The following is a 55901-nucleotide window of genomic DNA, read 5'->3' as shown; positions in this document are numbered from 1 at the left end:
TATGCGCGGCGCATCCTCGACCTGGTGCAGGAAGCCCGCGCGACAGTCGCGGGGGAGGAGCCCCAGGGTGCGTTTGCCCTGGGATCGCTGGAGAGCACGGCGGCGGTGCGTATCCCGGCGTTGCTGGCGGCGTACAACCAGAAACACACCAAGGTCGAGTTGGACCTGAGTACCGGGCCTTCAGGCACCATGATCGAAGGCGTGTTGTCGGGGCGGCTGACGGCAGCGTTTGTCGACGGCCCGCTATTGCACGCGACCCTGGAAGGTGTGGCGGTGTTTGAGGAAGAGATGGTGGTGATTGCGCCGCTGCATCACGCGCCGATCACCCGTGGGCAGGACGTGAACGGGGAGAGCATCTACACCTTTCGCTCCAACTGCTCGTACCGGCATCACCTGGAGCGCTGGTTTTCACAGGACGGCGCGGTGCCGGGCAAGATCTTCGAGATCGAGTCCTACCACGGCATGCTCGCTTGCGTCAGCGCCGGCGCGGGCCTCGCGCTGATGCCGCGCAGCATGCTCGACAGCATGCCGGGGTCGGCGGCGGTGAGTGTTTGGCCGCTGACGGACAACTTCCGGATCCTGCACACCTGGCTGATCTGGCGGCGGGGGACGGTGTCGCAGAGTTTGAACAGTTTCGTGAAGTTATTGGAGGAGCAGGGCGCCATCCGTGCGGCTTAGCCACCGAATTGCAGGGTGCCCATCGCCAGCTTTGCCATCAGTGCGGTCGCACCCAATTGCACCAGCCACAGCGCCAGACCGCCCAGAAAGACGCCCAGCGCCACTTGCAGCACCAGGCTCTTTTGAGGCTTGGGTTGCGGTGCGCGTGGGGCGTAGTCATCCAGTTCGTCACGGTCGGCACGCAGGTCCAGGTCATCGTTTCTCATAGCATTCTCACAGCGAAGGGGCGGTCAAGGTTCAGTCTAGGGGCTGGATACGAAAAAGGGGAAGCCATAGGCTTCCCCTTCTGGTGCAACCGCTGCAGGTTTACAGCACCTGAACGATCGCCTTTGTGACTGCATCGATGTTCGACTGGTTCAACGCCGCCACACAGATACGGCCGGTGTCGAGGGCATAGATACCAAACTCGCTGCGCAAGCGGGTGACTTGCTCAACGGTCAGGCCAGAGTAGGAGAACATCCCACGCTGGCGACCGACGAAGCTGAAGTCGTGGCCCGGAGCTGCCTTGGCCAGTTCGGCCACCATCTGCTCGCGCATGCCACGGATGCGCAGGCGCATTTCGGCCAGTTCGGCTTCCCACTGGGCACGCAGCTCAGGGTTGTTCAGCACCGCTGCAACGATCGCCGCGCCGTGGGTTGGCGGGTTGGAGTAGTTGGTACGGATCACGCGTTTGACCTGGGACAGGATGCGCGCGCTTTCTTCCTTGGAGTCGCCGACGATGGACAGTGCGCCCACACGTTCGCCGTAAAGCGAGAACGACTTGGAGAACGAGCTGGACACAAAGAAGGTCAGGCCCGATTCAGCGAACAGGCGCACGGCGGCAGCGTCTTCGTGGATGCCGTCGCCAAAGCCCTGGTAGGCCATGTCGAGGAATGGCACCAGGTTCTTGGCCTTGATCACGTCCAGCACGTTCTGCCAGTCGGCCGGGCTCAGGTCGACGCCGGTCGGGTTGTGGCAGCAGGCGTGCAGCACCACGATGGACTGGGACGGCAGGGCGTTGAGGTCTTCGAGCAGGCCGGCACGGTTCACGTCGTGAGTGGCGGCGTCGTAGTAGCGGTAGTTCTGCACCGGGAAACCAGCGGTTTCGAACAGCGCGCGGTGGTTTTCCCAGCTCGGGTCGCTGATGGCGACGACGGCGTCTGGCAGCAACTGCTTGAGGAAGTCTGCACCCAGCTTCAGGGCGCCAGTGCCGCCTACCGCTTGCACGGTGGTGACGCGGTCAGCGTTCAGCAGTGGCGATTCAGCGCCGAACAGCAGGGTTTGCACGGCCTTGTCGTAGGCCGCGATGCCGTCGATCGGCAAGTAACCACGGGCGGCGTGTTGCGCCACGCGAATGGCTTCCGCTTCGGCAACGGCACGCAAGAGTGGAATCTTCCCCTCCTCGTTGCAGTAAACGCCCACGCCAAGGTTGACCTTGGTGGTTCGTGTATCGGCGTTGAATGCTTCGTTGAGGCCCAGGATAGGATCGCGTGGTGCCATTTCGACAGCGGAGAACAGGCTCATTTTTGCGGCAGCTCTATGGGGGATAGGAGGGACGTGTCGCGCTCCAGCCGAATGCACTAGAGCGGTGCACAAACGGGGAGCTAGTATAGAGGCCATCACCGCCAAGGGCGACAGCCGAAATGGCTTTTCGGCCAAGTTTTTCGGTTTATTTGCCGACCGTTAGTCTTATTGCAACATTGACTGGTGAGGGCGTGTATGACGATTGCCTTGAAACCCATGACATTCGCCACCACTTCTATGTCTATCATGGTTTTTTCCTACTATCCGCTCTGAGTCTTCGCGGGTGGCGGTCTATTTCGTCCTCGACGGGTTTACAGTCTGGGGGTGACCACACGAGGTACGTTATGTCGGATTTCCAACTCGTCACCCGCTTTGAACCCGCTGGCGATCAGCCGGAAGCCATTCGCCAGATGGTCGAGGGCATTGAAGCCGGCCTGGCCCACCAGACGCTGCTCGGGGTGACCGGGTCGGGCAAGACCTTCAGCATTGCCAACGTGATTGCGCAGATCAATCGGCCCACCCTGGTGCTGGCGCCGAACAAGACCCTGGCCGCGCAGCTCTATGGCGAGTTCAAGGCGTTCTTCCCGAACAATGCGGTGGAGTATTTCGTTTCCTACTACGACTACTACCAGCCCGAAGCCTATGTGCCGTCCTCCGATACCTTCATCGAGAAGGATGCGTCGATCAACGATCACATTGAACAGATGCGGCTGTCGGCGACCAAGGCCTTGCTGGAGCGCAAGGACGCGATCATCGTCACCACAGTGTCGTGCATTTACGGCCTGGGCAGCCCGGAAACCTATTTGAAGATGGTCCTGCACGTCGATCGCGGCGACAAGCTCGACCAGCGCGAGCTGCTGCGCCGACTGACCAGCCTGCAGTACACGCGCAATGACATGGACTTCGCCCGTGCCACCTTCCGCGTGCGCGGCGATGTCATCGACATCTACCCGGCGGAATCCGACCTGGAAGCGATCCGCATCGAGCTGTTCGACGATGAAGTCGAGAGTCTGTCGGCCTTCGACCCGCTGACAGGCGAGGTGATCCGCAAGTTGCCGCGCTTCACCTTCTACCCGAAAAGCCACTACGTGACCCCGCGTGAAACCCTGATGGGCGCCATTGAAGGCATCAAGGTCGAGTTGGCCGAGCGCCTGGAGTACCTGCGTTCCAACAACAAGCTGGTGGAAGCCCAGCGCTTGGAGCAGCGCACCCGCTTCGATCTGGAGATGATCCTGGAACTGGGCTACTGCAACGGCATCGAAAACTACTCGCGCTACCTGTCGGGCCGCGAATCCGGTGCGCCGCCGCCGACGCTATATGATTACCTGCCGCCTGACGCGCTGCTGGTAATCGACGAGTCCCACGTCAGCGTGCCGCAAGTGGGCGCGATGTATAAGGGCGACCGTTCCCGCAAAGAAACGCTGGTGGAGTACGGTTTCCGCCTGCCGTCGGCACTGGATAACCGGCCGATGCGTTTTGACGAGTGGGAAGCCATCAGCCCGCAGACCATCTTTGTGTCCGCCACGCCGGGTAACTATGAGGCCGAGCACGCCGGCCGCGTGATCGAGCAGTTGGTACGGCCGACAGGCCTGGTCGACCCGGAAATCGAAATCCGCCCTGCACTGACTCAGGTCGACGATTTACTCTCGGAAATCACCAAGCGCGTGGCCCTGGAAGAGCGGGTGTTGGTTACCACGCTGACCAAGCGCATGTCCGAAGACTTGACCGACTACCTGGCCGACCACGGCGTGCGCGTGCGTTACCTGCACTCGGACATCGACACCGTGGAGCGTGTAGAGATCATTCGCGACTTGCGCCTGGGCACGTTTGATGTGCTGGTAGGCATCAACCTGCTGCGCGAAGGCCTGGACATGCCGGAAGTGTCGTTGGTGGCGATCCTCGATGCGGACAAGGAGGGCTTCCTGCGCTCTGAACGCTCGCTGATCCAGACCATCGGCCGAGCGGCGCGTAACCTCAACGGTCGGGCGATTCTCTACGCGGACCGCATCACCGGTTCCATGGAGCGGGCGATTGGCGAGACCCAGCGGCGTCGCGACAAGCAGATCGCCTTCAACCTGGAAAATGGCATCACCCCGAAAGGCGTGTTCAAGGACGTTGCCGACATCATGGAAGGCGCCACTGTGCCGGGCTCGCGCAGCAAGAAGCGCAAAGGCATGGCCAAGGCTGCCGAGGAAAGCGCCAAGTACGAGAACGAATTGCGCTCGCCGAGTGAGATCACCAAGCGGATCCGTCAGTTGGAAGAGAAGATGTACCAGTTGGCGCGTGATCTGGAGTTTGAGGCGGCGGCGCAGACGCGCGATGAGATCGGCAAGTTGCGCGAGCGTCTTTTGGCTGTTTGATCTGCGCTGACAGGACTGGCCTCATCGCAGGCAAGCCAGCTCCCACATTTGACTGTATTCACAAGTCAAAATGTGGGAGCTGGCTTGCCTGCGATGGCCGCGCCTCGGTCTCCCGGATTCACCCAGGCTGGAGCCCAACCGCCCCAGGCTGTTACCATTCCCCCCTTGTTTCAATTTTCAGTTTTATCGCCCATTCGAGACCTGCCATGACCACCGTCCGCACGCGCATCGCGCCATCGCCTACTGGGGATCCCCACGTTGGCACTGCTTACATCGCCTTGTTCAACTACTGCTTTGCCAAGCAGCACGGCGGTGAATTCATCCTGCGGATCGAAGACACCGATCAACTGCGTTCCACCCGCGAGTCGGAACAGCAGATTTTCGATGCCCTGCGCTGGTTGGGCATTACCTGGGCCGAAGGCCCGGACGTCGGCGGCCCGCACGGCCCGTATCGCCAGAGCGAGCGCAGCGACATCTACAAGCAGTACACCCAGCAATTGGTCGACATGGGCCATGCCTTCCCGTGTTTCTGCACCGCCGAAGAACTCGACCAGATGCGCGCCGAGCAACAGGCCCGTGGCGAAACCCCGCGCTACGATGGCCGCGCGTTGCTGCTGTCGAAGGAAGAAGTGGCCCGTCGCCTGGCCGCTGGCGAGCCCCATGTGATCCGCATGAAAGTGCCAAGCGAAGGCGTGTGCGTGGTGCCGGACATGCTGCGCGGTGACGTCGAGATCCCGTGGGACCGCATGGATATGCAGGTGCTGATGAAGACCGACGGCCTGCCGACGTACTTTTTGGCCAACGTGGTCGACGACCATCTGATGGGCATCACCCACGTGCTGCGCGGTGAAGAGTGGCTGCCGTCGGCGCCGAAACTGATCCTGCTCTACGAGTACTTCGGCTGGGAACAACCGCAGCTGTGCTACATGCCGCTGCTGCGTAACCCGGACAAGAGCAAGCTGTCCAAGCGCAAGAACCCGACCTCGGTGACTTTCTACGAGCGCATGGGCTTCATGCCGGAAGCGATGCTCAACTACCTGGGCCGCATGGGCTGGTCGATGCCGGACGAGCGCGAGAAGTTCTCGCTGCAGGAAATGGTCGACAACTTCGACCTGTCCCGAGTGTCCTTGGGTGGGCCGATCTTCGACATCGAGAAGTTGTCGTGGCTCAACGGCCAATGGCTGCGTGACCTGCCGGTGGATGAATTCGCCAGCCGCGTGCAGCAGTGGGCGCTGAACCCTGAGTACATGATGAAGATTGCGCCACTGGTGCAGGGCAGGGTGGAGACGTTCAGCCAGGTCGCACCGTTGGCCAGCTTCTTCTTTGCCGGGGGCGTTAGTCCGGATCCCAAGCTGTTCGAGTCCAAGAAACTCTCGGGCGATCAGGTTCGTCAGTTGATGCAATTGATCCTGTGGAAGCTGGAAAGCCTGCGCCAGTGGGAGAAGGATGCGATCACCGCGACGATCCAGGCGGTGGTGGAGTCTCTGGAATTGAAGCTGCGCGATGCCATGCCGCTGATGTTTGCCGCGATCACCGGCCAGGCCAGTTCGGTGTCGGTGCTCGATGCGATGGAAATCCTCGGCCCGGACCTGACCCGTTTCCGTCTGCGCCAAGCCCTTGATTTGCTTGGTGGTGTGTCGAAGAAAGAAAACAAAGAGTGGGAAAAGCTGCTGGGCGCTATCGGCTGAGTATGCGGTTGAAACGGCGAAACCCCGGTTTTCCGGGGTTTCACCGGTAAGTGATTGTTATCCCGGCAAAAAATTTTGGAAATTGTTGAAAATAAATTTGACACACTTCCAAAGCGCCATTAAGATTCGCCCCGTCCTCACCGATGAGGGGCTATAGCTCAGCTGGGAGAGCGCTTGCATGGCATGCAAGAGGTCAACGGTTCGATCCCGTTTAGCTCCACCAATTTACAGGTTCAAGGTCTGGCCACACCGTCCTTGAATCGATCAGGTCTCAGCCCTGATCAGATGTACAGAAGGTTTTGTCCCCTTCGTCTAGTGGCCTAGGACACCGCCCTTTCACGGCGGTAACAGGGGTTCGAGTCCCCTAGGGGACGCCAGTTTCAACAAGCAGCTCGAAAGGTCTGCTGCGTCGCGAGACGAAAAATCCGGGGCTATAGCTCAGCTGGGAGAGCGCTTGCATGGCATGCAAGAGGTCAACGGTTCGATCCCGTTTAGCTCCACCAATTTACAGGTTCAAGGTCTGGCCACACCGTCCTTGAATCGATCAGTTCTCAGCGCTGATCAGTGTACAGAAGGTTTGTGTCCCCTTCGTCTAGTGGCCTAGGACACCGCCCTTTCACGGCGGTAACAGGGGTTCGAGTCCCCTAGGGGACGCCACGATTACCCGCTCTGCGGGATTTTTAAGGGTCATTCAATTATTGAATGGCCCTTTTGTTTGTCTGGCGTTTGGCCAATTCTCTCCTCTTTCCCATTCTTCTCCTCTGACCAACGGTCGCGCGGGTGGCTTGCGGAATATTATTATGGTAATAATATTCAACCCATGAGCATCGGAGGCAATGATGAGCGATAAAAAAGCGCAAACCCGCGAACGCATTTTGCAGGCCGCCAGCGCCGCGTTGATCCAGCGCGGCCCGGCTGAGCCGAGTGTGGGTGAAGTCATGGGCGCGGCGGGGCTGACCGTCGGTGGTTTCTACGCGCACTTCGAAAGCAAGGACGCACTGATGCTGGAGGCCTTCACCCAGTTGCTGGCCAAGCGTCGTGCGTCGATTGATGACATGGACGCCCAGTTGACCGGAGAGGAGCGCAGAAGCCTTGTGGCGGCGTTTTATCTGTCACGCAAACACCGTGACTCAACTGCCCAGGCCTGTCCGATCCCGGCAACTGTCGGCGAGATGAGCCGCCTGCCAGATGAATTCCGCCAAGCGCTGAACGAGCATTGCGAGCTGATGGCCGCGCAACTCGCCGCCAGCCCTGAAGACACCGACAAAGCCCTGGCTGACATGGCGCTGATGATCGGTGGCCTGGCCTTGGCCCGCGCCTTGGGGCCCGGTGAGTTGTCTGACCGTGTGCTGCGCGCCGCCAAGTCGGCCGTGCGCTAGAAGAGGGTTGTCATGATGGGCACATTAACCTGGATTCGTCGCTTCAACGGCACCCTGGGGCATTTGGCGCCGCAAACGGTGGCCGGCAAGATGCGCCGCGCCTTCATGACACCCCGCGACCTGCCGCCGCGTGACTGGGAGCTGCCGCTGCTGGCGCAATCGGAGCGCATCACCTTGCGTTTCGGTTTGTCCGCCTTGCGTTGGGGCCAGGGGCCCGCAGTATTGTTGATGCACGGTTGGGAAGGGCGGCCCACTCAATTCGCCAGCCTGATCACGGCGTTGGTCGATAACGGTTATTCAGTGATTGCGCTCGACGGCCCTGCCCATGGTCGTTCGCCAGGGCGTGAAGCCCATGTGCTGCTGTTCGCCCGTGCCATGCTCGAAGCCGCTGCCGAGTTGCCGCCGCTGCACGCGGTGATCGGCCATTCCATGGGCGGCGCCAGTGCGATGTTGGCGGTGCAGTTGGGCTTGCGTACCGAGGCGCTGGTCAGCATCGCTGCACCGTCACGCTTTCTGGATGTGCTGCGTGGCTTCACCAAGATGGTAGGTTTGCCGGCGCGGGCACGCTCGGCCTTCATCCATGAGGTCGAAATGACCTTCGGCATGCCGCTCAAGCATTTGGATGTGGCCCACTACCAGATGAACATTCCTGGCCTGATCGTACACGCCGAAGACGATACCTTCGTCCCGGTCAAAGCCTCCCAAGCCATTCACGAAGCCTGGTTTGACAGCCGTCTGCTGCGCCTGGAACAGGGCGGTCACCAGAAAGTACTGGCCGATCCGCGCGTGATCGACGGTGTGCTGGCGCTGCTGGCCGGCCGTCGTTTACAGGAGCGGCAAACTGCCTGATACACTGCCCCGGTTAAGTTAATCGACCGGGAGCAAGGCATGGGCTGGGATTTGGCAACGCCGTTTATCATCGATCTGCAGGTCGCCCCTGAAGACATCGACGGACTGGGGCACGCCAATAACGCGGTGTACGTGTCCTGGCTGGAGCGCTGCGCCTGGCGCCATTCCCAGCGGCTGGGCCTGGACCTGACCGAATATCGCCGCCTGGACCGTGCCATGGCGGTGGTGCGTCATGAGATCGACTACCTCGCCGCAGGCTACGAAGGCGATGAGTTGCAACTGGCCACCTGGATCGTCGACTGGGACCAGCGCCTGAAGATGACCCGGCGCTTTCAACTGGTACGCCCGCGTGACGGCGCGACCCTGCTACGCGCGCACACCACCTTTGTCTGCATCGAGCTGTCCACCGGCAAACCCAAGCGCATGCCCGCGGAATTTCTCGACGGTTATGGCCCCGCCCTGACAGGGGGTTAACGGTTGCTGTGGGAAACCCAGTAAACTGCGCCACGATTTTTGTTGAGTGTTTTCCATGCAAATTGCTTTGGCGCCCATGGAGGGGTTGGTCGACAACATCCTGCGGGACGTTCTCACCCGTGTCGGCGGTATTGACTGGTGCGTGACCGAGTTCATCCGCATCAACGACCGCCTGCTCACCCCTGCGTATTTCCACAAACTCGCCCCGGAACTGCTCCACGGTGCCCACACCGCTGCGGGTGTGCCGTTGCGTGTGCAATTGCTCGGCTCCGACCCGGTGTGCCTGGCGGAAAACGCCGCGCTGGCGTGTGAGCTGGGTTCGCAGGTCATCGACCTGAACTTCGGCTGCCCGGCCAAGACCGTCAACAAGTCCCGAGGCGGTGCGGTGCTGCTCAAGGAGCCGGAGCTGCTCAACCAGATCGTCGAACACGTCCGACGCGCAGTGCCGGCCCACATTCCCGTCACCGCGAAAATGCGCCTGGGTTTCGACAGCCCGGATGGCGCTCTGGTCTGCGCCACGGCCCTGGCCGAAGGCGGCGCGGCGCATATCGTGGTGCATGCGCGTACCAAGACCGACGGCTACAAGCCGCCTGCCCATTGGGAATGGATCCCGCGCGTACAGGAGGTGGTCAAGGTCCCGGTGTTCGCCAATGGCGATATCTGGAGTGTTGAAGACTGGAAGCGCTGTCGCGAAGTCAGTGGCGCCGAAGACATCATGCTGGGCCGTGGCCTGGTAGCGCGTCCGGACCTGGCGCGGCAGATCGCTGCGGCGCGGGCAGGGGAGGAGGTGGTCGAGATGACGTGGGCAGAGATGCAGCCGATGCTCCAGGAGTTTTGGACCCAGTCGGTGGCACAACTGACCGAGCGTCAGGCGCCGGGGCGTTTGAAGCAATGGCTGGCGATGCTCACCCGCAATTACCCTGAGGCGGTGGATTTGTTTACGCTGATGCGCAGGGAAACCGACCTGGAGCAGGTCGGGCGTTTGTTGGGTATGCCCAGTCGGCGCGAACAGTCTGTGGCGCTGCAAGATTAGGTTTACATATATAAGTGTTTCATCTGTTGCTGTAAGGGGCGCCGAAAGGTGCCTTTTTTTTGTCTGAAAAATATGTTTGGCATCGCCCTGTGCTGCCTGGGCCTGGCTTGGGTTTTTATTTGTTTTGGGTGGTTGTTGTGGTGTTGCGAGATATATGCAAAGGCGTATGAATGTTTGGCTCAACTGCTACTGAAGTTTAATTTTTTAATGTTCTCGGGTGGTAGGACAGGTACTTGCGCGTGCGCCAATTAACATAGCTTTTGTTTTTTAAATAGCGTTGTTGTTTTCATTAAGTTGCTTTGTTCATGGGGTGTTTCCTGAAGTTTCCACTCTTGGGTGGATGTGAGGCGCGTGCAGTCTGGGTTTTTCTGCGAATGTCCATAGGCAAACGTCTCGGGTGCCCAATTGGTTTCCTTATATAAGCCACGATTATTCGGAACTCATCTCCGTTGCGCCCCACGAATCTTGCGAGTTTGTCGAACTCACCGTTGTTTCACACTTAATGTCAATCGTGGTCTCTCTCCTGCCGGTGCGGGGGTGGGCACAGATTCAGGAATAAAAATATGTCTAATGTCTCGGCCAAGCAGTTCATGCCAACGAACACACATTATCCACAGCTTAACCAGACTTCCGTGCACGCTGATAAATCGCTCGAATTGTCGCCGTCTATGGACAGTATGAATAAGTTTCTAAAGGACAGTAGTCCGACACCAAAAGAAAACAATGTGCCGATGAATAAGGAGTCCCTGGAAAAGTTATTTGCCATGTTTGAGTTCGCGGTCAAAGCGATGCGTAGCATGCTCGCGGGCATGGGGGTGTTGCCCCGCCTGCCTAGTGACCTTGATGCCCAGCCCTCGGTGAAGCCTGGTACCGATGGCAAGAACGTTCCGGATATGAAGGCCGAACACAAGGTCGCACCGGGGGTGGATACCAAGAAGACCGTGCTACCTGGCACCGATACCAAGAACGTGCCGGATGTGAAGGTCGAGCACAAGGTCGCACCGGGGGTGGATACCAAGAAGACCGTGCTACCTGGCACCGATACCAAGAACGTGCCGGATGTGAAGGTCGAGCACAAGGTCGCACCGGGGGTGGATACCAAGAAGACCGTGCTACCTGGCACCGATGCCAAGAACGTTGTGGATGCGAAGGCGCAGGACAAGGTCGCACCGGGGGTGGATACCAAGAAGACCGTGCTGCCTGGCACCGATGCCAAGACCGTTGTGGATGCGAAGGCGCAGGACAAGGTTGCACCCGAAGCGGATACCAAGGCACGGGTGAAGCCGGACCCGGAGGTTAAAGTCATGCCGGATGGTCGTACCCAGGTGAGCATTAGGCCTGACGGCAAACTCGATACTCAGCAGGCAAAGCCTCCTCTCACCCCTGTGGATTATAAAAATAAGCTGTCGTCTGATATCAACGTGACGGTGCAGGTCCAAAACTGTCATTGCCCGCATACAGATGAAAAAGTAGCGCCACAACCCCCGGTGACGCCGAGGCTTGATCAGCAGCCGTCTCCACAACCCCCGGTAATGCCGAAGCCCGACGGACAGCCGTCGCCACAGCCTCCGGTCATTCCGACCCATGTGAATCCCAAGCCTGTTACCCCGACCAACGTGAATCCAAAGCCTGATACCCCGGCCCCTGTGAATCCAAAGCCTAATACCCCACACAATACTGACCTTACATCCCCCGCACCGGATGACTTGGTTGATGATTGCAGCAGCCAATCCCAAAAGCGTTTCGACAACCACCGAGTTAACAAGCCTGGCCTCCGTCCACGTTTTTGAGCCCGTTATCTTGACGCGTTGAACATAAATGCTGGTCCCCTGGTCGTTACGGCCAGGGGGCACTCAATGAGACTTAAAACATGTTATCGATAAGCCATAACCGTGTTGTATCGCCAACTATTGAGCCTTGCCGGACACCAGACCATTCAGTTCGTGCATCGCTCCACTCTGTACCCAGAGAAAACGTTCGTACTGCAACACCTGTTCCTCGCTCAGAGGTAAAGTCCGATAGTTTCAGTAATAACGCGGACACTTCGGCCTTGCTCAGCATGTTGGGAGAAGTGTTCAAGCAGTTTTTCACTCAATTGCAAAGCCTCTTGCGTGGAGACGTGCATCCGGTTGAACCGAAAAACAACGATGTACCTGCACCGTCGCCACGCGTACAACCCACTCCCGATACGAGGCTCACCGATAAACAAAACGAACCTATCCCCGAGCTTTCCACTCAGCGTCGAGGTGCAAAGCCCAAAGATATCTTCAGTGGTTTTCGTCAGGGCAGAAATGGTAACTGTGTGACAATCTCCGCTATCAAGGCAGCGATGGCAAAGTTTGGCCAAAGCCCTAAGGATATTTACAAGTCTGTCGAGAAAGGCGTGGATGGATTTAAAGTTGTCATGCGTGACGGCATGACGGTAGAACTCAGCAAGGCGGAGTTGGACAGTGCCATCCGCGGCTCCAACTTTGTTGGAATAAATGATCCTGGCATGCTCAAGGATGCACATTTCCTGTTTGCAGTTTCTGCCAAGCGGGCGCAAATGGAGAACAACGACGGACGGGCAGGCAAAAGTTATGAAGCCGCCATAAGAAGCCTCAACGATGGTGAAGATGAATGGGGCCCTGGGGAGGGGTTCAAACGTCTGGGGCTAAAAGACCATATGAAGCGTGTATCGGTGCGTGAATTCGCTGACAAGTCATTGATTGGCATGGTCAACCGGCGCGGGCACTCAGTGGCTATCGTGGACGGAATTGAAGAGAACTATGGGCGCAAAGGCGGCCGGCCCACAGGCGGCCAAGCCATCGCGTTGATGTGACAACAACGTTTGATCTGATTTTCTTGTCACGAACTCGTCCAACTAATTAATAAAAGAGTTAACGATATGAGTACGTTTGCAATTGGATCTTTCGTGCGTTCTAACCCCATGGCTGCGCAGTTGTCGAGTGCTTTAGGAATATCTCGCACTCCCCCTGTTGATGTGCCGGAGCGTGGCTTCGGTGAGCATTTCAATGCCAGTTCGCACAGCGCCGTCATTAATCTGATGATGCTCACGTTTGGCCCGCGTCCTGCGGATTTTTTCAACGAAGTAAAGGGCAGTAACGATGGGTATGACGTGACCATGAAAGATGGTTACACGCTGCATGTTTCCAAACAGGAGTTGCAGCAGGCGGCGTCCGCGTCGCGTTTTACCGGCCATCACAACGATGCACTGAGCAGTGCCCATTTTGCGTTGGCTGTGTTTATCAAGCGCAAACAATCAGCCAGCGGTAATGCGGATGATCGGCCTGGTTTTGAGTCGGTCTTGACCCAGTCGTTGCAGGGTGAAACGGCGTTCAACATGCTCAAAGGCATGGGGTTGTCCGGCCATCTCCAATACCGCCCCACTGCAACGGCTATCTCGGAGGGGCTGGCGGGGGTTGCAGACAGCTATGACTCTGGCTCGTCGTTAATTTACGCTGACAAGGCGCATCAGTTTGGCCGGCAACGTTCTCCCGATCGAAGCTATATGTATACGTTGGTGAGCGACAGTGCGCCAACGCGCCGCGTTGCCCCTGCCCCCGAACCGCCGACGGTCGTCCCCGAGGTTGAACGCCGCAATAAAAGTGCCCCTCCCGACGTTGCAGAGGTGTTGCAGGGATTCGCGCCGGTTTCGCGTAATTTCGGCGAAGTGTTTGACCTGAGCAGCCATGCTGCTGTCATCAAGATGATGATGCTGCGGTTTGGCCGCTCGCCCTCCGACATGTTTGAAACGGTCGAGGCCACGAAAACGGGTTACCGCATCACCATGAAAGATGGGTTTGAAGTGACGCTGTCAGCGCAGGAGTTGCAACGCACCTGTGGAGCCTCACGATTGACCGGCCCTGACGCGCCAATGGGCGCCGATGCCAATTTCATGCTGGCCGCCTTTGCCAAGCGCAAGCAGGTCGAGGGCAATGTTGAGTTTGATGCAGCGCTATCGAGCACCTTGCGTGGGGAGCACACCTATCGCGTGTTGAAAGGCATGGGCCTGACCGGCTTCATACGCGTTGTGCCCCCCGATAAATTGCGTGAGCCAGGCAGCGTCGGCGTTATCAGCACCTTTAACTATTCGGGTGCATTGGTCGCGGATGGCATCAAGCATGATAACGGTGGGCAAGCGGCTGTCAGCAAGGATTATGGCTACCAGCTTGCCGCAGACGTACCGGTCGAACCCAACGGTAAGCCTGCGCAGTTCTCGGCGGTGCCCGTCGGCACAAAGCCTGTCGATATCTGGAACGGTTTCTATCAAGGCGTCGAGGGTAACTGTGTCACGGTGTCGGCAATCAAGGCTGCGATGATGAAGTATGGGCAGAACCCTATGGGGATCTTCAAGCATGTCACCGAAACGCCCGAAGGTTTCACCACCATCATGCGTGATGGTTGCACGGTGCGCTTCACTCACGTCGAGTTGCAAAGGGCGCGAGCGGCTGCCAACTTCCATGGCGAGGACAAGGGCCTGGTTGACGATGCGGTATTCCTCTACGCGGCGAGCGCCAAGCGTGCCCAGCTGGAAAATCATGAGTTCCGCGCCAGTGCAAGTTTTGACGCCGCCCTGAAAACGCTGAACGACGGTGAGATTCCGGGCGATGCGTTGCGTCGCCTCGGCTTATACGCCTTTACCCGCTCCAGTAGCGTGCAGGAGCTGGCATCAGGCGTGCCAGGCACCTTGGCGAACTTCGGGCATTCGGTGGTCGTTGTGGAGGGGGCCATTGATGAATATGGCATCAAGCGCGAGTTGCAAGGTTCGGACTGGATGCAAAAGGAAGGTCACGCCTTGAAACTGGTTTAACCCCGGCCTTCTCCCGCGAGTAAACGCTCGCGGAATCCGATCATGGGCAGCGGTCGGCTATGCAAATACCCTTGGTACAAATGGCAGCCCAGGCCCTGCAGGAAGGCCAGTTGGTCCTGGGTTTCCACCCCTTCGGCAATCACCTCCAGGTTCAGGCTGCGGGCCATGGCGACAATGGCGCGGATGATCTCGGCATCGTTGGGGTCATGGGTAGCGTCACGCACAAACGACTGGTCAATCTTCAGGGCATCCACCGGCAGGCGTTTGAGGTAAGTGAGCGATGAATAGCCGGTGCCGAAGTCATCCATCGCAAAGCTCACGCCGAGTTTTTTCAAGCGACGCATTTTGCTGATGGTGTCGTCCAGGTTCTGGATCACGATGCCTTCGGTAATTTCCAGTTTCAACAGGCTGAACGGCAATTTGTGCTGCTTGAGACTGCGCTCCACCCGCTCCACGAAGTCGTTCTGGCGGAACTGCCGAGGGCTGATGTTCACGCACAGACTGAAATTCAGCGGGTCGACCAGGCCTTCCGCAATCAGTTGTTGGAAGGCCGCACAGGCTTCATCCAGGATCCAGGTGCCGACTTCAAGAATGAGGCCGCTGTCCTCCAGCACCTTGATGAATTCGGAGGGTGACTGCGCGCCCAATTGCGGATGCTGCCAACGCACCAGGGCCTCGGCGCCGACGATGCGGTTGCCCCGCGCATCCACTTGCGGTTGGTAATGCACGCTGAATTCACCGCGCGACAGGGCCAGGCGCAGGTCAGTCTCCATGCGCAGGCGTTCGCTGGCGGTTTTTTGCATGCTGTTGTGGAACATCTGGGTGGTATTGCGTCCTGAATCCTTGGCGCGGTACAGGGCGATATCGGCACGCTTGAGCAGGTCCGCCGGCGTGGAGCCGTGATCGGGAATCAATGCCACGCCAATGCTCGGTGTGACCTGTAAACGATGGCCGTCCAGAAACATCGGCTCGGAAAGCAGCTCACGCAACGTGTCGGCCAGCTCCTGTACCTGGTTGCTGACCTCCGTGCGCGTGCCATCCAGGCCGCTGAGCAACACCACGAACTCATCGCCACCCAGGCGCGCCACGGTGTCTTCCATGCGCACGCTGGCTTCCAGGCGGGCCGTGACGATCTTCAGCACGGTATCGCCCACCGGATGGCCCAGGGAATCGTTGATGTGCTTGAAGTGGTCGAGGTCGAGGAACAACAGTGCGCCGCGCAGGTTATGCCGCTTGAGCAGGGCGATCTGCTGGCTCAGGCGGTCCATCAGCAGGGCGCGGTTGGGCAGGTTGGTCAGTGGGTCGTGGTAGGCGAGGTGGCGGATCTGTGCCTGGGCGTTTTTCAGCAGACTCACGTCTCGTGCGGTCAGCAGCAGGCACGGGGTTTCGTTCAAGGTGATGGGCTCTACCGAGACTTCCACTGCCAGTAACTCACCGCGCTTGTTGTGCCAGAGCATTTCCAAGTAATTGATACGGCCCTTGATCTGCAATTCGGCCAGTAGCGCGGCGCGTTGGTTCTCGTCGGCCCAGATGCCGATCTGGTAAAGGGTCAGGCCGATGGCCTCCTCGGCGCGATAGCCGGTCAGGCGGCAGAAGCCGTCGTTGACCTCCACATAACGGCCGGTGTCGCGCTCGGTGATGGAGATGGCATCGGGGCTGGAATGGAAGGCTTTGGCGAACTTCTCTTCGCTAGCCTTGAGCGCCGCTTCCGAGCGTTGCTGCTGAGTGATGTCGCGCAAGGTGGTGACGATACACGGCTGGTCACCCACTTTGATCAGTCGGCTGGAAATCACGCAGGTCAGCGCCTGACCGTTCTTGTGATGCGCCACGATCGCCACATTGCTCAACGCCTGCTCGCGGATCACCCGCTCGATCCGTTGCAGACGCTTGCTGGATTCGTCCCACAGGCCGATCTGTTCGGCGCTCTTGTCGATGACTTCGGCGGCCGTCCAGCCAAACGTCTGGGTAAACGCGGGGTTGATCTCGATAAACGTGCCGCCGTCCAGACAGGTGACGCAGATCGGGTCGGGGCTGACCTGGAACAGGCTGGCGAATTTTTCCTCGGAGGCGGTCAGGCGCTGTTCGCGTTCCACCTGGTCAGTGATATCCAGCAAGGTGCCGGCCATGCGCAGCGGTGCGCCCTGTTCGTCACGGTACAGGCGCGCGCGGCTTTCGAGGTAGCGCGAACTGCCGTCTTCCATCGGCACGCGGTAAGTCAGTTGATAGTTGCCGGCTGGGCCTTCGCGCAGGGTCCGATAGGCGTTGCGCATGCTTTCGCGCTCGTCATCGGGCATGCCTTCGAAGAAGGCGTCGAACGACTCATGGAAGGGTTCCGGCGGCAGCCCGTGCAATTGGGCGGCGCGGGCCGAGCCATAGAGCATGCCGGTGGGGATGTGCCAGTCCCAGGTACCCAGTTGCGCCGAATCCAGGGCCAGGTCGAGGCGCTCCTGGCTGTCCTTGAGGGCCTGCTCGGCGTTTTTGCGCTCGGTGGTGTCGAGAAAGGTGCTGATCAGGTAGGCCTCGCCCTCCAGCTCGACCTTCTGTGCACTGAGGGTACCATCGTGGATTTGGCCATTACTGGCGCAAAACTGCACCTCCATGGTGATCGGCTCGCCCTTGCGCTGGGTGGCTTTTACCAGCTGCGCGCGTTGCTCCGGGTGGCGCCACAGGCCGAGGTCCAGGGTGGTGCGGCCGATGGCGTCGGCGAGCGGCCAGCCGAACAGCATTTCAAAATACTGGTTGGCTTCGCTGATCAGGCCGTCGGCCTGGCGGGTCAGCAGGACCATGTTCGGGCACAGGTGGAACAGCGTGGCGAAGCGTTTCTCGGAGTGGCTGAGGGCGTTTTCGCGGTCGCGCTGGTGGGTGATTTCGCGGATCACCCCGATCATGCGGCGCCGTCCGGCCTTGTCCGGCGCCAGGCTGCCGTTGATTTCCAGCCAGTGCAGGCTGCCATCTGGCCATTGGATATGGTGATGCATGGCCTGTTCGAACGGCTCGCCCGCCAGCACCGCATGGAATGCTCGCACTACGCGGGCGCTGTCTTCGGGGGCCAGCAGGTCCAGGTAGTCCAGGTCGTTGGGCAGCGGCTGGCGTGGGTCAAAGCCAAACAGTGCCTGGGTGCCCCGTGACCAGCTGATACGTCCGCTGTCGATTTCCCAACACCAAGCCCCTAGCCGGGCAGCATTGAGCGCTGCCAGCAATTGCGGGGCGCTGTCCCAGCTTTGTTCCGCCGCTTGGGGATCCAGGGCGTAGATGCGGGGCAGGGGTGGCACGGAATCGACGGGGTTGCGCATTATCAAAGGGCCTTGGCTCAATGGGCGTTCAGCGCGGTTCTGTTCAGACCTTGAGGCCGCACGGCTTCATGCCGGTATCCCTGGCAGATCGACCTGTGCATCCAATAGGCTCATGAAAGCCCGCGCAGCGTTCGACAGCGTCCTTTCGGTGTGCACGATATAGCCTAGCTGGCGACTGAGCTGTATGCCCGGTAAAGCGATACTTGCCACCTGATCATCGAGCATGGTGCGTGGCAGCACGCTCCAGGCCAGGCCGATGGACACCATCATCTTGATAGTTTCCAGATAGTTAGTGCTCATCGCGATGTTCGGGGTGAGGCCCTGGGCCTCGAACAGGCGGCTGACGATATGGTGGGTAAAGGTATTACCTCCAGGGAAAACCGCCGGGTGGCCGGCAATATCGGCCAGGCTGACGCTGCCGTTGCTGATCAGGCTGTGTTCCGGCGCCACCACGAAATCCAGCGGGTCATCCCAGACCGGGGTGGCGCGTACCAGGTTGTGAGGATCGGGCGCCAGGGTAATCACCGCCACTTCGGCGCGGCCATGGAGGATTTCTTCGTAGGCCACTTCCGAATCGAGGAACTGAATATCCAGCGCCACATTCGGGTATTCCCGGGTAAAGGTACGTAGCACCGGCGGCAAGCGATGCAGGCCGATGTGGTGACTGGTGGCCAGGGTCAGCCGGCCGCTGACTTCGCCGGTGAGGTTGGTGAGCGCGCGGCGGGTGTCGTCCAGCACGTTGAGGATCTGATAGGCGCGCGGCAGCAAGGCCCGTCCGGCTTCGGTCAAGCCGACTTCACGGCCCAGGCGATCGAACAGGCGCACCTTTAATTGTTGCTCCAGACCGGCGATGCGTTTGCTGATGGCCGGTTGGGTCAGGTGCAGGCGCTCGCCGGCGCCGGAGAAGCTGCCAGTCTCGGCGATGGCAATGAAGGCATTGAGGTTGGCCAGATCCATGGATGTATTCCAGTTGGTAATCCAAAGCATAAAAAATATGAATTTGAGTTATTTAATGTAGCGCCATACCATCAGCCTCACAAGCCAAAGGGTTATTGAAAAGCCCGGCATAAAGAAATACCGCTGATGAGGACCGACTGATGGCCGGCAAAACGCTTTACGACAAGCTTTGGGATTCCCATGAAGTGAAACGGCGCGACGATGGTTCGTCGCTGATCTATATCGACCGTCACATCATCCATGAAGTGACCTCGCCCCAAGCGTTCGAAGGCCTGCGTCTGGCCGGGCGCAAGCCTTGGCGCGTCGACTCCATCATCGCCACCCCCGACCACAACGTGCCGACCACTCCCGAGCGCAAAGGCGGCATCGACGCCATTGCCGACCAGGTTTCGCGTTTGCAGGTTCAGACCCTCGATGATTACTGCGACGAATATGGCATTACCGAATTCAAGATGAATGACGTGCGTCAAGGCATCGTGCACGTGATCGGCCCGGAGCAGGGCGCCACCTTGCCGGGCATGACCGTGGTGTGCGGTGATTCCCACACCTCCACCCACGGTGCATTCGGCGCCTTGGCCCACGGCATCGGCACCTCCGAGGTGGAACATGTGTTCGCCACCCAGTGCCTGGTCGCCAAGAAAATGAAGAACATGCTGGTCAAGGTCGAAGGCACATTGCCATTTGGCGTGACTGCCAAGGACATCGTCCTTGCGGTGATCGGCAAGATCGGCACCGCTGGCGGTAACGGCCATGCCATCGAGTTCGCCGGCAGTGCGATTCGCGACCTGTCTATCGAAGGCCGCATGACCATCTGCAACATGTCCATCGAAGCCGGTGCCCGCGTCGGCATGGTCGCGGCCGACGAAAAAACCGTCGAATACGTCAAGGGTCGCCCATTTGCTCCGCAAGGTGCGGACTGGGACGCCGCTGTTGAAGCCTGGAAGGACCTGGTCTCCGACGCCGACGCGGTGTTCGACACCGTGGTCGAGCTCGACGCTGCCCAGATCAAGCCACAAGTCAGCTGGGGCACTTCGCCGGAAATGGTCCTGGCCGTCGACCAGAACGTGCCGGACCCGGCTAAAGAAACCGACCTGGTCAAGCGCGGCTCCATCGAGCGCGCCTTGAAGTACATGGGCTTGCAGGCCAACCAAGCGATCACCGACATCCAGTTGGACCGCGTGTTCATCGGGTCCTGCACCAACTCGCGGATCGAAGACCTGCGCGCTGCGGCGGTGATCGCCAAGGGCCGCAAAGTGGCGTCGACCATCAAACAAGCCATCGTGGTGCCGGGTTCGGGCCTGGTCAAAGCGCAAGCCGAAGCCGAAGGCCTGGACAAGATCTTTCTTGAAGCCGGTTTTGAATGGCGTGAGCCAGGCTGCTCGATGTGCCTGGCGATGAACCCGGACCGTTTGGAATCGGGCGAGCATTGCGCCTCCACCTCCAACCGTAACTTCGAAGGGCGTCAGGGCGCCGGTGGGCGTACCCACTTGGTCAGCCCGGCCATGGCTGCTGCGGCTGCCGTCAACGGTCGTTTCATCGACGTTCGCGAATTGATCTGAGGAATACCCGATGCGTGCTTTTACCCAACACACCGGCCTTGTCGCCCCATTGGACCGTGCCAACGTCGACACCGACCAGATCATCCCCAAGCAGTTCTTGAAGTCGATCAAGCGCACCGGTTTTGGCCCGAACCTGTTCGACGAGTGGCGTTACCTGGACGTGGGCTACGCCTACCAGGACAACTCCAAGCGCCCGCTGAACAAGGACTTCGTGCTCAACGCCGAGCGTTACCAAGGCGCCAGCGTACTGCTGGCACGGGAAAACTTCGGTTGCGGCTCCAGCCGTGAACACGCGCCGTGGGCCCTGGAAGAATATGGCTTTCGCAGCATCATCGCGCCGAGCTATGCCGACATCTTCTTCAACAACAGCTTCAAGAACGGCCTGTTGCCGATCATCCTGACCGACGAAGAAGTCGACGAGCTGTTCAAGCAGGTGGAGGCCGAAGAGGGCTACCAACTGACCGTCGACCTGGCTGCGCAAACCGTGACCCGTCCGGATGGCAAGGTGTATCACTTTGAAGTCGATGCGTTCCGTAAGCACTGCCTGATCAACGGCTTGGACGACATCGGCCTGACCTTGCAGGACGGCGATGCGATTGCAGCGTTTGAAGCCAAGCACCGGGCGAGCCAGCCTTGGTTGTTTCGCGATGCTTGATTTTATGTAAGCCGGACAGGCCCCTTCGCGAGCAAGTCGAATCGTCGCACCGCCGCTCCCACTTTTGATTGCATTTCAACTGAAGAAACTCGGTCAAATGTGGGAGCGGGCTTGCTCGCGAAGGCGGCAGCAAAAACAACACACGTCCCAAGGAAAGCCACCATGACCACCACCGCCCACACCCACGTTGTGCAAAAACAATTCGGCGAACAGGCGTCTGCCTACCTGAGCAGTGCCGTGCACGCCCAAGGCACCGAATTCGCGCTGCTCCAGGCCGAACTGGCCGGGCAGGGCGCTGCACGGCTGCTGGATCTGGGCTGCGGTGCCGGTCATGTGAGTTTCCATGTGGCGCCGCTGGTCAAGGACGTGGTGGCGTATGACCTGTCCCAGCAGATGCTCGACGTGGTTGCAGCCGCTGCCAGGGATCGTGGCCTGGGCAACATCACCACCGTGCACGGCGCTGCCGAACGTCTGCCGTTCGCCGATGGCGAGTTCGATTTCGTGTTCAGCCGTTATTCGGCTCACCACTGGAGCGACCTCGGCCTGGCGCTGCGCGAAGTGCGCCGCGTACTCAAGCCGGGCGGCGTGGCGGCGTTCGTCGACGTCTTGTCACCGGGCAGCCCGCTGTTGGACACTTACCTGCAAACCGTCGAAGTGCTGCGCGACACCAGCCACGTGCGCGATTATTCCGCCGCGGAGTGGATGCAACAGCTCAGCGAGGCCGGTCTGCACGTGCGCACTAGCAGCCGCCAACGCTTGCGCCTGGAATACACCTCCTGGGTCGAGCGCATGCGCACGCCAGAGGTATTGCGCGCTGCAATCCTTGAGCTGCAGAAGGCCATGGGCCAGGAAGTGCGCGATTATTACGAAATTCAGGCCGACGGCACCTTCAGCACCGACGTACTAGTGGTCTTCGCCGAACGCTGATCGATTTTTCCCGACCTGCCCACGGGCGGGTCGCTTGATGAAATGAGGAACGCATGAGCAAGCAGATTCTGATTCTCCCTGGCGACGGTATTGGTCCGGAAATCATGGCCGAAGCGGTCAAGGTGCTGGAACTGGCCAACTCCAAGTACAGCCTGGGCTTCGAGCTGAGCCACGACGTGATCGGCGGCGCGGCCATCGACAAGCACGGCGTGCCCCTGGCCGATGAAACCCTGGACCGCGCCCGTGCGGCCGATGCCGTGCTGCTCGGCGCCGTGGGTGGCCCGAAATGGGACAAGATCGAACGTGACATCCGTCCTGAGCGCGGCCTGCTGAAAATTCGCGCCCAACTGGGCCTGTTCGGCAACCTGCGTCCGGCGATCCTCTACCCGCAACTGGCTGACGCGTCGAGCCTCAAGCCGGAAGTGGTCGCGGGCCTGGATATCCTCATCGTGCGTGAGCTGACCGGCGGCATCTACTTCGGCTCGCCACGCGGTGTGCGCGAGTTGGAAAATGGCGAGCGCCAGGCCTACGACACCCTGCCGTACAGCGAGAGCGAAATCCGCCGTATCGCCCGTGTCGGTTTTGACATGGCCCGCGTGCGCGGCAAGAAAGTCTGCTCGGTGGACAAGGCTAACGTCCTGGCCTCCAGCCAACTGTGGCGCGAAATCGTCGAGGAAGTGGCCAAGGACTATCCGGATGTCGAGCTCAGCCACATGTACGTCGACAACGCTGCGATGCAACTGGTGCGCGCACCCAAGCAGTTCGACGTGATCGTCACCGACAACCTGTTCGGCGACATCCTGTCCGACCAGGCATCGATGCTCACCGGTTCCATCGGCATGCTGCCGTCGGCGTCCCTGGACACCAATAACAAGGGCATGTACGAGCCTTGCCACGGTTCGGCGCCGGACATCGCGGGCCAGGGCATTGCCAACCCGCTGGCGACGATTTTGTCGGTCTCGATGATGCTGCGTTACAGCTTCAACCTGAGCGACGCAGCCGACGCGATCGAGAAAGCTGTGAGCCTGGTGCTGGATCAGGGTTTGCGCACCGGCGACATCTGGTCGCAGGGTTGCACCAAGGTCGGTACGCAAGAAATGGGCAACGCAGTAGTCGCCGCGCTGCGGAATCTGTAATCTCTCGGGCCCGCTTGCAGTTCTTGCTGCAAGGCGGCCCACTTTTTAACAAGGTGTAGTTGCGATGAAACGTGTAGGTCTGATCGGTTGGCGCGGTATGGTCGGTTCCGTGCTCATGCAGCGGATGCTGGAAGAGCAGGATTTCGATCTTATTGAGCCGGTGTTTTTCACCACTTCGAACGTGGGTGGCCAAGGGCCGTCCGTGGGCAAGGACATTGCCCCGCTCAAGGACGCCTACAACATTGAAGAGCTGAAAACCCTCGACGTGATTCTGACCTGTCAGGGTGGCGACTACACCAGCGAAGTCTTCCCCAAGCTGCGTGAAGCCGGTTGGCAGGGTTACTGGATCGACGCCGCGTCGAGCCTGCGCATGCAGGACGATGCCGTCATCATCCTCGACCCGGTGAACCGCAAGGTCATCGACCAGCAGCTGGACGCGGGCACCAAGAACTATGTCGGCGGCAACTGCACCGTCAGCCTGATGCTGATGGGCCTGGGTGGCCTTTTCGAAGCGGGCCTGGTCGAGTGGATGAGCGCCATGACCTATCAGGCGGCCTCCGGTGCCGGCGCGCAGAACATGCGTGAACTGATCAAGCAGATGGGCGCGACCCACGCGGCTGTGGCCGATCAACTGGCTGACCCGGCCAGCGCGATCCTCGACATCGACCGCCGTGTGGCCGAGGCCATGCGCAGCGAGGCCTACCCGACCGAGAACTTCGGCGTGCCTTTGGCCGGCAGCCTGATCCCCTGGATTGACAAGGAACTGCCGAACGGCCAGAGCCGTGAAGAATGGAAGGCCCAGGCCGAGACCAACAAGATCCTCGGTCGCTTCAAGAGCCCGATCCCGGTGGACGGCATCTGCGTGCGTATCGGCGCGATGCGCTGCCACAGCCAGGCGCTGACCATCAAACTGAACAAAGACGTGCCGATCGCCGATATCGAAGCGTTGATCAGCCAGCACAACCCTTGGGTCAAGCTGGTGCCGAACAACCGCGACATCAGCATGCAGGAGCTGAGCCCGACCAAGGTCACCGGCACCCTGAATGTACCGGTGGGCCGCTTGCGCAAGCTGAACATGGGCACCCAGTACCTGGGCGCGTTCACCGTGGGCGACCAACTGCTGTGGGGCGCGGCCGAACCACTGCGTCGCATGCTGCGGATTCTGCTGGAGCGTTGATCGCGTAAAGCAAGATGAGAAACCCGCGTTCTGGTGACAGGCGCGGGTTTTTTTATTGTTCTTTCGGGCGCTATCGCAGGCAAGCCAGTTCCCACATTTGATTGCATTCCAACTGACGAAACTCGGTCGAATGTGGGAGCGGGCTTGCTCGCGAAGAGGCCATCAGCCACACCACAAAAGCTGGGTTAATTGCCTCACCCCCCACCACCCGGTAAAGTGCCGCTCCCCCCGCAATGCCCGAGGCAGCCCCCATGACCCAGACCTTTGATATCGCCGTGATTGGCGCCACCGGCACCGTTGGCGAAACCCTGGTGCAGATCCTAGAAGAACTGGGCTTCCCGGTGGGCACCCTGCACCTGCTGGCGGGCAGTAACTCTGCCGGTGCATCGGTGCCGTTTCGCGGCAAGAACGTGCGGGTGAGGGAGGTCGATGAGTTCGACTTCAGCAAAGTCCAGCTGGCATTCTTTGCGGCGGGGCCGGCGGTGACCTTGAGTTTTGCGCCGCGTGCCACGGCGGTGGGCTGCTCGGTGATCGACTTGTCGGGCGCGCTGTCGGTCGAACAGGCACCGCAGGTGGTGCCGGAAGCCAATGCCCATGTGCTCGACGGCCTGGAAAGACCCTTCCAGCTCGGCAGCCCAAGTCCATCGGCGACCCACCTGGCAGTCGTCCTGGCGCCATTGCGGGGCCTGTTGGATATCCAGCGCGTGAGCGTCACCGCCAACCTGGCAATGTCGTCCCAGGGGCGTGAAGCCGTCAGCGAATTGGCCCGGCAAACCGCCGAGTTGCTGAATATGCGCCCACTGGAACCGAAGGTGTTTGATCGGCAGGTCGCCTTCAACCTGCTGGCTCAGGTCGGTACGCCGGACGCCCAAGGTCATACAGCTCTGGAGAAGCGCCTCGTACACGAGCTGCGCGCAGTGCTGGAATTACCTTTGCTAAAGATTTCCGCAACCTGCGTTCAAGCCCCGGTGTTTTTTGGCGATAGCCTGACAGTGTCTCTGCAACTGGGCGCACCGGTCGACCTCGCCGCCGTGAACCGCCTGCTCGACGCAGCGCCGGGAATAGAGCGGGTTGAGGAGGGGGACTACCCAACGGCGGTGGGCGACGCGGTTGGCCAGGACGTGGTCTATGTAGGACGGGTCCGCGCAGGTGTGGATGACCCCGCGGAACTAAATCTGTGGCTGACGTCAGATAACGTACGCAAAGGCGCGGCACTGAACGCCGTACAGCTGGCGCAGTTGTTGATAAAAGGCCTTGCGTAAAAGATACTTGGCGGCAATTTGTAGATTGATTCTAGCCAAGCGCTATGCTTGGCCCCAGGCAGGAAAAGTTGCGCGTCGGTGACCTATCGGCTCGCCATGCCTTATGGCAGCGGTTACCAACCTTCTCGCAGGCCGGGGAGTGTTCAGACAAAGGATGAGGCTATGGTTCAAGTTCGCAAACTGGTGTTAGCAATAGCGGCCGCCTCGGCGCTGTCCTCCGGTATGGCGCAGGCGCTGCAGCTGGGGGAGATGACCCTCAAGTCGAAGTTGAACCAGCCGTTGGCGGTGGAAATCGAATTGCTCGATGTCGGTGGGCTCACCGCCTCCGAGATCACGCCAAGCCTGGCTTCGTCCCAAGCCTTCGTGGATGCCGGCGTTGATCGCCAGGCGTTCCTCGACGACCTGACGTTTACCCCGGTGGTCAATCCCAGCGGCCGCAGCGTGGTGCGTGTGACCTCCAGCAAGCCATTGCCGGATTCCTATGTCCGCTTCCTGTTGCAAGTGCAATGGCCCAATGGCCGTTTGATGCGCGACTACAGTGTATTGCTTGACCCGGCCAAGTTCGACCAGCCGGCACCGACGACCGCCGCGCCTGCGCCGCGATTGGCGGCACCGGCCAGCACCGCGCCGGCCGTGAGCAAGCCGGCACAACACACCACGACGTCTCGCGACACGTTGTGGGAAATTGCCGCGAAGAACCGCAATGGCGGCTCGGTACAGCAGACCATGCTGGCAATCCAGGCGCTGAATCCCGACGCATTTATCGACGGCAACATCAACCGTTTGAAAACCGGCCAGGTCCTGCGCCTGCCGGATCCCGTGCAAAGCACCTCGCTGCCACAACCCCAGGCGATCGCCGAAGTCAGCGCGCAGAATGCGGCCTGGCGCCAAGGCCGACGCGCCGCCAACAATCCCGCCGCGGGCAAGCAGCAACTGGACGCCACCAAGCGCACCCAGGCCGGCAATGCGCCAGCGAGCACCGGCGCCAAGGACAACCTGAGCCTGGTTTCCGCTGAGGCGGCCAAGAAAGGCGTCAAAGGCAAGGCGGGCGATAGTGCGGCGTTGAGCGACAAACTGGCGATGACCCAAGAGCAACTGGACACTACCCGTCGCGACAACGAAGAGTTGAAAAGTCGCGCAGCAGACCTGCAAAGCCAGTTGGACAAGCTGCAAAAGCTGATTCAACTGAAAAACGATCAGCTCGCACGTCTGCAGGCCGAAAAGGGCACCCCGGCCGCTCCGGCCACGGGGGCGATGCCCGCGCAGTTGGCAGGTGAGCCGGTGGCCGCTCCGGCAGTGCCCGACGCCGCCACTGCTACCCCCGCACCTGCCGCGCCGGCGCCTGAGCCGGTCAAGGCGGATGCAACGCCGGCCAGCGCCGAAGGCAAGTTCAATGACCTGCTGACCAACCCGGTCGTGCTCGGTGTGATCGGCGGTGCCGCAGGCCTGCTGGTGCTGTTGCTCCTGCTGTTGTGGGTGCGCCATCGCAATGCGCGCCGCGAGGAGGAAAAACACCTGCGCATGGCGCGCGCGCTGGCTGAAGAGCCGGTATTCACCTCGAACATCGACCAGGATCTGCCACCAGACAGCTTCGAAGGCTTGGAAGTGCCGCCGCCGAATGTCAAGCTGGCCGCAGCTCCAACTCCAACGCCTACGGTTGAGCCGGCAGTCGCTGTGCCGACTGTCGCCTCGGTGCTGGCGCCGCTGGCGGTTGCCGTGGCTCCGGTGAACGCCAGCGATGCCCTGGCCCAAGCGCAGTCCCTTATCGACCGTGGTCACCTGAACCAGGCCGCCGATGTGCTGGAGCAGGCGATCAAACAGGAGCCCAAGCGCAGCGACCTGCGTTTGAAGCTGATGGAGGTCTACGGCCTGCAAAACAACAAGGACGGCTTCGTGACCCAGGAGCGTCAACTGGTGGCCAATGGTGAGAACCATGCCCAGGTCGAACAGCTCAAGAGTCGCTTCCCGGCCATGGCCGTGCTGGCGGCGGGTGTCAGTGCTGCGGTGGCCGCGGCTGCCTTGGACGCTCAGTACGTCAAGGATTTGCTGGAAGACAAACCAGCGCCTGCGGCTACAGAGCCGGAAGCGTTCGACACCGATTTCGACCTGAGCCTGGACGACCTGGAAGAAGCCTCCCCGGCTGAAGCCAAGGACGATCAGCAGACCTTCGAATCGCTGCTGCAACAGCAGACCGAAGCCAAGGCCGCGCCGGATGACCTCTCGGACTTCGACCTGGACCTGCAATTGGATGGCCCGGCTTCGGCGCAATCCGATGACGACTTCCTCTCCGGCCTGGAAGAGCAGATGAAGGATGTGCCGGCCGTCGAGCCGCCCACCCTGGCCCCGACGGCGCTGGATGACTTCGACCTGCCTGAAGATTTCGACTTGTCCTTGGCCGATGAGCCGGAAGCGGCGGCCAAGCCTGATGCATTTGCGTCCGAGCTGGACGATGTCAACGCCGAGCTGGACCGTTTGTCCCAGAGCCTGGAGCATCCTTCGATCGAGCCATCCTTCACTGCAGAAGACGCGGCGCAGGGCGACGATGAGCCGGAATTCGACTTCCTCTCCGGTACGGACGAAGTGGCGACCAAGCTCGACCTGGCCCAGGCCTATATCGACATGGGCGATGCGGACGGCGCGCGGGATATCCTCAGCGAAGTGCTGACCGAAGGTGATGAAGCTCAGCGTGGCGAGGCCAAGGAAATGCTCGGCAGGCTGGTCTGACCGTCAATCGTCAAGGCAGCGGCGACCTTCGGGTCGCCGTTTTGCTTTTGTGGGCACTCACACAAATCGGCATAATGGCCGCCTTTGCGCAACTCATCAGGCTCTCAGTTCTTGGCAAATATAGATAACGCGGCCGCCGAAATGGCGGCCGCAGGCTTTTACCGCATCGCCCTGGGCGTGGAATACAAAGGCTCGCGCTATCGAGGCTGGCAGCGTCAGGCGTCCGGCGTGCTGACGGTGCAGGAAACCCTGGAGAACGCACTGTCGAAAGTGGCTGATTCGCCGGTGTCGCTGATGTGCGCCGGGCGTACCGATGCGGGCGTGCACGCCTGTGGCCAGGTGGTGCACTTCGACACTCAGGCTGAACGGTCGATGAAGGCGTGGGTGATGGGCGCTAATATCAACTTGCCCCATGACGTCAGCGTCACTTGGGCCAAGGTCATGCCAGCGCACTTTCACGCGCGCTTCAAGGCCATCGCCCGGCGTTATCGCTACGTGATCTACAACGACCAGATCCGTCCGGCGCACCTTAACGAAGAAATCACCTGGAATCATCGTCCGCTCGACGCCGAGCGCATGGCCGAAGCCGCACAGCATCTGGTCGGCGTGCATGATTTCAGCGCCTTCCGTGCCGGCCAGTGCCAGGCCAAGTCGCCGATCAAGGAAGTCCATCACCTGCGGGTGACCCGTCACGGCAAGATGATCGTGCTGGATATCCGTGCAGGGGCGTTCCTCCACCATATGGTTCGAAACATTGCCGGGGTGCTGATGACCATCGGCACCGGCGAGCGTCCGGTGGAGTGGGCCAAGGAAGTACTGGAGAGCCGCGTCCGTCGTACGGGCGGAGTCACGGCGCATCCGTTTGGCTTGTACCTGGTGGATGTGGAGTACCGTGACGAGTTCGAATTGCCGGAGCGTTTCATCGGGCCACACTTCCTCACAGGTTTCAGCGAACTTGGCGGCTGACGCCCGGAAAAGCTTTTGTTACCATCCGGGACTTTATCGGTCCAATCCCTGGGGTTTCCACGACATGTCAGCCGTTCGCAGCAAGATTTGCGGGATTACCCGCATAGAAGACGCGCTGGCGGCGGTCGAGGCGGGGGCGGATGCTCTCGGTTTCGTGTTCTATGCCAAGAGCCCGCGGGCGGTGAGTGTGGTGCAGGCGCGGGCGATCATCGCTGCGTTGCCGCCATTCGTGACCACTGTGGGTTTGTTCGTCAATGCCAGCCGCTGCGAGCTCAACGAAACCCTGGATGCCGTACCGCTGGATATGCTGCAGTTCCACGGCGACGAAACGCCGGACGAATGTGAAAGCTACCAGCGTCCGTACCTCAAGGCGTTGCGTGTCAAGGCGGGGGACGATATCGCTGCGGCGTGTGCGGCCTATGGCAGCGCCCGCGCAATCCTGCTCGACACCTATGTCGAAGGCGTGCCCGGCGGTACCGGCGAAGCGTTCGATTGGTCGCTGATTCCCGAGGGCCTGAGCAAGCCGATCATCCTGGCCGGCGGGCTCAACCCCGGTAATGTCGGGGCGGCGATAGAGCAAGTCCGGCCTTATGCCGTGGATGTCAGCGGCGGCGTGGAGCAGGGCAAGGGCATCAAGGATCACAGCAAGATTCGCGCATTCATGCAGGCCGTGCGCAACAGCAGTGACCGGATGTGACGGCTGGCAGTCTGCCGCCGTCCATAACTACCACTGTGTAAAACAGCCCGGCGCCGCCTGAGGGTGGCCCGGAAACGAAGTGGCAACCCTGCGCTGGCAGGTTGTCTGGAAGGCTGAGGATACAGGCGGGAAAAGGCCGGTCGAACGTCTGACCCCGTCCAGCTTGTGTCATCGCCACATATGAATTTAGCTCAAGGGCATACGCGGGGCTGTGTTCAAGCCACCGGTACTGGAGAAAGAAAGCATGAGCAACTGGTTAGTAGACAAACTGATCCCTTCGATCATGCGTTCCGAGGTGAAAAAAAGCTCGGTTCCTGAAGGTCTGTGGCACAAGTGCCCATCCTGCGACGCGGTGCTGTACCGCCCGGAGCTGGAAAAGACCCTGGACGTTTGCCCCAAGTGCAACCACCACATGCGTATCGGCGCTCGCGCTCGCATCGACATCTTCCTGGATGCCGAAGGTCGTAACGAGTTGGGTGCCGACCTGGAGCCGGTTGACCGTCTCAAGTTCCGCGACAGCAAGAAGTACAAGGACCGTCTGGTCGGCGCGCAGAAGCAGACTGGCGAGAAGGACGCGCTGATTTCCGTCAGCGGTAAGCTGCTGGGCATGCCGGTCGTGGTGTCGGCCTTCGAATTCTCCTTCATGGGCGGCTCCATGGGTGCCATCGTCGGTGAGCGCTTCGTTCGCGCCGCCAACTACGCCCTGGAAAACCGTTGCCCGATGATCTGCTTCGCCGCCTCCGGTGGTGCGCGCATGCAGGAAGCGTTGATCTCCCTGATGCAAATGGCCAAGACCTCTGCGGTATTGGCGCGTCTGCGCGAAGAAGGCATCCCGTTCATCTCCGTACTCACTGACCCGGTCTACGGCGGCGTTTCCGCCAGCCTGGCGATGCTGGGTGACGTGATTGTCGGCGAGCCAAAGGCATTGATCGGCTTTGCCGGCCCACGTGTGATCGAGCAGACCGTGCGTGAGAAGCTGCCGGAAGGTTTCCAGCGCAGCGAATTCCTGCTGGAGCACGGTGCTATCGACCTGATCATCCCGCGCGGTGAGCTGCGTCCACGCCTGGGTAACCTCCTGGCACAAATGATGGGCCTGCCTACCCCTGTGTACGTCGCGCCTAAAGTTGAACCGATCGTCGTGCCGCCGGTGCCTGCAAACCTATGACCCAGCGTACCCTGGGCGAATGGCTCGCTTACCTTGAGCAGTTGCATCCGTCCGCCATCGACATGGGCCTGGAGCGCTCGCAACAGGTAGCGGCCCGCCTCGGGTTGGGCCGTCCGGCACCGCGTGTGATCACGGTGACCGGTACCAACGGCAAAGGCTCTACCTGTGCCTTTGTCGCGGCGCTGCTGCAGGCCCAAGGGCTGAAAGTCGGCGTCTACAATTCCCCGCACCTGCTGCGTTACAACGAGCGGGTGCAGCTCAATGGCGTCGAAGCCACGGATGAGCAACTCTGCGAAGCCTTCGCCGCACTCGATGCCGGCCGTGGCGAGATTTCCCTGACTTACTTCGAGATGGGCACCTTGGCGGCGTTCTGGCTGTTCGAGCGTGCGCAACTGGATGTGGTGGTGCTGGAAGTCGGCCTGGGCGGGCGTCTGGACACGGTCAATGTGGTGGATGCCGACCTGGCATTGGTCACCAGCATTGGCGTGGACCATGCCGACTACCTGGGCAATACGCGCGAATCCGTTGCCTATGAAAAAGCCGGGATCTTCCGCCAGGGCAAGCCTGCGCTGTGTGGTGACCTGGATCCGCCGCACACCTTGCTCGACAAGGTGCGCGAGCTGGATTGCCCGTTTTTCCTGCGCGGTCGCGACTTCAATCTCGAGATCGGTGCGCAGCACTGGCAATGGCGTGGGCGCGATGCCCGCGGCCAGGTGGTAGAGCTGTGCGACCTGCCGCTGCTGAATCTGCCGATGGAAAACGCTGCGCTTGCGCTGCAGGCCTATCTGTTGCTGGACCTGCCGTGGAATGCCGAGCAGATTGCCGCCACCTTGTTGTCGACACGTGTGGTCGGGCGATTGGATCGTCGTGAGTTCCAATGGCAAGGCAAGCGCCTGAACCTGTTGCTGGATGTGGGCCATAACCCCCATGCGGCCGAGTACCTGGCGCAACGCCTGTCGCGTACGCCGCCGGTCGGTCGTCGTCTTGCAGTCTTTGGCTTGCTGGCCGATAAGGACCTGGACGGTGTCGTCGCGCCGTTGCTGGGCAGCGTCCAGGCTTGGGCGGTAGCGCCATTGGATACCTCGCGCAGCCGTCCGGCCGCCGAGCTGGAAGTGGCCTTGCAGAACCTTGGTGCGCCGGTAGCGTCGTATGCAAGCGTGACCGATGCCCTTGAAGCACAGTGCGCCGTTGCCACCCCCGACGATGAGATTCTGTTGTTCGGGTCATTTTATTGTGTTGCCGAGGCGCTCGAGTGGTTGGCCCGGCGCTCCACGGAGGAAGCTGCACATGGCATTACTGGATAGCGCATACAAGCAGCGAATGGTCGGAGCCCTGGTTCTGGTGGCGTTGGCGGTGATTTTCCTGCCGATGCTGTTTTCTCGCCAGGATGAAGAGCGTCAAGTGGTCGTCGAGGCGCCGGCTGCCCCACAGGCCCCGGCGGTGCCGCAAGTACAGGTTGAGCCGGTGGTGGTGCCTGAGCCCCAGGCCTTGCCGGAAGAAGAGCCGGTGCCGACCGATGCTGAAGTGGCTGCCCAGCAAGCCCCGTCGATGCCGGTTCAGCCGAGCGTACCGGTGGTCAAGCCGGCACCCGCTGCACCGGTTGCTGCCGCCAAGCCCGCTGCGCCCGCACCTGCACCCAAGCCGGTAGCGCCGCAACCTGCCGCGCCGGGCAAGCCGGACGTGGGGCAAAGCCGTATCGATCCGAATGGGTTGCCGATCAGTTGGTCGATCCAGGTGGCCAGCCTGGGTAATCGCGAAGGCGCTGATGCCTTGCAGAAAAAGCTGCGTAGCCAGGGCTATAACGCTTACATCCGTAGCGCTGACGGCAAGAACAGGGTGTTTATCGGTCCGCTGATTGAGCGTGCCGAGGCGGATCGCCTGCGGGACCTGCTGGATCGCCAGCAGAACCTGAAGGGGTTTGTCACCCGCTTCCAGCCTGAGCGCGGCTGATACCGCCAGCCTCTGGTTGGAATGCAGGCCAAGTGTGGGAGCTGGCTTGCCTGCGATGACGGTGGGCCAATCAACAGGGATGTTGAATGTGCCCGCCCCATCGTAGGCGAGCCAGCTCCCACATTTGTTTTGTGGTGGGCTTGAGATCGGATTCGCTCGCCCCAACTGACTGATTTGCAAGGCACTGACAATCACAGCTTACCGACAGCCCGACGCTCTGCTAAAATGCGCCGCCTTATCTGTCCGTAGGCTCAAACGTGCCATTTACCTGGGTTGACTGGGCGATCGTTGCAATCGTCGCCATCTCCGCTTTGATCAGTCTAAGCCGCGGCTTCGTCAAAGAAGCACTGTCGTTGCTGACCTGGATCATCGCAGGAGTCGTAGCCTGGATGTTCGGCGGTTCATTGTCGGTCTACCTGGCCGGATACATCGAGACACCTTCGGCTCGCGTCATCGCGGGCTGCGCCATCATGTTCATCGCCACGCTGCTGGTGGGAGCAATGGTCAATTATCTTATTGGCGAGTTGATACGTGTCACCGGCCTCTCCGGGACCGATCGATTTCTCGGCATGGCCTTCGGCGCCGCGCGTGGCGCGTTGCTGGTGGTCGTGGCGGTCGGGCTGTTGAGCCTGGGGCCGGTACAGCAGGATTCGTGGTGGCAGGAGTCGGTACTCGTGCCAAAATTTCTATTGGTTGCAGATTGGTCCAAGAACCTCATTCTGGGGTGGAGCAGTCAGTGGCTGGCCAGCGGAATCAGCGTACCCGCTGATCTTCCGTTCAAGGAACACCTCTTACCGGCCAAAACGCCTCAGTAAGCTGTGTTCAGTCAAGATTCATTAAGTAGGGGTTGCGTCGCATGTGTGGCATCGTCGGTATCGTCGGTAAGTCGAACGTCAATCAGGCGCTGTATGACGCGCTAACCGTCCTCCAGCACCGCGGCCAGGACGCTGCCGGTATTGTGACCAGCCACGACGGCCGGTTATTCCTGCGCAAGGACAATGGTCTGGTGCGTGACGTGTTCCACCAACGTCACATGCAGCGCCTCGTCGGGCACATGGGCATTGGCCATGTGCGTTACCCGACTGCCGGTAGCTCGACGTCGGCCGAAGCTCAACCGTTTTACGTCAACTCGCCTTACGGCATCACCTTGGCGCACAACGGTAACCTGACCAACGTTGAACAGCTGGCCAAGGAGATTTACGAATCTGACCTGCGCCACGTCAACACCAACTCCGACTCGGAAGTGCTGCTCAACGTGTTCGCCCACGAGCTGGCCCAGCGCGGCAAGCTGCAGCCGACCGAAGAAGATGTGTTCGCCGCCGTCACCGACGTGCATAACCGTTGCGTCGGTGGTTATGCGGTAGTGGCCATGGTCACCGGTTATGGCATCGTCGGCTTCCGTGACCCCCACGGCATTCGTCCGATCGTGTTCGGCCAGCGTCATACCGACGAAGGCGTCGAGTACATGATCGCGTCCGAAAGCGTGTCGCTGGACGTGCTGGGCTTCACGCTGATCCGCGACCTCGCGCCAGGCGAAGCGGTTTACATCACCGAAGACGGAAAGCTGCACACCCGTCAGTGCGCCGTGGCGCCGAAACTCACCCCGTGCATCTTCGAACACGTCTACCTGGCGCGTCCGGATTCGATCATCGACGGTGTTTCGGTGTACAAGGCGCGTCTGCGCATGGGCGAGAAGCTGGCCGAGAAGATCCTGCGCGAGCGTCCTGAACACGACATCGACGTGGTGATCCCGATCCCGGATACCAGCCGCACCGCTGCGCTGGAGTTGGCCAACCACTTGGGCGTCAAGTTCCGCGAAGGCTTCGTGAAGAACCGCTACATCGGCCGTACCTTCATCATGCCGGGCCAGGCTGCGCGCAAGAAGTCGGTGCGCCAGAAGCTCAACGCCATCGAGCTGGAGTTCCGCGGCAAGAACGTGATGCTGGTGGATGACTCCATTGTGCGCGGTACTACCTGCAAGCAGATCATCCAGATGGCCCGCGAAGCCGGTGCTAAAAACGTGTACTTCTGTTCCGCAGCGCCTGCCGTGCGTTACCCGAACGTCTACGGCATCGACATGCCGAGCGCCCATGAGCTGATCGCTCACAACCGTTCGACCCAGGACGTGGCCGACCTGATCGGCGCCGATTGGCTGATCTACCAGGACCTGCCGGACCTGATCGAGGCGGTTGGCGGTGGCAAGATCAAGATCGACCAGTTCGACTGCGCCGTGTTCGACGGCAAGTACGTGACCGGTGATGTCGACGAGACCTACCTGAACAAGATCGAGCAGGCGCGCAACGACTCCTCGAAGATCAAGACCCAGGCGGTCAGCGCGATCATCGACCTGTACAACAACTGAGTGACAACCGGCCCTGAGGGGCCGGTTTTGTATCTTAAATAAAGAATTGAGTAAGGAGTCGCAGCATGAGTCAGGAATGGGATGCCGGTCGGTTGGACAGCGACCTCGATGGCGTAGCTTTCGATACCCTGGCTGTGCGCGCTGGCCAGCATCGCACCCCGGAAGGTGAGCACGGTGATCCGATGTTCTTCACCTCCAGCTACGTGTTTCGTACCGCTGCCGACGCCGCTGCGCGCTTTGCTGGCGAAGTGCCGGGCAACGTGTATTCGCGTTATACCAACCCGACTGTGCGCGCGTTCGAAGAGCGTATCGCAGCGCTGGAAGGCGCTGAGCAGGCAGTGGCCACGGCCACCGGCATGGCGGCCATCCTGGCGGTGGTGATGAGCCTGTGCAGTGCCGGCGACCACGTGCTGGTGTCGCGCAGCGTGTTCGGTTCGACCATCAGTCTGTTCGAAAAGTACTTCAAGCGTTTCGGCATCGAAGTTGACTACGTGCCCCTGGCGGACCTGTCTGGCTGGGATGCGGCGATCAAGGCCAACACCAAGTTGCTGTTCGTCGAATCGCCGTCCAACCCATTGGCCGAGCTGGTGGATATCGCCGCATTGTCCGAAGTGGCACATGCCAAGGGCGCCATGCTGGTGGTCGACAACTGCTTCTGCACTCCGGCGCTGCAACAGCCGTTGAAGCTGGGCGCGGACATCGTCGTGCACTCGGCCACCAAGTTCATCGACGGCCAGGGCCGTTGCATGGGCGGCGTGGTTGCGGGGCGCAGCGAGCAGATGAAAGAAGTCGTCGGCTTCCTGCGCACGGCTGGCCCGACCTTGAGCCCGTTCAACGCCTGGATCTTCCTGAAAGGCCTGGAAACCCTCAGCCTGCGGATGAAGGCCCACTGCGCCAACGCTCAGGCCCTGGCCGAGTGGCTGGAGCAGCAGGACGGTATCGAGAAGGTGCATTACGCCGGCCTCAAGAGCCACCCGCAACATGAGTTGGCCCAGCGCCAGCAGCGTGGTTTCGGTGCCGTCGTGAGCTTTGAAGTGAAGGGCGGCAAAGAGGGCGCCTGGCGCTTTATCGATGCGACCCGTCTGATTTCCATCACCGCTAACCTGGGTGATAGCAAGACCACTATTACCCACCCGAGCACCACCTCCCACGGGCGCCTGGCGCCGCAGGAGCGTGAAGCGGCCGGTATCCGTGACAGCCTGATCCGCATTGCAGTGGGCCTGGAAGACGTCGCTGACCTGCAAGCTGACCTGGCTCGTGGGCTGGCGGCCTTGTGATCGAGTGGTCCATGGACGCCGCGGCAGCCAGCAATGGGCGCGTCGCGCTGGTGACGGGGGCGGCGCGGGGCATTGGCCTCGGCATTGCCGCGTGGCTGATCAGCGAAGGCTGGCAGGTGGTGTTGACCGACCTGGACCGCGAGCGCGGCTCCAAGGTGTCCAAGGTGCTGGGCGAAAACGCCTGGTTCATCAGCATGGACGTTGCCGACGAAAAACAGGTGGCCCAGGGGGTCGCCGAGGTATTGGGGCAGTTTGGGCGCCTGGATGCGCTGGTCTGCAATGCCGCGGTGGCTGACCCTCGCAACATCACCTTGGAAAGCCTCGACCTGGCTTACTGGAATCGGGTGCTCGCCGTGAACCTCAGTGGGCCCATGTTGCTGGCCAAGCATTGCGCGCCCTACCTGCGTGCCCATGGTGGTGCCATCGTCAACTTGGCATCGACCCGGGCTGGCCAGTCTGAGCCGGACACTGAGGCCTATGCGGCGAGCAAAGGTGGCCTGCTGGCGCTCACGCATGCCTTGGCGATGAGTCTGGGGCCGGAAGTGCGGGTCAATGCGGTCAGTCCCGGCTGGATCGATGCGCGCGACCCTGCTGCGCGCCGCGCTGCGCCGTTGAGTGATGCCGATCACGCTCAGCATCCGGCGGGCAGGGTGGGGACTGTAGAAGACGTGGCGGCGATGGTGGCGTGGCTGCTGTCGCGCCAGGCGGGGTTTGTCACCGGGCAAGAGTTTGTCGTGGACGGTGGCATGAGCAAGAAGATGATTTACAGCGAGTAGGGTGGGTAGCCGTCTTGAAGCAATTTTGTCTTTTTCAGAAAAACTTCAAGCAGGCTATTGACTTAGGTCCGTTACCTGCGTAAATTTCGCGGCCTCAACGAAGCAAAGGGTGATTAGCTCAGCTGGGAGAGCATCTGCCTTACAAGCAGAGGGTCGGCGGTTCGATCCCGTCATCACCCACCACTTCTTGAGAGTTTTGCCTCAGGGCAAGACGCAACGTTAAAGGTTGCACCGACGCGCAGCGGTAGTTCAGTCGGTTAGAATACCGGCCTGTCACGCCGGGGGTCGCGGGTTCGAGTCCCGTCCGCTGCGCCATATTTTCCAGGTCTGATTCGTCAGGCTTGAGATTGAACAGTCAAGGCTGAACGATCAGATGTTTAAAGACGGTTGAGGCTTTACGCACAGCCGGTCAAGCGATACGCAGCGGTAGTTCAGTCGGTTAGAATACCGGCCTGTCACGCCGGGGGTCGCGGGTTCGAGTCCCGTCCGCTGCGCCATATCTGCCTCAAGGCCCACTGAACGCCTTGAAGCACAAAGCAAGCCTCTGGCTACTTTGATCCGATAGCAAAGGCCCTGGTCGAAAGACCGGGGTTTTTTGTGCCTGCGATTTGATAATGCGACCCGTGGGATCCTGATTGCGGGCGATGGCGTCAGTTAAATCGCCATCGACCGCAAGCGGGCTACCGGTTCCGAGTCAGAATCCCAATTTGTCGCGTAGCCCGTAATACCAGGCACCCATTGCCGCAAAGGGCGTGCGCAGCAGTTGCCCGCCCGGGAACGGGTAGTGCGGCAGGTCGGCAAACGCATCAAAGCGCTCTGCCTGGCCTCTGAGCGCTTCGGCCAGTACCTTGCCCGCCAGGTGTGTGTACGTTACGCCATGACCACTGCAGCCCTGTGAGTAGTAGATGTTGTCGCCCAGGCGTCCCACTTGCGGCAAGCGCGACAGGGTCAGCAGGAAATTGCCGGTCCAGGCGTAGTCGATCTTCACATCCTTGAGTTGCGGAAACGCCTTGAGCATCTTCGGACGGATGATCGCCTCGATATTGGCCGGGTCGCGCGCGCCGTACACCACGCCACCGCCGAAGATCAGGCGCTTGTCGCTGGTGAGTCGGTAGTAGTCGAGCAAATAGTTGCAGTCTTCGACGCAGTAATCCTGCGGCAGCAGGGTTTTTGCCAGTTCGTCACCCAGAGGAGCGGTAGTGATCACTTGCGTGCCGCAGGGCATCGACTTGGCCGCCAGCTCCGGCACCAGGTTGCCCAGGTAGGCATTGCCCGCGACGATGATGAACTTGGCCCTGACCTTGCCCTGCGCGGTGTGTACCACTGGATTTGCGCCGCGCTCGATCCGCACTGCCGCCGATTGTTCGTAGATCGTACCACCCAGGGATTCCACGGCCGCGGCTTCGCCGAGTGCCAGGTTGAGCGGGTGGATATGCCCGCCGCTCATGTCCAGCAAGCCACCTACATAGTTGTCACAGGCCACCACTTCGCGGATACGGCGTTCGTCCAGCAGCTCCAGTTGAGTGTGGCCGTAACGCTCCCACAGACGCTTCTGCGACTCCAGGTGGCCCATGTGCTTGCTGTTGAGCGCGGCGAATACGCCGCCGTCCTTCAGGTCGCACTGGATCTGATATTTGGCTACTCGCTCGCGGATGATCTTGCCGCCTTCAAACGCCATTTGGCCCAACAGTTGCGCTTGCTTGGGCCCGACGCTGCGCTCGATCACATCGATATCACGGCTGTAGCTGTTGACGATCTGCCCACCGTTGCGGCCCGAGGCGCCAAACCCCACCTTGGCGGCTTCCAGCACGGTGACGCGAAAACCGTTCTCCAGCAGAAACAGGGCACTGGAGAGGCCGGTATAGCCGGCACCGATCACACACACATCGGTTTCGACTTCGCCTTGAAGTACCGGGCGAGGCGGAACGGCATTCGCGGAAGCGGCGTAATACGACTGGGGGTAGGGGGTGTTCGCCATCCTGGAACCTCTGTTTTATATTTTTTACGAGTGCGTCGATCCTACCTGAGTTGAAAATTGCCTGCCAGCCACCCGAAATTCACGGGTGTGCTCCCCGCAAATAAAAAATTCGCATATTCATAGGGTTAGCTGCAAAAAAGATGTTGACACCCCTCCGGAATTCCGTAGAATGCCGCCTCACAGCAGGCACGTAGCTCAGTTGGTTAGAGCACCACCTTGACATGGTGGGGGTCGTTGGTTCGAGTCCAATCGCGCCTACCAAACAAAATCCGCTCTGCTGGGCGGTCTAGAAGGGCTCACCGAAAGGTGGGCCCTTTTTTGTTGTCCTGGATTTCTTCAGAACGTTTGCAAGACACCCCTCTCAGAACGCCAAAGTAAAGAACACGACGTGCAGGATGATCTGCAGTCAGGCGCTGCCCTCCGGTTGCCGGACGCAGCGAATAGGGTCGGAAATGCGGAACTAAAATCGGCAATCCCGTCTACATTTCAAGGGGGAGTTCCCTTTCGGAGAAGACGATCATGTTTAAAGCTCGCTCGCTTGTATCCGCGGTTACCTGTCTTGTATTGGCCGTGGGTTCGGTGACGGCCCTGGCCGATCCTGGCAACGGTAAAGGCCAAGGCAATGGGAAAGGCAATTCACAAGGCGGCCAAGGCCATGGCAACCAGGGCAACAAGGGGAAAGGTTCCAGCGCAAGTGATTGGGATCACGGGCCCAGCATTGACCGGGGCGGTGTGCTGGGCGTGATCGGTGGCTATCGTGACTATTGGCGCCCAGGCCCTTCACTGCCACCCGGAATACAGAAGAATCTCGCTAGAGGAAAGCCGCTTCCACCTGGCATCGCCAAAAAGCTGGATGGCCGGTTGCTGGGCAGGTTGCCCCATTACGACGGCTACGAGTGGCAACAAGCGGGCACTGATTTGATACTGGTAGCCATCGCCTCAGGCATCATTTACGAGGTGCTCAACGGAGCGTTCGATTAAGTCGATAAGGGTTCGATTCTCTCCTCGCCAGGGTCTTTCTGGGTGGCGAGCAGGCTTTTATTACGGAATTCCCGCGCCACGTTGTCGGGTGTCTCACCTTCGTGGCGCGGGGGCTTGAGCCAGCTGGACAGCGGTTTGAAGATTGCCACGGCAAGCATGCGGGCAGTGATGCCGACGCACCCCGAAGGACGAGGCCCCTTTTGGTGGGGCGGCAGCCTCAGCCGCTTCCCTCCAGAACAATCCATAACGCTTCAATCACCGACAAAATTTATTGGTTCGCAGCAACAATTTTTCTTGTTGGACACCTCCCGCCCCAGGCAGCAAAGTTGCCGCCACTGACGCTCGACCTTTCGGGTCAACAATAAAAAACCGAGCCGACTGCACGCCCATTCTTGCTGTGAACCCGTTGTTCACATCCTGCTGTAATGGCGCCGCAGCGCGCATTTAAGGACCTCACGCCATGCAAACTGTTGTGAACTTATGGCCGTTGATCGGCGTACTTGTGATCGTGGTTGGCTTTGTCTTGCGCTTCAACCCGCTGTTGGTGGTCACCGCCGCCGCTATCGCTACCGGGCTTGCTGCCCATTTCCCTCTGGAAAAAATCCTCGCGACCATGGGCGATGGCTTCCTTCAGACCCGTGCCCTGCAATTGATCCTCCTGTTGCCCCTGGCGGTCATCGGCCTGCTGGAGCGTCATGGGCTGCGCCTGCATGCGCAGAACTGGATTGCGCGGTTCGAGCGCGCCACGGTGGGGCGTTTGTTGATCATCTATCTGTTTGTGCGCGAGTCCACGGCCGCCATGGGCTTGACCAGCCTGGGTGGGCACCCGCAGATGGTGCGGCCACTGTTGGCTCCGATGGCCGAGGGCGCGGCGGAAAAACGCTACGGCAAGCTGCCGGACAAGTTGCGTCACAAGGTGTTGGCCATGTGCGCCGCGACGGACAACGTCGGCCTGTTCTTTGGTGAAGACATCTTTGTCGCCTTTGGCGCGATTGCCTTGATGCACACCTTCCTGCTTGGCTCGGGGATTGATGTGGAGCCACTGCACATTGCGGTATGGGGGATTCCGACGGCAATCTGCGCTTTCATCATCCACGCAATCCGCCTGCATCGGTTCGACCGAAGACTCACCCGTGAGATGACGCCTGCCGCCGCCTCGGTGGAGGCTGTGCAATGATTATTTCCATTCAATACCTGTACTGGCTGGCTGGCGTTCTGCTACTGATCACGGCGGGCATGATTGTGATGGACCGAACCCATCCAAAGCGCTGGTCCACTGCGCTGTTCTGGCTGTTGTTCGCCATTCCGTTCCTGATCGGTGAGCGTCTGCCGTCGGTGGCTATCGGCGCAGGCATCGTGGTAATGGCACTGATCGCCGGCATGGGCGGCGTCGGTCGTGGCAAACATGTCGAACTGCATGACAAGGCATCCCGTGCCAGTGCCGGTCGCCTGGGTCATAAGCTGTTTATCCCGGCGTTGGCCATTCCCCTGACCACCGTCATCGGCTCGGTGTTGCTCAAGCACACAGAGATCGGCGGTGTCCCGCTGCTGGACCCGAAAAACACCACCTTTGTGTCGCTCGGCATCGGCTGCCTGATCGCTCTCGGCCTGGCCTGCTGGCTGACCCGTGATACGCCGGTGCAAGCCTTGCGTGAATCCCGTCGTCTGACTGAGGCACTTGGCTGGGCCATGGTGCTTCCGCAAATGCTGGCAATGTTGGGCTTACTGTTTAACGAAGCTGGGGTCGGTACGGCAGTCGCGCACGTCACCACCACCTATATCAACCTGGATTTCAAGTTGGTGGCGGTGATGGTCTATGTACTGGGCATGGCGTTGTTTACGGTGATCATGGGGAATGGCTTTGCGGCTTTCCCGGTGATGACGGGCGGCGTCGGCGTGCCGGTGCTGGTCGGTATCTACGGCGGTAACCCGGCGGTGATGGCGGCGATCGGCATGTTTTCCGGCTATTGCGGTACCCTCATGACGCCGATGGCCGCCAACTTCAATATCGTGCCGGCGGCATTGCTCGAGCTGCCGGACAAGAACGCGGTGATCAAGGCGCAGTTGCCGACTGCGTTGATGATGCTGGTGGTCAATATTGTACTGCTCTACCTGTTGATGTGAGGCCAGGATGCGAATTGTACTGCTGACGGGTTTCGAACCCTTTGATCAAGACCCGGTGAACCCCTCCTGGGAAGCTGTGCGCCAACTGGATGGCGTGCAGTTGGGAAGCGACGTGAAGATTGTTGCGCGCCGGCTGCCTTGTGCATTTGCCACGGCGGGTGAATGCCTGTCCCTGCTGATCGACGAGTTGCACCCGGCGATGGTGATCGCCACCGGATTGGGGCCGGGGCGTAGCGATATCTCAGTCGAACGGGTGGCGATCAACATCAATGATGCACGCATCCCCGATAATCTGGGTGAGCAGCCTATCGATACGGCAGTCGTGGCTGACGGCCCGGCGGCTTTTTTTACGACGCTGCCGATCAAGGCGATGGTCAAGGCCGTGCGTGAAGCGGGAATCGCGGCCTCGGTATCGCAGACGGCAGGGACGTTCGTGTGTAATCAGGTTTTTTATCTGCTGCAGCATGCGCTCGCAGGGTCTGGGGTACGCAGTGGGTTTATCCACGTGCCGTTTCTGCCGGAGCAGGTGGCGGGTTCGCAGCGGCCCTCGATGGCACTGGATACAATGGTTGCGGGATTGCAGGCGGCTGTACTGACAGCTTGGCATACACCGGTGGATGTCAAAGAAGCGGGCGGGCAGGTCAGCTGACCGGCCCGACGCGTCTCACATTGCAAACAGTCGGGTGAGCCCGAAGGTGATCGTGCAGGCTAGGCCTGTCATTGCGCATGCGGTGGCCACGTACCACTTGATAAGGTTCGTTTCAGTGGTTGCCAGGTCTGCCTTGGACGCGAAGTGCTTATCCATGGCGTCTGCCTTGTTCGAAACGCTGATCAGCTTTTCATTCATTTCAGCCAGCCCCTTTTCCAGTAAACCTAATCGTATTTCCATTCCCGAATCTCCATTTTTTGGCGGTTGCCGGCTCTGCCTTGAGCCCCTTGGGAAGAAAGATTAGTGCGGCTTCAGTCAAACAGTAAGCGACAAACTTTTGCAAAATAACACCGGGCGTTTTGACGCTCAGTCTTCCCGTTTCGGGAAGAACAACTCAAAACACGTCACCCCTGCCTCGCTGCTCACGTCGTAACGTCCATTGTGCAGCTGCATGATGGTCGCCACGATCGACAAGCCCAGCCCATTGGACTGCGCCGAACGTTCTCGTGACTCATCCACCCGGTAAAACCGTTCGAACAGTTGCGGTAAGTGCTCGGCGGCGATGGTTTCGCCTCGATTGCTGACCCTCAGGTGAATGCCCTCGGCACTTGGAACCGCCCGGATCTGCAGCACAGTACCCGGCGCACCATATTTGATGGCGTTGGCGCACAAGTTCGCCAGGGCCCTGCGCAGCAGCATCGGCTCCGCCCAGATTACCCCGTCGCCTTCAGCATGAATGCTGATATCCACATCCCCCGCCAGGCCTTCAAAGTACTCGGCGATGCGTTCCACTTCGTCCGCGGCATTCAGTTCCTGGCGTTGACGCAGGGCACTGGCGGGGTCAGTGCGGGCCAGGAACAGCATGTTGTCGAGCATCCGTGCCAGGCGTTCAAGTTCTTCGACGTTGGACGCCAACAGTTGCTGATAGCTCTCGATGCTGCGGTTTTGTTGCAGGGCGACCTGGGTTTCTCCCAGCAGGTTGTTGATCGGCGTGCGCAGTTCGTGGGCCATGTCGGTGGACACCTGGCCCAGCTGTACAAAGCCCTTGGCCAGCCGCTCCAGCATGGTGTTGAACGAATCAATCATCGGCAGCAGTTCTTTTGGCGCGCCGTGACTGTCGAGGCGTTCGGCGAGGTTGCCGACGCCGATGCCCTGGGCGTGTCGGGCCAGGCGGCGCAGCGGCAAAAGCCCACGATGAACCAGCAGGTAACCGACCACGGCCAGGATGATTGCGGCAATGCTCGCCAGGACATAAACGCTCAAGCGGTAGCTGGCGAGCACGGCGGTGCGCTCGGTCATCAGGCGCCCCGTGGTGACCTGCAGGCTGCCCAGGTCGCCGGAGTCGATGGACGCGGCGACGGTCGCGAAGGGCACGCCATTGATGCCGGGAAAGTGGTGCACATCGGCAAACGTCAGCTTGTGGTTCTTCGGGACGGGGGGCACGGAGGGCAGGTTGATATTGCCGGGGTTGACCGTCAGCAACGGTTGTTGCCCTGGCGCGGCGATGCTCAGCGCTGATTCACGGTTGCCCAGCATGTTCCGGAACAGTTCCGGCTTGGTCTTGATCAGGTCCAGGGTGTTGCTGTCATTGAGCAGGTTGCGCAGTTGGTCGATGCGATAGATCAAGGCCGCATCGTCACGCATGATCAGCTCGCGCTCCAGCTCGCGGTACAACGCCACACCCAGGGTTGCCAGCAAGGCGAAGGCGAGCAGGGCAAAGATCAGCGCCAGGCGCAGGGTCAGGGAGTAATGGCGACGTGTGTTCATGGCTGGGTATCGAAACGGTAGCCGATGCCGCGCACGCTGTGGATCAGCTTGAGTTGGAACGGGTCGTCGATTTTCAAGCGTAGGCGCCGCACGGCGACGTCCACCACGTTGGTGTCGCTGTCGAAGTTCATGTCCCACACCCGCGAGGCGATCAGCGAGCGGGACAGTACCTGGTCCTGGTGGGTTGCGAACAGATGCAGCAGGGCGAACTCTTTATTGGTCAGGGTAATGCGCGTGCCGGCGCGGGTAACGCGGCGCTTCAGCACGTCGATTTGCAGGTCGGCGATCTGCAGCTGTTCCTCGTCCCGGCTCGGGCCGCGACGGGTCAGGGTACGCAAGCGTGCTACCAGTTCGGCGAAGGAGAACGGCTTGATCAGGTAATCGTCGGCGCCCAGTTCGAGTCCCTTGATACGATCGGCAATGTCATCGCGTGCAGTCAGAAAAAGTACTGGCGTGTCAGCTTCCTTGCGTAGGCGGCGCAGCACTTCCCAGCCGTCCATTTTTGGCATCATCACATCCAGCACGATCACGTCGAACGGGGTTTCCAGGGCCTGGTGCAGACCGTCCACGCCGTCGCGGGCGAGACTCACGGAATAGCCCAGTTCCTGCAGGCCATTGAGCAGGTAATTGCCGGCCTTGGGTTCGTCTTCGACTACGAGAATGTTCATGGGAAATGCCCTGTCTCAATGCGTGGCGCAAGTGTAGCCCGATCAATTGTCACTGGCGCAACCAATGCCCTGCACCTGGTAGTCCAGCACGTGTTCGCGGCCTTGGCTGTCGAGGTAGTTGAGGCGTGCGGGGACGATGCCGCATTGGCCGTAGGTGTCGGTGCTCGACAGGACTTTTGCCACGTCCAGGTGGACGAAAAAGCCGGTTTTATCGTGGATCACGGGCTCGGCGGCAAACACGGAACCGGTAGCGAGCAACGCGGCAACGCCGAAGATAAACAGTTTCATGGCGGTATCTCTCTTAATGGGTTGGCTGCCAGGTCATGGCAGTGAGTTCACAGTAACCAGGGGGCCCGAACAGCCAACCAACAGGATGATGACAAGTGTGTAATGCAAGGCTTAAGGCTGGCGTCCCGAGGCTTCGAGGATCAGGTCGGTGATTTCCTTGGCGTGGGATACCAGCGACAAGTGGCTTGATGGCAACTCGATGGTGGTGGCGTCCATGCGTTTGGCAAGGAAGCGCTCCAGGTCCGGGTTGATAGTCTGGTCGTTTGCCGACACCGCGTACCAAGACGGCTTGGTGTGCCAGGCGGCATTGACGGTGCGGCCGCTGAAAAGCGTCTTGGTGATGGGTTGCTGCACGGCATACAGCTGCATGGCTTTGGCGCGCGGCACGTCGGCGGCGAAATACTTGAGGAAGGCGTCCTGGTTCAGGGTGAGGTAGCCGCCGTGATCTTCGACGCCGGCGCGCACAGGCATGGTCGGGTACTTGGCCGAGAGTGCAACGAAGTCTTCGTTGGCATCTGGAGCCCGGGCGGCCACGTAGACCAGGGCGCTGACGTTCGGGTTGACTCCGGCGTCGCTGACCACGGTGCCTGCGTAGGAATGGCCGACCAACACGGTAGGGCCGTCTTGCTGATCCAGCACACGGTTGGTGGCGGCGACATCGTCGGCCACCGAGGTCAGTGGGTTCTGCACGGCAGTGACGTGCAGCCCAGCGGCCTGGAGGCGGGTAATCACCTCGGACCAACTTGAGCCGTCAGCCCAGGAACCGTGCACCAGTACCACATTATTGGCTTTGACCGGCGCGACAGTGCCGGCCATGGCGGTGCCAGTGCCCAGCATCAGCAGCGTGGCGGCGATCAGGCAGAGTTTGCTTGCAGGTTTCATGGTGAAGACCCTTTTCATCAGTAGGAAGTGGCGTCATCCGGTGTGGGTGACTGACGACTCCACTGTATGAAGTGAGGGTGGTGACAAGACTTACCGTTTGATTACAAAGCTGTAATGCAATCGGGTCGGGAGCGTTTACAAGCGACGAGGTGATCCGTAGATTGCGTTGGGCCCATCATTTGTCTCCGTCCATGAGGAAGCCGCGCAGTGTCCATCCGAGGTTCAGCCGTATACAACCGCCGTTACCGTGCCTTTCTGTTCGATATGGATGGGACGTTGCTCAACTCCATTGCTGCCGCCGAGCGAGTGTGGAGCATCTGGGCTGAACGCCATGGTCTGGATGTGCGGGCGTTTTTGAAGACCATTCACGGTGCCCGCGCGATCGATACCATCACCCGCCAGGCACTCCCCGGCGTCGATCCCGAGGCTGAGGCGCGGTGGATCACCGAGGCGGAGCTCAATGATGTCGAGGGCGTTGTCGCGATTCCCGGTGCTGTCACGTTTCTGAACAGCCTACCGGGCGATCAATGGGCACTGGTTACTTCAGCACCCAGGGAGCTGGCCTTGCGTCGCCTGCAAGCGGCGGGCATTGCGCCGCCGGCGGTACTGGTGACGGCCGAAGATGTTGCCATCGGCAAGCCGAACCCCGCCTGCTACGTGCTGGGCGCGCAACGCCTGGGCGTGCCGGTGCAAGAGTGCCTGGTGTTTGAAGATGCGACGGTAGGCATCCGTGCGGGAGAGGCCGCAGAGGCGGATGTGATGGTCGTGACCTCGACACATCACACACCAATGGTTACCGAGCATCCATCGATTGACGGGTACGAGCAGCTAAACGTACGGCGTGACGCACAAGGATTGTTGTACGTGCAGAACGCGGCGGGCTGACGCGAAAAGGCCGAGCCCGTTAACGGTCTCGGCCGTGTTCTGCGCTGGATGGATCGGGCGGCTGCATCCGGTCATTCCTCATGCTCTTGCGTGACTGCACCATCTCCCTGAGTATTTCATTGGCCAGCCCTGCGATCGCTTCGGCTCCGCGGTAATGCGCGCGCACGATCCCGGTAATTGCAAAATGGTCGGTTTCCGGCCCGCTGAGCACGACCGAAAGGGTTCCATCCGCATGTAACGTACAGGTCACCTGATAGCTGGGCAGCCGTGCTGCCAGTGCGGATTCGATCTGGGATTTGCTCAGGGTATCCATCTTGCGTCAGTGCCTTTTCCTGATCATGCACGCCCAAGCATAGGTCGTGTTGTGGTGCTGTAAATACCGGCGATCTGATAGCGAATGGTGCCGCTTCAACGGGCCGCTTGCCGGCACAACTTACGCTGCACGGCTTTCTGGATGGGTTGGAGGCAGAACAGCAGCAGGTAGCCGCCGAGCAGCAGTGTCAGGTTCAGCCAGGAGTGGGGGGTGTTGGAGTCGGTGCCTTCGATTGCATGCCTCACGCCATACGCCAGGCCAACAACGATCAACCCGATCAATAGGGCAATTATCCAAGAAATGTAAGAAAAAGGCGGTGCGGTCGTGGGCCTCATCGACGTGCTCCTGAATGCACATGGATGGCTGAGTGTCAGTCAGGGGATTCGGCCGCGAATGAAACAACTAGTTCCAGGCGTGAAGACAGTTTCATCTTTCCACGAAGATGAACACGTTGGCGACGTCTATCACGCAACAAAGATCAGAGCAATCCGAAGAAGTTTTCGCCAGCCATTACAATGAACGAAAAGGCTGGCTACTGAGGGCGCTTCAAGGCGTCTGGTTTTTGTCCGGTGCAGTCAGGCCAGCCTGGATGCGCTGGTAGATCTCCTCGCGATGCACGGCAACATCTTTGGGGGCGTTGATGCCGATTCGTACTTGCTGGCCGCTTACGCCCAGGATGGTGATCGTTATGTCATCACCGATGTTTATGCTTTCACCGACTTTGCGGGTGAGTATAAGCATGGACTTCTCCTTGATTACTTTTAAGGACACATGTTTCAGACAGGGCAGGTGTCGGATGTGTGTAGCTTACTGCTAAGCGCTTCCCTGTGACTGCCTCTTTTAGGACGCATAGAGGCGACATTAATTCCCATGGCGGCATCATACAGGTCTGCGATACATGATTCGCATTGTTTAAGCCAACGTTTATGACGGCCAGAATAGACAGTGAATGATAAAGTCGCCTCTTTATCTTTTAAGGAGCAGGGCAGTGCGTAAAGTAGCGATGGCAATTGCGGTGTTGGCATTGGCCGGTTGCGGTGAAGGCAAAAGCGTCGATGCGCCCAAGCCCAAGCCTGCCGTGACCGAAAGCCAGCCCCAGACCGGTGCGATTGCCGCCCAGGAATGGGACGTTCGGGTAGGCCCGCCGGACCACAAGTTGCAGGCGATCACCGACCTCACGGCCTGGCTGCTGGAGCATGGTTTCAATTTTTACATCGTGAAAGTGGATGGCAAGGACGAAGTCCTGCTGGGGCCTTTCGCAACCAAGGCTGAAGCCGAGGCGAAACAGACCCTGCTCAACGAGAAAATGGCCCGCGCCAAAAAAACCGACACTGTGTCAGAAATCATTGAGCACAGTGCCGCCCAATAAGGGCCACGTGGGCGGGCGCCCCGCCCACGTTCAACCGCAGGCTTTGAGGTTTACCGGGCCGACAAATTCATTGCCACGCCCCATCACGCACGCCACGGTCTGGTTGCGTTGACGCTCCCAGGCCTGTACCGGGTAAGTCTTGTTCCAGGCTTCATATAGCTGGCGATCCTGTTTTGACAGGCGCAAGCCGTACTGCTTGCTCATGTAGAAATACGTGCGGGCGATCATCCCCCGAATGGAAGGGCGCGGCATGACCTTCTTGGCCTTGAAGTCCACCTGGGTCAGACAAGAGCCGTATTGCCCGTTTTGCACCGGCAGCCAACCAAAGCTGAAGTTGTTACGGTCCCCATTGACCTCGCCGATGCTCGGCACCAGGTTGTGCAGGTCGGCTTCGGCGCGCTTGAACACGTCGTCGTGACGCGTGCAGTTCTTGCGCCCGCCATCCTGCCAGCACTGACGCTGATGCCCGATCTGCCACGCTGGAACGATGTGCTCCCATTCGATGCGTGCGGCGCGGTTGGCGTTTTTGCGTGGGATGTAGCCACAGCCCTTCAAATCCACACGGTTGCCGGTGTATTTGCAACCGCAATAGAACTCGGTGGATTGTGGGGCGTAGAGCTTCCAGGCGACTTTCTTGGCTTCACTGAAGGTTCGGGGCGCCTGGGCGTGGGCGGTGAAGGTGAGAAACAGGCAACACACAGCGATAAAACGGACACTCATTGAATCAATCTTCCTTCGGTACAACCCAGAAAATCTGTACACCGCCGTCGTCCCGATAGGCGAGGGTGACGTTGTCGTTTTCAGCGATTTCCTCCAGCAAGCGCGCCCACTCATCCTCAGGCTCTTCCGGCAAACGGAAGATCAAGGCCGCCTTGGCTTTCTGCGCGTTGGTCGAATTGATGATCTTTTGCACACGAACAGCCAGGCGTTCGTAGGCATCGGGCGGGGTTGGCGCTGCGGAAGAGGACTTTGCCACGGAGTATTCCTTAATATGCTGTACGCACATACAGTATTTAACTGTAGGCGTTTTCGCAACTGCTTAAACTTCAAGAAGTCCGTCTGACAGCAAATCAGGCAATTTCGTGTAGGGCGGGGGCGGGGATTTGTAGGAGCGAGCAAGCTCGCTCCTACAGGACGCGGCTAGGAATCAGTATTCCCAGAACATCCGTTGCAGCTCTTTGCTGTCCTGGGTCTTGGTCAGGGCGACCATTGCCAGGATGCGGGCTTTCTGTGGGTTGAGGTCGAGGGCCGCGACCCAATCGTATTTGTCGTCAGGCTGTTCGGCGTTACGCAACACCATGCCGCCGGCATTCACGTGGGAAGAACGAATGATCTGCACACCTTGTTTGCGCAGTTCTACCAGTGCGGGCACGACTTTGGAGGACACAGAGCCATTGCCGGTGCCAGCGTGGATGATCGCTTTGGCGCCGGCTTGAGCCAGTGCCTTGTAGGCGGTATCGCTCACATTGCCATAGCCATAGGCAATCTCGACATCGGGCAGGCTCTTGATGTTCTTGATGTCGAATTCCGAATCCATGGTGTGGCGCTTGGCAGGCAAGCGGAACCAGTAGGACTTACCTTCAACCACCATGCCCAGTGGGCCCCATGGGCTCTTGAACGCTTCGGTCTTGATATTGATCATCTTGCTGACGTCGCGACCCGACTGGATCTCGTCGTTCATGGTGACCAGCACGCCCTTGCCGCGTGCATCTTTGCTGCCGGCCACGGCCACGGCGTTGTACAGATTGAGCATGCCGTCTGCCGACATGGCGGTGCCTGGGCGCATGGAGCCGACCACCACGATTGGCTTGTCGGTTTTTTCCACCAGGTTCAGGAAGTAGGCGGTTTCTTCCAGGGTGTCGGTACCGTGGGTGATCACGATGCCGTCCACGTCCTTGCTGTCGGCCAATTCGGCGACGCGGCGACCCAGCTGCAGCAGGTTTTCGTTGTTGATGCTCTCGGACGCAATTTGCATCACTTGCTCGCCGCGCACGTTGGCGATCTGGCTAAGCTCAGGAACACCGGCGATCAATTGCTCGATGCCGACCTTGGCCGCCTGGTAGGTGGCACTGTTGGCCGCGCTGGCGCCGGCGCCGGCAATGGTGCCGCCGGTGGCGAGGATCACCACGTTGGACAGTTTGGTCTTGGATTCAACTTCCTTTGCCTGGGCGGCAACGGGGAACAGCAGCAGGAGGGCTAACGCGCCCGGAACAAAGTTTTTCAGTGCAGATTTCATTATTTTTCTCTCTGGTTTTTGATGAGTGCTGTAGCAGGTTCATCTAGAACACCCGGGCGATACTGAATGCCGCGAGGTAACGGGGTAGAGCAGGATTTGTACCATGCTGAGCGTGAATCCATTTACAAATTAAATCTTTGATTTATAACAAATTATATTGAAATTTAATGGCGATTTACCCGGTGGGCGTCCGGCTTTCCGAACATCAGACGACATTGCGTTCGGTTGTCCGAAAGAGCTGGCGCTCGCCGCGTGAAGGTTTGCAGGCGTGACGCAGCACAGTCTGTCGTTTTAGAGAACGATCAAGCGCGCACTATGTTTACAGACGTGATTGTTTGTCGCGGGGGAAGGGTGAGATGAAAGGCTATTTTCAACCGTTGACAAATCTCGACAAGGTTCTCATAGTTTGAATAACGCAAACGTTTGCGAGATGTTTCACGGAACACTCCTGGAGTATCGTGACAGCTCGTTTCAGCCACCCGGGTGGGAAGGCTGCCGAAGTGCCCTTCGGTGCAAGCGTTGCTCACAATAATCATAAGATCGGAGTGAACCCATGAAGCTGCCATTCGCTGGACGTCTTCTTGCTGTCGCTGTGCTTGCCGCCGCATCCGCTGCCCTGCCTCTCTCCTCTGCATTCGCTGATGACGCCGCCAAACCCAAGGTCGGCCTGGTCATGAAATCCCTCGCCAATGAATTCTTTGTCACCATGCAAGACGGTGCCAAGACGTACCAGAAAGAACACGCCGCCGATTTCGACATGATCACCAACGGGATCAAGAACGAAACCGACACCAGCGCGCAGATCGATATCGTCAACCAGATGATCCTCGCCAAGGTCAACGCGATCGTCATCGCACCCGCTGACTCCAAGGCGCTGGTCACCGTGCTGAAGAAGGCGTCCGATGCGGGTATCAAAGTCGTCAACATCGACAACCGCCTCGACCCGGACGTGCTCAAAAGCAAGAATCTCGATATCCCGTTCGTAGGTCCGGACAACCGCAAGGGCTCAAAGCTGGTGGGCGACTACCTGGCCAAGCAACTGGCTTCGGGTGACAAGGTTGGCATCATCGAAGGTGTGCCGACGACCACCAACGCCCAGCAGCGCACCGCAGGCTACAAGGACGCGATGGACGCTGCAGGCATGAAGATCGTTTCCACTCAATCCGGCAACTGGGAAATTGACCAGGGTCAGAAGGTTGCCTCCGCCATGCTGAGTGAATACCCGGACCTCAAGGCGCTGTTGGCCGGTAACGACAACATGGCGCTGGGCGCCGTCTCCGCTGTGCGAGCGGCAGGCAAGGCCGGCAAAGTACTGGTGGTCGGCTACGACAACATCGAGGCCATCAAGCCGATGCTGCAAGACGGTCGTGTGCTCGCCACCGCTGACCAGGCAGCTGCCCAGCAAGCCGTGTTCGGTATCCAGAACGCGCTCAAGCTGGTCAAGGGTGAGAAAGTCGACTCCAAAGACGGCGTGATCGAAACCCCGGTCGAACTCGTCCTCAAGAAGTAATCCTGGCAGTACCCAACAGCGCCCGCTCGTCCTGAGCGGGCGCCTGGAGATTTTCCTATGTCATCTTCCGCCCCGAACGCTGTCCTCTCGGTCAGCGGTATCGGCAAGACCTATGCCCAGCCGGTTCTGTCCGACATCACCCTGACGCTCAATCGCGGGGAAGTGTTGGCGCTGACCGGTGAGAACGGCGCAGGCAAAAGCACCTTGTCGAAGATCATCGGCGGGCTGGTCACACCGACCACCGGGCACATGCAGTTCAATGGCCAGGATTTCCGCCCTGGCAGCCGCACCCAGGCCGAAGAGCTGGGCGTGCGCATGGTCATGCAGGAGCTCAACCTGCTGCCGACCCTGACCGTCGCCGAGAACCTGTTCCTGGATAACCTGCCCAGCCACTGTGGCTGGATCAGCCGCAAGCAACTGCGCAAGGCTGCGATCGAGGCCATGGCCCAGGTCGGCCTGGATGCTATCGACCCGGATACACTGGTCGGCAGCTTGGGGATTGGCCATCAGCAGATGGTCGAAATCGCCCGCAACCTGATCGGCGACTGCCATGTACTGATCCTCGACGAACCCACGGCCATGCTCACTGCCCGCGAAGTCGAGATGCTTTTTGAGCAAATCACCCGCCTGCAGGCCCGGGGCGTGGCGATTATCTACATTTCACACCGGCTGGAAGAGCTGGCGCGTGTGGCCCAGCGCATTGCGGTGTTGCGCGACGGCAAGCTGGTCTGTGTCGAGCCGATGGCCAACTACAACAGCGAGCAACTGGTCACCCTGATGGTGGGGCGTGAGCTGGGCGAGCACATTGACCTGGGCCCACGCACCATCGGCGGCCCGGCCCTGACGGTGAAAGGCTTGACCCGCTCGGACAAGGTCCGCGACGTCTCCTTCGAAGTGCGCGCAGGCGAGATCTATGGTATCTCCGGCCTGATCGGCGCGGGGCGGACTGAATTGTTGCGCCTGATCTTCGGCGCCGACCTGGCCGACAGCGGCACTGTGGCGCTCGGTTCGCCGGCCCAGGTCGTGAGCATCCGCTCGCCCGTGGACGCGGTAGGTCATGGCATTGCCCTGATCACCGAAGACCGCAAGGGGGAAGGCTTACTGCTGACCCAGTCCATCAGTGCCAACATTGCCTTGGGCAACATGCCGGAGATCTCTGGCGGGGGCGTAGTCAACAGCCGCGACGAAACCGCCTTGGCCAAGCGTCAGATCGACGCCATGCGCATCCGCAGTTCCAGCCCGGCGCAGTTGGTCTCCGAGCTGTCCGGCGGTAACCAGCAGAAAGTGGTGATCGGCCGCTGGCTGGAGCGCGATTGCTCGGTAATGCTGTTCGATGAGCCGACCCGTGGCATCGACGTCGGTGCCAAATTCGATATTTATGCCTTGCTTGGCGAATTGACCCGCCAGGGCAAAGCGCTGGTGGTGGTGTCCAGTGATCTGCGTGAACTCATGCTGATCTGCGACCGCATCGGCGTGTTGTCCGCCGGTCGCTTGATCGAGACCTTCGAGCGCGACAGCTGGACCCAGGACGAATTGCTCGCCGCCGCCTTTGCCGGCTATCAGAAACGTGATGCGCTGCTCAACGATGCAGTGCTTAGGGATACCCCATGAAAACCACAACTTCCCCCGGCAAGACTGGCGGCAACTTCTACGGCCTCGGCACCTACCTGGGCCTGGCGGGCGCCTTGCTGGCGATGATCGCGCTGTTCTCGGTGCTCAGCGACCACTTCCTGTCCTATGACACCTTCAGCACCCTGGCCAACCAGATTCCAGACTTGATGGTACTGGCGGTGGGCATGACCTTCATCCTCATCATCGGCGGCATTGACCTATCGGTGGGGTCGGTACTGGCACTGGCGGCGTCGGCCGTCAGCGTGGCGATCCTCGGCTGGGGCTGGAGTGTGTTGCCGGCTGCCGTGCTGGGTATGGGCTGTGCAGCCTTGGCCGGTACCATCACCGGCTCGATCACCGTGGCCTGGCGCATTCCGTCGTTTATCGTGTCCCTCGGCGTGCTGGAGATGGCCCGTGGCGTCGCGTACCAGATGACCGGCTCGCGCACTGCCTACATCGGTGATTCGTTTGCCTGGCTGTCCAATCCGATTGCCTTTGGTATCTCGCCGTCGTTCATCATCGCCTTGCTGGTGATCATCGCCGCACAGCTTGTACTAACGCGCACCGTATTTGGTCGTTACCTGATCGGTATCGGCACCAACGAAGAGGCCGTACGCCTGGCGGGGATCAATCCCAAGCCCTACAAGATCCTGGTCTTCAGCCTCATGGGCCTGTTGGCAGGTGTGGCTGCGCTGTTCCAGATCTCGCGCCTGGAAGCGGCGGACCCGAATGCCGGCTCCGGCCTTGAGCTGCAAGTGATCGCGGCGGTGGTGATCGGCGGTACCAGCCTGATGGGCGGGCGCGGTTCGGTGATCAGTACCTTTTTTGGTGTATTGATTATTTCGGTATTGGCGGCAGGCCTGGCGCAGATCGGCGCCACGGAACCCACGAAGCGCATCATTACCGGTGCCGTGATCGTGATTGCCGTGGTCCTCGATACCTACCGCAGTCAGCGCGCCAGTCGGCGAGGCTGAACCATG

Annotated in this window: 53 protein-coding genes and 8 tRNA genes (2 of these 61 running past the window's edge); 44 read left to right on the top strand and 17 right to left on the bottom strand. The window is 60.1% G+C overall.

Features of this window, described 5'->3' with window-relative positions:
- Positions 1–678, top strand: partial view of a putrescine utilization regulator PtrR gene (gene ptrR / locus AB4N92_RS02725; protein WP_044287561.1) — the 3' portion only. 198 nt of this gene lie to the left of the window's left edge; the window shows 678 of its 876 coding nt (coding positions 199–876); its start codon lies beyond the left edge, outside the window; it ends in the stop codon at positions 676–678.
- On the opposite strand, the gene AB4N92_RS02720 is transcribed toward ptrR, so the two are convergent.
- Entirely contained in the window at positions 675–884 is a 210-nt protein-coding gene (locus tag AB4N92_RS02720) for a hypothetical protein (RefSeq protein ID WP_010209046.1), read from the bottom strand. The two genes, ptrR and AB4N92_RS02720, sit on opposite strands and share 4 nt — an antisense overlap.
- Positions 885–984: 100 nt before the next feature.
- Positions 985–2181: an amino acid aminotransferase gene (locus tag AB4N92_RS02715; protein WP_010209047.1), complete on the bottom strand. Its 1197-nt coding sequence runs from the start codon at positions 2179–2181 to the stop codon at positions 985–987.
- A gap of 344 nt (positions 2182–2525) precedes the next feature.
- On the opposite strand from AB4N92_RS02715, the gene uvrB reads away from it, so the two are divergent.
- From uvrB to AB4N92_RS02650, 13 genes are all read left to right on the top strand, one after another.
- Positions 2526–4541 (top strand): excinuclease ABC subunit UvrB, encoded by a 2016-nt coding sequence (gene uvrB, locus AB4N92_RS02710; protein WP_010209048.1) that lies wholly within the window; start codon positions 2526–2528, stop codon positions 4539–4541.
- Positions 4542–4747: 206 nt separating this feature from the next.
- On the top strand, positions 4748–6229 hold the full coding sequence (gene gltX / locus AB4N92_RS02705) for a glutamate--tRNA ligase (RefSeq protein ID WP_010209049.1): 1482 nt from the start codon (positions 4748–4750) through the stop codon (positions 6227–6229).
- A 147-nt stretch (positions 6230–6376) separates the two neighbouring features.
- Positions 6377–6452: transfer RNA gene (locus AB4N92_RS02700), tRNA-Ala, on the top strand.
- 78 nt (positions 6453–6530) lie between these two features.
- A tRNA-Glu gene (locus AB4N92_RS02695) sits at positions 6531–6606 on the top strand.
- A 50-nt stretch (positions 6607–6656) separates the two neighbouring features.
- A tRNA-Ala gene (locus AB4N92_RS02690) sits at positions 6657–6732 on the top strand.
- A 78-nt stretch (positions 6733–6810) separates the two neighbouring features.
- Positions 6811–6886: transfer RNA gene (locus AB4N92_RS02685), tRNA-Glu, on the top strand.
- Positions 6887–7068: 182 nt separating this feature from the next.
- Complete coding sequence (locus tag AB4N92_RS02680; RefSeq protein ID WP_010209050.1) at positions 7069–7608, top strand: TetR/AcrR family transcriptional regulator; 540 nt, start codon at positions 7069–7071, stop codon at positions 7606–7608.
- Positions 7609–7623: 15 nt separating this feature from the next.
- Positions 7624–8457, top strand: a complete 834-nt coding sequence (locus tag AB4N92_RS02675; RefSeq protein WP_010209051.1) for an alpha/beta hydrolase — start codon at positions 7624–7626, stop codon at positions 8455–8457.
- Between the two features lie 39 nt (positions 8458–8496).
- Positions 8497–8931: an acyl-CoA thioesterase gene (locus AB4N92_RS02670; RefSeq protein ID WP_042571801.1), complete on the top strand. Its 435-nt coding sequence runs from the start codon at positions 8497–8499 to the stop codon at positions 8929–8931.
- Between the two features lie 55 nt (positions 8932–8986).
- Positions 8987–9964: a tRNA dihydrouridine synthase gene (locus AB4N92_RS02665; protein WP_236267403.1), complete on the top strand. Its 978-nt coding sequence runs from the start codon at positions 8987–8989 to the stop codon at positions 9962–9964.
- A gap of 563 nt (positions 9965–10527) precedes the next feature.
- The gene (locus AB4N92_RS02660; RefSeq protein ID WP_236391620.1) at positions 10528–11754 is read left to right on the top strand and encodes a hypothetical protein; all 1227 of its coding nucleotides are present in this window, start codon (positions 10528–10530) and stop codon (positions 11752–11754) included.
- A gap of 269 nt (positions 11755–12023) precedes the next feature.
- Positions 12024–12785: a hypothetical protein gene (locus AB4N92_RS02655; RefSeq protein WP_069672438.1), complete on the top strand. Its 762-nt coding sequence runs from the start codon at positions 12024–12026 to the stop codon at positions 12783–12785.
- Positions 12786–12851: 66 nt separating this feature from the next.
- A complete protein-coding gene (locus tag AB4N92_RS02650; protein ID WP_236267654.1) occupies positions 12852–14777 on the top strand; it encodes a hypothetical protein in 1926 nt (641 codons plus the stop codon).
- Here the strand turns inward: AB4N92_RS02650 and AB4N92_RS02645 are convergent.
- Together AB4N92_RS02645 and AB4N92_RS02640 are read right to left on the bottom strand one after the other, a co-directional pair.
- Positions 14774–18070: an EAL domain-containing protein gene (locus AB4N92_RS02645; protein ID WP_010209058.1), complete on the bottom strand. Its 3297-nt coding sequence runs from the start codon at positions 18068–18070 to the stop codon at positions 14774–14776. The genes AB4N92_RS02650 and AB4N92_RS02645 overlap by 4 nt on opposite strands.
- Positions 18071–18136: 66 nt before the next feature.
- The gene (locus AB4N92_RS02640; RefSeq protein WP_021491201.1) at positions 18137–19027 is read right to left on the bottom strand and encodes a LysR family transcriptional regulator; all 891 of its coding nucleotides are present in this window, start codon (positions 19025–19027) and stop codon (positions 18137–18139) included.
- Between the two features lie 140 nt (positions 19028–19167).
- Here AB4N92_RS02640 and leuC point away from each other — a divergent pair, with 140 nt between their 5' ends.
- From leuC to AB4N92_RS02545, 19 genes are all read left to right on the top strand, one after another.
- The gene (gene leuC / locus AB4N92_RS02635; protein WP_010209060.1) at positions 19168–20586 is read left to right on the top strand and encodes a 3-isopropylmalate dehydratase large subunit; all 1419 of its coding nucleotides are present in this window, start codon (positions 19168–19170) and stop codon (positions 20584–20586) included.
- Positions 20587–20596: 10 nt separating this feature from the next.
- Positions 20597–21241: a 3-isopropylmalate dehydratase small subunit gene (gene leuD, locus AB4N92_RS02630; RefSeq protein ID WP_010209061.1), complete on the top strand. Its 645-nt coding sequence runs from the start codon at positions 20597–20599 to the stop codon at positions 21239–21241.
- 162 nt (positions 21242–21403) lie between these two features.
- Positions 21404–22168, top strand: coding sequence for a class I SAM-dependent methyltransferase (locus AB4N92_RS02625; RefSeq protein ID WP_047540582.1), 765 nt, complete (start codon positions 21404–21406; stop codon positions 22166–22168).
- 53 nt (positions 22169–22221) lie between these two features.
- Positions 22222–23304: a 3-isopropylmalate dehydrogenase gene (gene leuB / locus AB4N92_RS02620; protein WP_198832205.1), complete on the top strand. Its 1083-nt coding sequence runs from the start codon at positions 22222–22224 to the stop codon at positions 23302–23304.
- 64 nt (positions 23305–23368) lie between these two features.
- A complete protein-coding gene (gene asd / locus AB4N92_RS02615; protein WP_021491198.1) occupies positions 23369–24481 on the top strand; it encodes an aspartate-semialdehyde dehydrogenase in 1113 nt (370 codons plus the stop codon).
- 251 nt (positions 24482–24732) lie between these two features.
- Positions 24733–25743, top strand: coding sequence for an aspartate-semialdehyde dehydrogenase (locus tag AB4N92_RS02610; protein WP_010209066.1), 1011 nt, complete (start codon positions 24733–24735; stop codon positions 25741–25743).
- Between the two features lie 162 nt (positions 25744–25905).
- Positions 25906–28467: a FimV/HubP family polar landmark protein gene (locus AB4N92_RS02605; RefSeq protein ID WP_137205578.1), complete on the top strand. Its 2562-nt coding sequence runs from the start codon at positions 25906–25908 to the stop codon at positions 28465–28467.
- A 141-nt stretch (positions 28468–28608) separates the two neighbouring features.
- Positions 28609–29433, top strand: a complete 825-nt coding sequence (truA, locus tag AB4N92_RS02600; protein WP_010209068.1) for a tRNA pseudouridine(38-40) synthase TruA — start codon at positions 28609–28611, stop codon at positions 29431–29433.
- Between the two features lie 64 nt (positions 29434–29497).
- A complete protein-coding gene (locus AB4N92_RS02595) occupies positions 29498–30130 on the top strand; it encodes a phosphoribosylanthranilate isomerase (RefSeq protein WP_044287553.1) in 633 nt (210 codons plus the stop codon).
- A 244-nt stretch (positions 30131–30374) separates the two neighbouring features.
- The gene (gene accD, locus AB4N92_RS02590; protein ID WP_016976632.1) at positions 30375–31295 is read left to right on the top strand and encodes an acetyl-CoA carboxylase, carboxyltransferase subunit beta; all 921 of its coding nucleotides are present in this window, start codon (positions 30375–30377) and stop codon (positions 31293–31295) included.
- Entirely contained in the window at positions 31292–32599 is a 1308-nt protein-coding gene (gene folC / locus AB4N92_RS02585) for a bifunctional tetrahydrofolate synthase/dihydrofolate synthase (RefSeq protein WP_010209071.1), read from the top strand. Before accD ends, folC begins: the two co-directional genes overlap by 4 nt.
- Positions 32583–33245, top strand: a complete 663-nt coding sequence (locus tag AB4N92_RS02580) for an SPOR domain-containing protein (protein WP_010209072.1) — start codon at positions 32583–32585, stop codon at positions 33243–33245. Before folC ends, AB4N92_RS02580 begins: the two co-directional genes overlap by 17 nt.
- 257 nt (positions 33246–33502) lie before the next feature.
- Positions 33503–34060, top strand: coding sequence for a CvpA family protein (locus AB4N92_RS02575; protein WP_003192538.1), 558 nt, complete (start codon positions 33503–33505; stop codon positions 34058–34060).
- A gap of 41 nt (positions 34061–34101) precedes the next feature.
- Positions 34102–35607 carry an amidophosphoribosyltransferase gene (purF, locus tag AB4N92_RS02570; protein ID WP_021491193.1) on the top strand — a complete coding sequence of 502 codons (1506 nt, stop codon included), beginning with the start codon at positions 34102–34104 and terminating at the stop codon, positions 35605–35607.
- Positions 35608–35672: 65 nt separating this feature from the next.
- Positions 35673–36884 carry an O-succinylhomoserine sulfhydrylase gene (locus tag AB4N92_RS02565; RefSeq protein ID WP_010566994.1) on the top strand — a complete coding sequence of 404 codons (1212 nt, stop codon included), beginning with the start codon at positions 35673–35675 and terminating at the stop codon, positions 36882–36884.
- Between the two features lie 11 nt (positions 36885–36895).
- Complete coding sequence (locus AB4N92_RS02560) at positions 36896–37660, top strand: SDR family oxidoreductase (RefSeq protein WP_010209079.1); 765 nt, start codon at positions 36896–36898, stop codon at positions 37658–37660.
- A 107-nt stretch (positions 37661–37767) separates the two neighbouring features.
- Positions 37768–37843: transfer RNA gene (locus tag AB4N92_RS02555), tRNA-Val, on the top strand.
- Between the two features lie 55 nt (positions 37844–37898).
- Positions 37899–37975: transfer RNA gene (locus tag AB4N92_RS02550), tRNA-Asp, on the top strand.
- 105 nt (positions 37976–38080) lie between these two features.
- A tRNA-Asp gene (locus AB4N92_RS02545) sits at positions 38081–38157 on the top strand.
- Positions 38158–38354: 197 nt separating this feature from the next.
- Here AB4N92_RS02545 and AB4N92_RS02540 read toward each other — a convergent pair.
- The gene (locus tag AB4N92_RS02540; RefSeq protein ID WP_010209080.1) at positions 38355–39638 is read right to left on the bottom strand and encodes an NAD(P)/FAD-dependent oxidoreductase; all 1284 of its coding nucleotides are present in this window, start codon (positions 39636–39638) and stop codon (positions 38355–38357) included.
- Positions 39639–39822: 184 nt separating this feature from the next.
- On the opposite strand from AB4N92_RS02540, the gene AB4N92_RS02535 reads away from it, so the two are divergent.
- Positions 39823–39899, top strand: a tRNA-Val gene (locus tag AB4N92_RS02535).
- Positions 39900–40157: 258 nt separating this feature from the next.
- Positions 40158–40619 (top strand): anti-virulence regulator CigR family protein, encoded by a 462-nt coding sequence (locus AB4N92_RS02530; protein WP_010209082.1) that lies wholly within the window; start codon positions 40158–40160, stop codon positions 40617–40619.
- Here AB4N92_RS02530 and AB4N92_RS02525 read toward each other — a convergent pair.
- Positions 40616–40777 (bottom strand): hypothetical protein, encoded by a 162-nt coding sequence (locus AB4N92_RS02525; RefSeq protein WP_010209083.1) that lies wholly within the window; start codon positions 40775–40777, stop codon positions 40616–40618. The genes AB4N92_RS02530 and AB4N92_RS02525 overlap by 4 nt on opposite strands.
- Before the next feature lie 302 nt (positions 40778–41079).
- Between AB4N92_RS02525 and AB4N92_RS02520 the strand changes: the two genes are divergently transcribed.
- The 3 genes from AB4N92_RS02520 to pcp are packed head-to-tail and all read left to right on the top strand — an operon-like array spanning position 41080 to position 43392.
- Positions 41080–41796 carry a DUF969 domain-containing protein gene (locus tag AB4N92_RS02520; RefSeq protein WP_010209084.1) on the top strand — a complete coding sequence of 239 codons (717 nt, stop codon included), beginning with the start codon at positions 41080–41082 and terminating at the stop codon, positions 41794–41796.
- On the top strand, positions 41793–42743 hold the full coding sequence (locus AB4N92_RS02515) for a DUF979 domain-containing protein (RefSeq protein WP_010209085.1): 951 nt from the start codon (positions 41793–41795) through the stop codon (positions 42741–42743). Before AB4N92_RS02520 ends, AB4N92_RS02515 begins: the two co-directional genes overlap by 4 nt.
- 7 nt (positions 42744–42750) lie before the next feature.
- Positions 42751–43392 carry a pyroglutamyl-peptidase I gene (gene pcp / locus AB4N92_RS02510; protein ID WP_010209087.1) on the top strand — a complete coding sequence of 214 codons (642 nt, stop codon included), beginning with the start codon at positions 42751–42753 and terminating at the stop codon, positions 43390–43392.
- Between the two features lie 15 nt (positions 43393–43407).
- Here the strand turns inward: pcp and AB4N92_RS02505 are convergent, their stop codons facing one another.
- From AB4N92_RS02505 to AB4N92_RS02485, 5 genes are all read right to left on the bottom strand, one after another.
- Positions 43408–43632, bottom strand: a complete 225-nt coding sequence (locus AB4N92_RS02505) for a hypothetical protein (RefSeq protein WP_010209088.1) — start codon at positions 43630–43632, stop codon at positions 43408–43410.
- Between the two features lie 126 nt (positions 43633–43758).
- The gene (locus AB4N92_RS02500) at positions 43759–45159 is read right to left on the bottom strand and encodes a heavy metal sensor histidine kinase (RefSeq protein ID WP_236267218.1); all 1401 of its coding nucleotides are present in this window, start codon (positions 45157–45159) and stop codon (positions 43759–43761) included.
- A complete protein-coding gene (locus AB4N92_RS02495) occupies positions 45156–45827 on the bottom strand; it encodes a heavy metal response regulator transcription factor (RefSeq protein ID WP_010209090.1) in 672 nt (223 codons plus the stop codon). Before AB4N92_RS02495 ends, AB4N92_RS02500 begins: the two co-directional genes overlap by 4 nt.
- A 42-nt stretch (positions 45828–45869) precedes the next feature.
- A complete protein-coding gene (locus AB4N92_RS02490) occupies positions 45870–46115 on the bottom strand; it encodes a DUF2790 domain-containing protein (RefSeq protein WP_010209091.1) in 246 nt (81 codons plus the stop codon).
- A 111-nt stretch (positions 46116–46226) separates the two neighbouring features.
- Complete coding sequence (locus AB4N92_RS02485; protein WP_010209094.1) at positions 46227–46997, bottom strand: alpha/beta fold hydrolase; 771 nt, start codon at positions 46995–46997, stop codon at positions 46227–46229.
- A 207-nt stretch (positions 46998–47204) separates the two neighbouring features.
- On the opposite strand from AB4N92_RS02485, the gene AB4N92_RS02480 reads away from it, so the two are divergent.
- On the top strand, positions 47205–47882 hold the full coding sequence (locus AB4N92_RS02480) for an HAD family hydrolase (protein WP_010209096.1): 678 nt from the start codon (positions 47205–47207) through the stop codon (positions 47880–47882).
- Positions 47883–47901: 19 nt separating this feature from the next.
- Here the strand turns inward: AB4N92_RS02480 and AB4N92_RS02475 are convergent, their stop codons facing one another.
- The 3 genes from AB4N92_RS02475 to csrA form a co-directional block, all read right to left on the bottom strand.
- The gene (locus tag AB4N92_RS02475; protein WP_010209097.1) at positions 47902–48195 is read right to left on the bottom strand and encodes a hypothetical protein; all 294 of its coding nucleotides are present in this window, start codon (positions 48193–48195) and stop codon (positions 47902–47904) included.
- A gap of 95 nt (positions 48196–48290) precedes the next feature.
- Positions 48291–48530, bottom strand: a complete 240-nt coding sequence (locus AB4N92_RS02470) for a hypothetical protein (RefSeq protein WP_029529087.1) — start codon at positions 48528–48530, stop codon at positions 48291–48293.
- A gap of 211 nt (positions 48531–48741) precedes the next feature.
- On the bottom strand, positions 48742–48936 hold the full coding sequence (csrA, locus tag AB4N92_RS02465; RefSeq protein ID WP_003192511.1) for a carbon storage regulator CsrA: 195 nt from the start codon (positions 48934–48936) through the stop codon (positions 48742–48744).
- 262 nt (positions 48937–49198) lie between these two features.
- Here csrA and AB4N92_RS02460 point away from each other — a divergent pair, with 262 nt between their 5' ends.
- On the top strand, positions 49199–49564 hold the full coding sequence (locus AB4N92_RS02460) for an SPOR domain-containing protein (protein ID WP_021491190.1): 366 nt from the start codon (positions 49199–49201) through the stop codon (positions 49562–49564).
- Between the two features lie 30 nt (positions 49565–49594).
- Here the strand turns inward: AB4N92_RS02460 and AB4N92_RS02455 are convergent, their stop codons facing one another.
- The 3 genes from AB4N92_RS02455 to AB4N92_RS02445 all read right to left on the bottom strand — a co-directional run bounded on the left by AB4N92_RS02455 (position 49595) and on the right by AB4N92_RS02445 (position 51800).
- Complete coding sequence (locus tag AB4N92_RS02455; RefSeq protein WP_010209100.1) at positions 49595–50284, bottom strand: endonuclease; 690 nt, start codon at positions 50282–50284, stop codon at positions 49595–49597.
- Positions 50285–50288: 4 nt separating this feature from the next.
- Complete coding sequence (locus AB4N92_RS02450) at positions 50289–50540, bottom strand: DUF1654 domain-containing protein (protein WP_010209101.1); 252 nt, start codon at positions 50538–50540, stop codon at positions 50289–50291.
- A 171-nt stretch (positions 50541–50711) separates the two neighbouring features.
- Positions 50712–51800, bottom strand: a complete 1089-nt coding sequence (locus AB4N92_RS02445) for an asparaginase (protein WP_010209102.1) — start codon at positions 51798–51800, stop codon at positions 50712–50714.
- Positions 51801–52353: 553 nt separating this feature from the next.
- On the opposite strand from AB4N92_RS02445, the gene AB4N92_RS02440 reads away from it, so the two are divergent.
- The 4 genes in view from AB4N92_RS02440 to AB4N92_RS02425 are tightly spaced (at most 57 nt apart) and all read left to right on the top strand, a layout consistent with a single transcriptional unit that may run on beyond the window.
- On the top strand, positions 52354–53310 hold the full coding sequence (locus AB4N92_RS02440) for a sugar ABC transporter substrate-binding protein (RefSeq protein WP_010209103.1): 957 nt from the start codon (positions 52354–52356) through the stop codon (positions 53308–53310).
- Positions 53311–53367: 57 nt separating this feature from the next.
- Positions 53368–54921 carry a sugar ABC transporter ATP-binding protein gene (locus tag AB4N92_RS02435; protein ID WP_010209105.1) on the top strand — a complete coding sequence of 518 codons (1554 nt, stop codon included), beginning with the start codon at positions 53368–53370 and terminating at the stop codon, positions 54919–54921.
- Positions 54918–55895: an ABC transporter permease gene (locus AB4N92_RS02430; protein ID WP_010209107.1), complete on the top strand. Its 978-nt coding sequence runs from the start codon at positions 54918–54920 to the stop codon at positions 55893–55895. Before AB4N92_RS02435 ends, AB4N92_RS02430 begins: the two co-directional genes overlap by 4 nt.
- 3 nt (positions 55896–55898) lie before the next feature.
- Positions 55899–55901: the 5' end (the start) of a LacI family DNA-binding transcriptional regulator gene (locus tag AB4N92_RS02425; protein ID WP_236267219.1), read on the top strand. 1020 nt of this gene lie beyond the right edge of the window; the window shows 3 of its 1023 coding nt (coding positions 1–3); its start codon is at positions 55899–55901; its stop codon lies beyond the right edge, outside the window.

The sequence above is a fragment of the Pseudomonas sp. S3_A09 genome (assembly GCF_054668065.1).
This window is presented reverse-complemented; position numbering and strand designations above follow the sequence as displayed.

Coding starts and splice junctions, on each gene's coding strand:
- uvrB (WP_010209048.1), top strand. CDS start 2,526: ATGTCGGATTTCCAACTCGTCACCCGCTTTGAACCCGCTGGCGATCAG.
- AB4N92_RS02430 (WP_010209107.1), top strand. CDS start 54,918: ATGAAAACCACAACTTCCCCCGGCAAGACTGGCGGCAACTTCTACGGC.
- AB4N92_RS02440 (WP_010209103.1), top strand. CDS start 52,354: ATGAAGCTGCCATTCGCTGGACGTCTTCTTGCTGTCGCTGTGCTTGCC.
- AB4N92_RS02470 (WP_029529087.1), bottom strand. CDS start 48,530: ATGAGGCCCACGACCGCACCGCCTTTTTCTTACATTTCTTGGATAATT.
- AB4N92_RS02640 (WP_021491201.1), bottom strand. CDS start 19,027: ATGGATCTGGCCAACCTCAATGCCTTCATTGCCATCGCCGAGACTGGC.
- AB4N92_RS02595 (WP_044287553.1), top strand. CDS start 29,498: ATGTCAGCCGTTCGCAGCAAGATTTGCGGGATTACCCGCATAGAAGAC.
- asd (WP_021491198.1), top strand. CDS start 23,369: ATGAAACGTGTAGGTCTGATCGGTTGGCGCGGTATGGTCGGTTCCGTG.
- AB4N92_RS02495 (WP_010209090.1), bottom strand. CDS start 45,827: ATGAACATTCTCGTAGTCGAAGACGAACCCAAGGCCGGCAATTACCTG.
- gltX (WP_010209049.1), top strand. CDS start 4,748: ATGACCACCGTCCGCACGCGCATCGCGCCATCGCCTACTGGGGATCCC.
- AB4N92_RS02560 (WP_010209079.1), top strand. CDS start 36,896: ATGGACGCCGCGGCAGCCAGCAATGGGCGCGTCGCGCTGGTGACGGGG.
- AB4N92_RS02460 (WP_021491190.1), top strand. CDS start 49,199: ATGGCAATTGCGGTGTTGGCATTGGCCGGTTGCGGTGAAGGCAAAAGC.
- pcp (WP_010209087.1), top strand. CDS start 42,751: ATGCGAATTGTACTGCTGACGGGTTTCGAACCCTTTGATCAAGACCCG.
- AB4N92_RS02515 (WP_010209085.1), top strand. CDS start 41,793: ATGATTATTTCCATTCAATACCTGTACTGGCTGGCTGGCGTTCTGCTA.
- leuD (WP_010209061.1), top strand. CDS start 20,597: ATGCGTGCTTTTACCCAACACACCGGCCTTGTCGCCCCATTGGACCGT.
- AB4N92_RS02665 (WP_236267403.1), top strand. CDS start 8,987: ATGCAAATTGCTTTGGCGCCCATGGAGGGGTTGGTCGACAACATCCTG.
- AB4N92_RS02455 (WP_010209100.1), bottom strand. CDS start 50,284: ATGAGTGTCCGTTTTATCGCTGTGTGTTGCCTGTTTCTCACCTTCACC.
- folC (WP_010209071.1), top strand. CDS start 31,292: ATGACCCAGCGTACCCTGGGCGAATGGCTCGCTTACCTTGAGCAGTTG.
- AB4N92_RS02540 (WP_010209080.1), bottom strand. CDS start 39,638: ATGGCGAACACCCCCTACCCCCAGTCGTATTACGCCGCTTCCGCGAAT.
- AB4N92_RS02610 (WP_010209066.1), top strand. CDS start 24,733: ATGACCCAGACCTTTGATATCGCCGTGATTGGCGCCACCGGCACCGTT.
- AB4N92_RS02675 (WP_010209051.1), top strand. CDS start 7,624: ATGGGCACATTAACCTGGATTCGTCGCTTCAACGGCACCCTGGGGCAT.
- AB4N92_RS02580 (WP_010209072.1), top strand. CDS start 32,583: ATGGCATTACTGGATAGCGCATACAAGCAGCGAATGGTCGGAGCCCTG.
- AB4N92_RS02720 (WP_010209046.1), bottom strand. CDS start 884: ATGAGAAACGATGACCTGGACCTGCGTGCCGACCGTGACGAACTGGAT.
- purF (WP_021491193.1), top strand. CDS start 34,102: ATGTGTGGCATCGTCGGTATCGTCGGTAAGTCGAACGTCAATCAGGCG.
- AB4N92_RS02435 (WP_010209105.1), top strand. CDS start 53,368: ATGTCATCTTCCGCCCCGAACGCTGTCCTCTCGGTCAGCGGTATCGGC.
- leuC (WP_010209060.1), top strand. CDS start 19,168: ATGGCCGGCAAAACGCTTTACGACAAGCTTTGGGATTCCCATGAAGTG.
- truA (WP_010209068.1), top strand. CDS start 28,609: ATGGCGGCCGCAGGCTTTTACCGCATCGCCCTGGGCGTGGAATACAAA.
- AB4N92_RS02500 (WP_236267218.1), bottom strand. CDS start 45,159: ATGAACACACGTCGCCATTACTCCCTGACCCTGCGCCTGGCGCTGATC.
- AB4N92_RS02670 (WP_042571801.1), top strand. CDS start 8,497: ATGGGCTGGGATTTGGCAACGCCGTTTATCATCGATCTGCAGGTCGCC.
- AB4N92_RS02475 (WP_010209097.1), bottom strand. CDS start 48,195: ATGGATACCCTGAGCAAATCCCAGATCGAATCCGCACTGGCAGCACGG.
- AB4N92_RS02490 (WP_010209091.1), bottom strand. CDS start 46,115: ATGAAACTGTTTATCTTCGGCGTTGCCGCGTTGCTCGCTACCGGTTCC.
- AB4N92_RS02605 (WP_137205578.1), top strand. CDS start 25,906: ATGGTTCAAGTTCGCAAACTGGTGTTAGCAATAGCGGCCGCCTCGGCG.
- AB4N92_RS02625 (WP_047540582.1), top strand. CDS start 21,404: ATGACCACCACCGCCCACACCCACGTTGTGCAAAAACAATTCGGCGAA.
- AB4N92_RS02660 (WP_236391620.1), top strand. CDS start 10,528: ATGTCTAATGTCTCGGCCAAGCAGTTCATGCCAACGAACACACATTAT.
- AB4N92_RS02485 (WP_010209094.1), bottom strand. CDS start 46,997: ATGAAACCTGCAAGCAAACTCTGCCTGATCGCCGCCACGCTGCTGATG.
- AB4N92_RS02715 (WP_010209047.1), bottom strand. CDS start 2,181: ATGAGCCTGTTCTCCGCTGTCGAAATGGCACCACGCGATCCTATCCTG.
- AB4N92_RS02530 (WP_010209082.1), top strand. CDS start 40,158: ATGTTTAAAGCTCGCTCGCTTGTATCCGCGGTTACCTGTCTTGTATTG.
- AB4N92_RS02655 (WP_069672438.1), top strand. CDS start 12,024: ATGTTGGGAGAAGTGTTCAAGCAGTTTTTCACTCAATTGCAAAGCCTC.
- leuB (WP_198832205.1), top strand. CDS start 22,222: ATGAGCAAGCAGATTCTGATTCTCCCTGGCGACGGTATTGGTCCGGAA.
- AB4N92_RS02525 (WP_010209083.1), bottom strand. CDS start 40,777: ATGCTTGCCGTGGCAATCTTCAAACCGCTGTCCAGCTGGCTCAAGCCC.
- AB4N92_RS02650 (WP_236267654.1), top strand. CDS start 12,852: ATGAGTACGTTTGCAATTGGATCTTTCGTGCGTTCTAACCCCATGGCT.
- accD (WP_016976632.1), top strand. CDS start 30,375: ATGAGCAACTGGTTAGTAGACAAACTGATCCCTTCGATCATGCGTTCC.
- AB4N92_RS02505 (WP_010209088.1), bottom strand. CDS start 43,632: ATGGAAATACGATTAGGTTTACTGGAAAAGGGGCTGGCTGAAATGAAT.
- AB4N92_RS02520 (WP_010209084.1), top strand. CDS start 41,080: ATGCAAACTGTTGTGAACTTATGGCCGTTGATCGGCGTACTTGTGATC.
- csrA (WP_003192511.1), bottom strand. CDS start 48,936: ATGCTTATACTCACCCGCAAAGTCGGTGAAAGCATAAACATCGGTGAT.
- AB4N92_RS02445 (WP_010209102.1), bottom strand. CDS start 51,800: ATGAAATCTGCACTGAAAAACTTTGTTCCGGGCGCGTTAGCCCTCCTG.
- AB4N92_RS02680 (WP_010209050.1), top strand. CDS start 7,069: ATGAGCGATAAAAAAGCGCAAACCCGCGAACGCATTTTGCAGGCCGCC.
- AB4N92_RS02645 (WP_010209058.1), bottom strand. CDS start 18,070: ATGCGCAACCCCGTCGATTCCGTGCCACCCCTGCCCCGCATCTACGCC.
- AB4N92_RS02565 (WP_010566994.1), top strand. CDS start 35,673: ATGAGTCAGGAATGGGATGCCGGTCGGTTGGACAGCGACCTCGATGGC.